This is a genomic window from Enterococcus raffinosus (assembly GCF_001886185.1).
GTDB lineage: Bacteria > Bacillota > Bacilli > Lactobacillales > Enterococcaceae > Enterococcus_A > Enterococcus_A raffinosus.
Map to the genome: position 1 here is coordinate 1 of NZ_JXLA01000029.1, position 55,949 is coordinate 55,949.

Annotated in this window: 48 protein-coding genes and 1 tRNA gene; 10 read left to right on the forward strand and 39 right to left on the reverse strand. The window is 40.5% G+C overall.

The features are described from left to right. Positions 1-63 precede the first annotated feature (63 nt). The 7 genes from RV13_RS14705 to RV13_RS14735 all read right to left on the reverse strand — a co-directional run bounded on the left by RV13_RS14705 (position 64) and on the right by RV13_RS14735 (position 7,243). On the reverse strand, positions 64-873 hold the full coding sequence (locus RV13_RS14705) for an MBL fold metallo-hydrolase (protein ID WP_010745761.1): 810 nt from the start codon (positions 871-873) through the stop codon (positions 64-66). A gap of 48 nt (positions 874-921) precedes the next feature. Further along, the gene (locus tag RV13_RS14710; protein WP_028021291.1) at positions 922-1,767 is read right to left on the reverse strand and encodes a two-component system regulatory protein YycI; all 846 of its coding nucleotides are present in this window, start codon (positions 1,765-1,767) and stop codon (positions 922-924) included. Further along, positions 1,768-3,081 carry a YycH family regulatory protein gene (locus RV13_RS14715; RefSeq protein WP_028021290.1) on the reverse strand — a complete coding sequence of 438 codons (1,314 nt, stop codon included), beginning with the start codon at positions 3,079-3,081 and terminating at the stop codon, positions 1,768-1,770. It lies immediately after the preceding gene. Further along, positions 3,078-4,907 carry a cell wall metabolism sensor histidine kinase WalK gene (gene walK / locus RV13_RS14720; protein WP_028021289.1) on the reverse strand — a complete coding sequence of 610 codons (1,830 nt, stop codon included), beginning with the start codon at positions 4,905-4,907 and terminating at the stop codon, positions 3,078-3,080. The genes RV13_RS14715 and walK overlap by 4 nt, the downstream gene beginning before the upstream one ends. A 2-nt stretch (positions 4,908-4,909) precedes the next feature. Continuing rightward, entirely contained in the window at positions 4,910-5,614 is a 705-nt protein-coding gene (gene yycF / locus RV13_RS14725; protein WP_010745757.1) for a response regulator YycF, read from the reverse strand. 233 nt (positions 5,615-5,847) lie between these two features. Beyond that, positions 5,848-6,702 carry a DegV family protein gene (locus tag RV13_RS14730; protein WP_010745756.1) on the reverse strand — a complete coding sequence of 285 codons (855 nt, stop codon included), beginning with the start codon at positions 6,700-6,702 and terminating at the stop codon, positions 5,848-5,850. Further along, positions 6,695-7,243, reverse strand: a complete 549-nt coding sequence (locus RV13_RS14735; protein WP_028021288.1) for a DUF1836 domain-containing protein — start codon at positions 7,241-7,243, stop codon at positions 6,695-6,697. The genes RV13_RS14730 and RV13_RS14735 overlap by 8 nt, the downstream gene beginning before the upstream one ends. Before the next feature lie 157 nt (positions 7,244-7,400). Between RV13_RS14735 and RV13_RS14740 the strand changes: the two genes are divergently transcribed. Both RV13_RS14740 and RV13_RS14745 read left to right on the forward strand, forming a co-directional pair. Further along, positions 7,401-7,473 (forward strand) — tRNA-Lys (locus tag RV13_RS14740). Between the two features lie 534 nt (positions 7,474-8,007). Beyond that, a complete protein-coding gene (locus tag RV13_RS14745) occupies positions 8,008-9,105 on the forward strand; it encodes an LPXTG cell wall anchor domain-containing protein (protein WP_028021287.1) in 1,098 nt (365 codons plus the stop codon). 157 nt (positions 9,106-9,262) lie between these two features. Here the strand turns inward: RV13_RS14745 and RV13_RS14750 are convergent, their stop codons facing one another. The 5 genes from RV13_RS14750 to opp3b all read right to left on the reverse strand — a co-directional run bounded on the left by RV13_RS14750 (position 9,263) and on the right by opp3b (position 14,686). Next, on the reverse strand, positions 9,263-10,219 hold the full coding sequence (locus tag RV13_RS14750) for a hypothetical protein (protein WP_035019952.1): 957 nt from the start codon (positions 10,217-10,219) through the stop codon (positions 9,263-9,265). 457 nt (positions 10,220-10,676) lie between these two features. Beyond that, positions 10,677-11,630, reverse strand: a complete 954-nt coding sequence (locus RV13_RS14755) for an ABC transporter ATP-binding protein (protein ID WP_028021286.1) — start codon at positions 11,628-11,630, stop codon at positions 10,677-10,679. A 27-nt stretch (positions 11,631-11,657) separates the two neighbouring features. Next, positions 11,658-12,704, reverse strand: a complete 1,047-nt coding sequence (locus RV13_RS14760) for an ABC transporter ATP-binding protein (protein ID WP_028021285.1) — start codon at positions 12,702-12,704, stop codon at positions 11,658-11,660. A 6-nt stretch (positions 12,705-12,710) separates the two neighbouring features. Next, on the reverse strand, positions 12,711-13,745 hold the full coding sequence (opp3C, locus tag RV13_RS14765; protein WP_010745748.1) for an oligopeptide ABC transporter permease: 1,035 nt from the start codon (positions 13,743-13,745) through the stop codon (positions 12,711-12,713). Further along, entirely contained in the window at positions 13,745-14,686 is a 942-nt protein-coding gene (opp3b, locus tag RV13_RS14770) for an oligopeptide ABC transporter permease (protein ID WP_010745747.1), read from the reverse strand. The genes opp3C and opp3b overlap by 1 nt, the downstream gene beginning before the upstream one ends. Positions 14,687-14,986: 300 nt before the next feature. Between opp3b and RV13_RS14775 the strand changes: the two genes are divergently transcribed. Continuing rightward, the gene (locus tag RV13_RS14775; protein WP_010745746.1) at positions 14,987-15,331 is read left to right on the forward strand and encodes a DUF3899 domain-containing protein; all 345 of its coding nucleotides are present in this window, start codon (positions 14,987-14,989) and stop codon (positions 15,329-15,331) included. A 45-nt stretch (positions 15,332-15,376) separates the two neighbouring features. On the opposite strand, the gene RV13_RS14780 is transcribed toward RV13_RS14775, so the two are convergent. Next, on the reverse strand, positions 15,377-17,038 hold the full coding sequence (locus RV13_RS14780) for a peptide ABC transporter substrate-binding protein (RefSeq protein WP_028021283.1): 1,662 nt from the start codon (positions 17,036-17,038) through the stop codon (positions 15,377-15,379). Positions 17,039-17,643: 605 nt separating this feature from the next. Here RV13_RS14780 and RV13_RS14785 point away from each other — a divergent pair. The 4 genes from RV13_RS14785 (at position 17,644) to leuD (ending at position 22,289) form a co-directional block, all read left to right on the forward strand. Next, complete coding sequence (locus RV13_RS14785) at positions 17,644-19,158, forward strand: 2-isopropylmalate synthase (protein WP_060789422.1); 1,515 nt, start codon at positions 17,644-17,646, stop codon at positions 19,156-19,158. Between the two features lie 55 nt (positions 19,159-19,213). After that, a complete protein-coding gene (leuB, locus tag RV13_RS14790) occupies positions 19,214-20,260 on the forward strand; it encodes a 3-isopropylmalate dehydrogenase (RefSeq protein WP_060789421.1) in 1,047 nt (348 codons plus the stop codon). A 71-nt stretch (positions 20,261-20,331) separates the two neighbouring features. Beyond that, complete coding sequence (gene leuC / locus RV13_RS14795; RefSeq protein ID WP_060789420.1) at positions 20,332-21,705, forward strand: 3-isopropylmalate dehydratase large subunit; 1,374 nt, start codon at positions 20,332-20,334, stop codon at positions 21,703-21,705. Then, positions 21,705-22,289 carry a 3-isopropylmalate dehydratase small subunit gene (gene leuD, locus RV13_RS14800; RefSeq protein ID WP_060789419.1) on the forward strand — a complete coding sequence of 195 codons (585 nt, stop codon included), beginning with the start codon at positions 21,705-21,707 and terminating at the stop codon, positions 22,287-22,289. The genes leuC and leuD overlap by 1 nt, the downstream gene beginning before the upstream one ends. 109 nt (positions 22,290-22,398) lie before the next feature. On the opposite strand, the gene RV13_RS14805 is transcribed toward leuD, so the two are convergent. From RV13_RS14805 to RV13_RS14820, 5 genes are all read right to left on the reverse strand, one after another. Beyond that, the gene (locus RV13_RS14805; protein WP_060789418.1) at positions 22,399-24,174 is read right to left on the reverse strand and encodes an ABC transporter ATP-binding protein; all 1,776 of its coding nucleotides are present in this window, start codon (positions 24,172-24,174) and stop codon (positions 22,399-22,401) included. A 43-nt stretch (positions 24,175-24,217) separates the two neighbouring features. Continuing rightward, entirely contained in the window at positions 24,218-24,919 is a 702-nt protein-coding gene (locus RV13_RS14810) for a MarR family winged helix-turn-helix transcriptional regulator (protein WP_060789417.1), read from the reverse strand. A gap of 231 nt (positions 24,920-25,150) precedes the next feature. Next, complete coding sequence (locus tag RV13_RS20820; protein ID WP_141741222.1) at positions 25,151-25,285, reverse strand: FeoB-associated Cys-rich membrane protein; 135 nt, start codon at positions 25,283-25,285, stop codon at positions 25,151-25,153. Beyond that, positions 25,273-27,435, reverse strand: a complete 2,163-nt coding sequence (feoB, locus tag RV13_RS14815) for a ferrous iron transport protein B (protein WP_060789416.1) — start codon at positions 27,433-27,435, stop codon at positions 25,273-25,275. Before feoB ends, RV13_RS20820 begins: the two co-directional genes overlap by 13 nt. Further along, entirely contained in the window at positions 27,436-27,906 is a 471-nt protein-coding gene (locus RV13_RS14820) for a FeoA family protein (RefSeq protein WP_060789415.1), read from the reverse strand. A gap of 393 nt (positions 27,907-28,299) precedes the next feature. On the opposite strand from RV13_RS14820, the gene nrdH reads away from it, so the two are divergent. From nrdH to nrdF, 3 genes are all read left to right on the forward strand, one after another. Further along, positions 28,300-28,518 (forward strand): glutaredoxin-like protein NrdH, encoded by a 219-nt coding sequence (nrdH, locus tag RV13_RS14825; protein WP_010745735.1) that lies wholly within the window; start codon positions 28,300-28,302, stop codon positions 28,516-28,518. A gap of 195 nt (positions 28,519-28,713) precedes the next feature. Next, the gene (gene nrdE, locus RV13_RS14830) at positions 28,714-30,873 is read left to right on the forward strand and encodes a class 1b ribonucleoside-diphosphate reductase subunit alpha (RefSeq protein ID WP_060789414.1); all 2,160 of its coding nucleotides are present in this window, start codon (positions 28,714-28,716) and stop codon (positions 30,871-30,873) included. Between the two features lie 81 nt (positions 30,874-30,954). Continuing rightward, complete coding sequence (gene nrdF / locus RV13_RS14835; protein ID WP_060789413.1) at positions 30,955-31,920, forward strand: class 1b ribonucleoside-diphosphate reductase subunit beta; 966 nt, start codon at positions 30,955-30,957, stop codon at positions 31,918-31,920. A gap of 106 nt (positions 31,921-32,026) precedes the next feature. Here the strand turns inward: nrdF and RV13_RS14840 are convergent, their stop codons facing one another. The 21 genes from RV13_RS14840 to RV13_RS14940 all read right to left on the reverse strand — a co-directional run bounded on the left by RV13_RS14840 (position 32,027) and on the right by RV13_RS14940 (position 55,909). Beyond that, complete coding sequence (locus RV13_RS14840) at positions 32,027-34,507, reverse strand: ABC transporter permease (protein WP_060789412.1); 2,481 nt, start codon at positions 34,505-34,507, stop codon at positions 32,027-32,029. Next, a complete protein-coding gene (locus tag RV13_RS14845; protein ID WP_060789411.1) occupies positions 34,508-35,167 on the reverse strand; it encodes an ABC transporter ATP-binding protein in 660 nt (219 codons plus the stop codon). Between the two features lie 141 nt (positions 35,168-35,308). Further along, positions 35,309-36,436, reverse strand: a complete 1,128-nt coding sequence (locus RV13_RS14850; protein WP_060789410.1) for a sensor histidine kinase — start codon at positions 36,434-36,436, stop codon at positions 35,309-35,311. After that, a complete protein-coding gene (locus tag RV13_RS14855; protein ID WP_060789409.1) occupies positions 36,409-37,083 on the reverse strand; it encodes a response regulator transcription factor in 675 nt (224 codons plus the stop codon). Before RV13_RS14855 ends, RV13_RS14850 begins: the two co-directional genes overlap by 28 nt. A gap of 115 nt (positions 37,084-37,198) precedes the next feature. Beyond that, positions 37,199-37,903: an MgtC/SapB family protein gene (locus RV13_RS14860; RefSeq protein WP_010745728.1), complete on the reverse strand. Its 705-nt coding sequence runs from the start codon at positions 37,901-37,903 to the stop codon at positions 37,199-37,201. A gap of 69 nt (positions 37,904-37,972) precedes the next feature. Next, entirely contained in the window at positions 37,973-38,680 is a 708-nt protein-coding gene (locus tag RV13_RS14865; protein WP_060789408.1) for a pseudouridine synthase, read from the reverse strand. A gap of 95 nt (positions 38,681-38,775) precedes the next feature. After that, complete coding sequence (locus RV13_RS14870) at positions 38,776-39,351, reverse strand: CatB-related O-acetyltransferase (RefSeq protein WP_143142298.1); 576 nt, start codon at positions 39,349-39,351, stop codon at positions 38,776-38,778. Positions 39,352-39,584: 233 nt separating this feature from the next. Continuing rightward, positions 39,585-40,286: a glucosamine-6-phosphate deaminase gene (nagB, locus tag RV13_RS14875; protein ID WP_010745725.1), complete on the reverse strand. Its 702-nt coding sequence runs from the start codon at positions 40,284-40,286 to the stop codon at positions 39,585-39,587. 156 nt (positions 40,287-40,442) lie between these two features. Next, on the reverse strand, positions 40,443-40,931 hold the full coding sequence (locus RV13_RS14880) for a hypothetical protein (protein WP_010745724.1): 489 nt from the start codon (positions 40,929-40,931) through the stop codon (positions 40,443-40,445). Further along, the gene (locus tag RV13_RS14885; protein ID WP_028020710.1) at positions 40,912-41,718 is read right to left on the reverse strand and encodes a DUF3100 domain-containing protein; all 807 of its coding nucleotides are present in this window, start codon (positions 41,716-41,718) and stop codon (positions 40,912-40,914) included. The genes RV13_RS14880 and RV13_RS14885 overlap by 20 nt, the downstream gene beginning before the upstream one ends. Next, a complete protein-coding gene (locus tag RV13_RS14890; RefSeq protein WP_060789406.1) occupies positions 41,715-42,983 on the reverse strand; it encodes a M20/M25/M40 family metallo-hydrolase in 1,269 nt (422 codons plus the stop codon). Before RV13_RS14890 ends, RV13_RS14885 begins: the two co-directional genes overlap by 4 nt. 460 nt (positions 42,984-43,443) lie before the next feature. Further along, on the reverse strand, positions 43,444-44,583 hold the full coding sequence (locus RV13_RS14895) for a mannitol-1-phosphate 5-dehydrogenase (protein WP_060789405.1): 1,140 nt from the start codon (positions 44,581-44,583) through the stop codon (positions 43,444-43,446). Position 44,584: 1 nt separating this feature from the next. Next, entirely contained in the window at positions 44,585-45,022 is a 438-nt protein-coding gene (locus RV13_RS14900; protein WP_060789404.1) for a PTS mannitol transporter subunit IIA, read from the reverse strand. Positions 45,023-45,050: 28 nt separating this feature from the next. After that, positions 45,051-47,102: a BglG family transcription antiterminator gene (locus tag RV13_RS14905; RefSeq protein WP_060789403.1), complete on the reverse strand. Its 2,052-nt coding sequence runs from the start codon at positions 47,100-47,102 to the stop codon at positions 45,051-45,053. Positions 47,103-47,189: 87 nt separating this feature from the next. After that, on the reverse strand, positions 47,190-48,956 hold the full coding sequence (locus tag RV13_RS14910) for a PTS mannitol transporter subunit IIBC (RefSeq protein ID WP_082718865.1): 1,767 nt from the start codon (positions 48,954-48,956) through the stop codon (positions 47,190-47,192). 159 nt (positions 48,957-49,115) lie between these two features. Continuing rightward, positions 49,116-49,487, reverse strand: a complete 372-nt coding sequence (locus RV13_RS14915; protein ID WP_010745717.1) for a DUF956 family protein — start codon at positions 49,485-49,487, stop codon at positions 49,116-49,118. A gap of 109 nt (positions 49,488-49,596) precedes the next feature. After that, positions 49,597-50,508 carry a PTS system mannose/fructose/sorbose family transporter subunit IID gene (locus RV13_RS14920; protein WP_010745716.1) on the reverse strand — a complete coding sequence of 304 codons (912 nt, stop codon included), beginning with the start codon at positions 50,506-50,508 and terminating at the stop codon, positions 49,597-49,599. A gap of 21 nt (positions 50,509-50,529) precedes the next feature. Further along, positions 50,530-51,333: a PTS mannose/fructose/sorbose transporter subunit IIC gene (locus RV13_RS14925; RefSeq protein WP_010745715.1), complete on the reverse strand. Its 804-nt coding sequence runs from the start codon at positions 51,331-51,333 to the stop codon at positions 50,530-50,532. 33 nt (positions 51,334-51,366) lie between these two features. Then, a complete protein-coding gene (locus RV13_RS14930) occupies positions 51,367-52,356 on the reverse strand; it encodes a mannose/fructose/sorbose PTS transporter subunit IIA (RefSeq protein WP_010745714.1) in 990 nt (329 codons plus the stop codon). A gap of 76 nt (positions 52,357-52,432) precedes the next feature. Continuing rightward, a complete protein-coding gene (locus tag RV13_RS14935; RefSeq protein WP_010745713.1) occupies positions 52,433-52,933 on the reverse strand; it encodes a PTS sugar transporter subunit IIB in 501 nt (166 codons plus the stop codon). 201 nt (positions 52,934-53,134) lie between these two features. Then, positions 53,135-55,909 (reverse strand): sigma-54-dependent transcriptional regulator, encoded by a 2,775-nt coding sequence (locus RV13_RS14940; RefSeq protein ID WP_060789423.1) that lies wholly within the window; start codon positions 55,907-55,909, stop codon positions 53,135-53,137. Between the last annotated feature and the right edge of the window lie 40 nt (positions 55,910-55,949).

Genomic DNA, 55,949 nt, shown 5'->3' on the forward strand with positions numbered 1-55,949 from the left:
TATCAGTCCTAGAAATTATAGAGCCAAAAAATGGCAAGCCTGCTAAGACAGACTTGCCATTTTTTAAATTGCGAATAATTCCGTTGCACTATCAGGATCGGTATCAAAAATTTGAAATTGATGATTTACCCCAAGATCATAACGAGTCAATGTTTCCTCCATCGTCATATGGGCCAACTCTTTCATATTATTTTCCTTACTCAAGTGTCCCAAATAAATCCGTTTGGTCCGATCGCCAAGAATATCCGTCATGACTAAGGCACCATCATCATTGGATAAATGTCCTCGGTCACCTAGAATTCGCTGCTTCAAGCTCCAAGGATAGGCCCCCATCCGCAACATCTCTAAGTCATGATTGCTTTCAACTAAGTACGCATCTGCATCGCGAATCGTTCCGCGGACATGTTCACTCGCATAGCCAGTATCCGTCAGCATCACAAATGAATGACCATCTTTGTAGAAGCGGTAAAATTGTGGTGCCGCCGCATCATGTGAAACGCCAAAACTTTCGATATCTAAATCCCCAAAAGTTAAAACCTTTCCCATTTCAAAAATGTGCTTTTGCTCAACGTCTACTTTTCCAATCAAAGGAGACATTGCCTCCCAGGTCTTCTCGTTCGCATACACCGGCAGCTTATATTTTCGTGCAAGAACGCCGACGCCGTGAATATGGTCGCGGTGTTCATGGGTGACTAAAATCGCATCTAGATCCTCAGGTTTTCGATCGACCTCTGCTAATAGCGAAGTGATTTTTTTTCCACTCAATCCAGCATCAACCAGAATTCTTTTTTGCGGACTTTCTAAATACAATGAATTTCCAGTACTTCCGCTTGCTAAAATGCTGATATTGAAGGCATTATTCATCTCTAACATGAGCAATTGGTCCTCTCTTTTAAAACTGTCCTCAGTATACAACCCTTTTTATGGATTTTCCACCTTTGGAACTAAATTGTTTGTAATCACTTGATTATTCAACGCATTGACTTTCTCAATCTGCGTCGTCTTATCTGATGTCTTTATTCTGACAAACCAGACGGGGACATAGACATTCTTCTCTCGGACTTCGAGGGTTCGAAAATACCCTAGATAGATGTTCGTAATCGTTGATTTACTAGGAATATTATTATTGATATACAGTGTATTCAGAATTTCTTTTTCAGAATAAAGTGTCATCTTTTCACGCAGCGGCTCAATCTCTTTTAACCGCGTCTGAGTGTACTTCGAAACCTGCTCCTGATCATCATTTTTAACAATATCTAGCGTCACTCGAGACGTTTCATCAATAAAAGGAATCCCTTCATAGGTCTGTGCACCTACAATTTTTCCTAATTCATTGTCCTTTTTAGAGATGTCTGGCAGATAAGTGTATTCTTCGCCATCTACAATGAATTGTTTATCCTTCATAAGACGTCTGAAGCTGCTGGTCGCTTTTTTTAAATCAAAATCTGTGTCTCCAGTTGGCGTACTGCTTAAAACCTTATCAGAAATATCCCAAATTCCTGAAATCGTCGAACCGGCGCCTCCATTCACTAATGACTCGAACGTATCTTGCTCGGCACTTAAATAGTACCCCTCTTTATGATCATCCGTTACCTCATCCGTAACACTGATATCATCATTTTCGAGTCGCTGCAGGATGTCTTCTCTTTGATTAGAATTTGTGACTAAGCTTTGTTCATGCTGATTATTCCAATAAATACTAAAAAGGAAAATATTCAACCCGATAAAGACGAGAAAAAAGATCCATTCAATTTTTCTAAAATCCAATTAGCTCGCCTCCATTTCTAGGTTCCCTTGCATCAACTGATTCGCAGGATACCAAGTGTTGTCATATTTGACGAACCATTCTGGAGTTAAAGCTACTAATTTATTTACACCATCGATATCTTGCCATGTATAACCAATAATAAAGCTTTGTATTTTTGTTAAATCTATCCCGACCGCCGCTAAATTATTTTCAATTTCAAGGGTACTAGGTAATTCAACCTCTTCATCAGAAGGGATCGGTACCTGAACCGTATCCACACTCGTTTCAATTTTAATTTGCGGAGTGGCAGCATTAGGTTGATGCTCTATCTTTACGCTCATTTTCCCTTTCGAAGTTTGGCTGAAGATCGGATATCCTTCCACAAAAATCCGGTAATTTACTTGTCCATCATGATGATCGAAATAGCGTAAGTTCCCGACGGCTGTCCCTAACCGACTCACATAGTTAAAGCTTTGACTATAGATGCTTTCCTTTGCTAAGTCTTCTGGCAGTTCACCCGTAAATGTTACCAAGCGCTTTTGTTCGTCCATGATTAGTTCCTCATGGCCGCTTGAAAATGATCGCGCCCCATTTTCTTCTTCCTCTCCTTTTGCTTGATCAGGATTTTGGAAGAAGGCATTTCTAAAGAGAGAATAAGATTGGGTCGTCAAAATGTAACTGTATTTTTTTAAACGAACCCGTTCCTTGGTTCGCAGCAAACGAGGAACCAATGGATTTTCATCAGACATTGGTAGATACTTTCCCTGATTTTTTTGATAGATGGTTTCTAGACCAGAAAAATCTCCTGACATTGTCGCTTCATAAACAGTGTCCTTACTGTAATTCAAAAAACGAATCTTCTTCTTTGAAAAATCGATTTGAATTTTTGAAAAGGTAATACTATCTGCTTCCTTCAAAGAGTTCAAATTGATAGGCATATCAAAAACCTTGATATACTCAGTTAAAGAAAAACCGCCCTCATAGTTCAGCTCGATGCCACTGTCTAACCCATAATAGTTTTTGATCTCTTCTTCGCCTTGAGCGATTTCCTGCAACTGCCCAAAGGTACTCTCTGTTAAACGCGCTTGCGTGGTAGCTAATAAATTCTCACTGCTCGTTTGAAATTTCCCGTCGGACAAGTCCCAAATACCTCGTATAGGTAAAAAAGCATCGGTGGCTTTCGCATAATTTTGGTCGTTCTTTACTGTCTGTTTGCTTGTATTAATATCTGCTGTTTTAGAAGTAGGGCTAAGCCATATAGCGTACGTTAAGACGAGGCTGAGTAGTATCAGAGCAAAAAGTGCTACACGGATGATTCTTTCTGATAGTTTCATTCCCAGATATCCTCCTCATAAGGTTCATAAGGTAAAGAAATATAAAATGTAGATCCCTTACCTTCAACACTTTCGACCCAAATTTGACCTTGATGGGCCTTCATCACTTCTTTAGAGATGGCCAAACCTAGTCCTGTACCGCCTTGTTGACGCGCCCGTGCTTTATCTACGCGATAAAAACGTTCAAATACTTTTTCTAGGTCCTTCTTAGGTATGCCCAACCCTTCGTCAGAAATACTTAGTACCACATTGTTATGTGTTTCCATTAAGTGAACTTCGATTTTTCCGCCGTCAGGTGAATATTTGATTGCATTATTCATGACATTGTCAATTACTTGCATAATCTTGTCCGTATCGATTTCCACCCATAAATCGCGCTCGGTGAACTCACGGACGATGCGGTAATTTTTCTCTTGGCTATTCACCATCATATCGAAACGATCCAGGATATAATCAACCAGCTCATTGAAATTCACCAGCTCAAGATCCATTTGCTGCGCGCCTGAATCCATACGTGAGAGATTCAATAAATCATTGATCATACGAATCATACGGTCGGTTTCCCCAAGCGTCACATGGATAAATTCTGGTGCCACTGTTTTGTCTTGCCAAGCACCTTCTTCTAATGCTTCTAAATAACTGCGAACGCTGGTTAACGGTGTCCGTAATTCATGAGAAACATTGGATACGAACTGGCGTCGTTCCTCAGCGGTTTTCTCTTGCTCTGTAACATCGTGGAGTACGACAACCAAGCCACTGATAAATCCTGACTCTCGCCGAATCATAGCGAAATCAGATCGTAAGGTCATGTTTCCTTCATCAGAATCTGGTTTTGAGCGAGTAATCAAAATTTCTTCTGGTGTTTCTAATAATTTTCTCAAAGTATATTGCTCTTCTAAATCAAGCAAGGAGAGAATGGATTGACCGATCGCCTCTTCATTCGTCGTATCTAATAAGGAGAGCGCCATCTCATTAATGGTGATGACTTTCCCACGTCGATCAGTAGCTATAACACCATCTGTCATATGCGTTAAGACGCTATCCAGTCGATTCCGTTCAGCCTCCATTGTATCTTGAGCATCTTCGATTCGATCAGACAGCTTGTTGAAGGTTTCCGCAAGCTGACTCAATTCATCGTGTCCTTGAACGTCTACTTTTTCAGAATAATCCCCCTGAGCGATTCGCACTGCCTGCTTTTGCATCTCTTTGATCGGTTTTGTGATTGATCGCGCGACAAGTAATGCGACAACGATCGAAATCAATCCTGCGATCAACGAAGCGGTAAAGAAGATCAAAGCGGTATTACTGATTTCGGTATATTTTTGTTCAATGTCACTCTTAACATAAAGAGCCCCGATCACAGCCGAATCGCCGGTCGGGGACTGAATAGGTTGGACATTGATATATACCCGCTTATTATTGTCATCAAGTGTTACATATTGTTTCATTGAAAAATCATCAATATCACTGTACTCGTTCTTTTTACCAACGATCGTATCTTTTTGACCTACATCATTGGTAGCTACAACGATCCCTTTATCATCTACTACCCACATTTCACCAATGTCAGCGGCGGTATTATTTTCGAGAATACGCTGCAGCTGATCTGCTTCGTTGTCGCTATCCTCTGCCATTGTCGCTCCCAGAGTCGTGCTTAACAACGACACACGCTGATTCATGTCTTTGGTAAAGCTATTGATGGTTGATTTTTCAAGTCCTCTAATAAAGTAAGCACCGATAATCTCAATCGAAATCAGCAAAATCAAAATAAATGAAAAGGCAATCTTGAAATTGACCGATCGATAAAAACGGACTTTCTTTTCCATACTTACTCCTGTTCAGGGTTTCGTAGATAATAACCTACGCCACGTCTTGTTACTAAATAGGTTGGATGACTAGGATTGTCTTCGATTTTTTCACGCAGACGTCGCACCGTTACATCCACTGTTCGGACATCGCCAAAATAATCATAGCCCCAAACAGTTTGTAATAAATGCTCCCGCGTCATCACTTGACCAATATGTTTTGCTAAATAATGCAGCAATTCAAATTCGCGATGGGTTAATTCGATTGTATCTCCATGTTTGGTTACCATGTAAGCATCTGGATGGATCGTTAAGTCACCGATCGTCAAATCACTTTGCGCTGTCTGTTCTTCTTCCTTAGGCGCTTGGCCTCCACGGCGTAAATTTGCTTTTACGCGAGCGACTAATTCGCGATTAGAGAACGGTTTCGTCACATAATCATCCGCGCCTAATTCCAACCCTAAGACCTTATCAATCTCAGAATCTTTCGCCGTAACCATAATAATCGGCATTTCATGGGTCTTGCGTACTTCACGAGCCACTTCTAAACCGTCTTTTTTAGGCAACATCAAATCTAATAAAATTAAATCTGGGTTTACTTCTTCGACTTTTTCTAAGGCTTCTTCACCATCATAAGCAGTAAAGACTTCATAGCCTTCTTTGGTTAAATTGAATTTCACGATGTCCGAAATCGGTTTTTCATCGTCAACTACTAGAATTTTTTTCACTAAGAGTCACCTCATACCTTCATAGGATTGTATGTACGCCTTACCATTATACAATAATTTCAATACTGTTTCACCTTTTCAAACAGACGACGTTTTTTTACAACTGTTACTTAAGAAAAAATGAAAAAAGAGACAAACTGAGTTCATCTCCTTCTTTCTATGCATACATTCTTTTTGAGAGCCTGTGAGCCGTCTACATACGTTCACTTTATTCTCTTGAATTCTGTTGACATTTAATCAAGCACTTGGCAAACAACCCCTAAGGAGCCAGGGCCAGTATGAACGGATAACGCCGGAGAGACTTTCCCAAAATAAATATTTTCGGCTGTTGGGAATAGCTCGTGCAGTCGTTCGCGAATTTTTTCAGCCGTTTCTAGAGCATCCGCCTGGGTTACCGCTAAGTTGAAGCGCTTATGGTTGCCTACGTGCTCCTTCACTAGTTGAATGGTTTTGTCGATGCTCTTATTCAGCCCGCGTACTTTCGCTACCGTGTAGTAAATACCATCTGAATTGCACGAAATGATTGGCTTCAATTTCAGTGCGCTTCCTAGTAAAGAGGAAACTAAGCCAATTCGTCCACCTTTTTGCAAATATTCCAACGTATCCACATTGAAAAAGATTTTAGTCTTCGGAATTTTACTTTCTACTTCAGTAATAATTTCCGTAAATGATTTTCCTTCTTTAACTAAGTCGCCAGCGTAAATCGCTAAAATACCAGCGCCGATCCCCACATTTTTGGTATCAATTGATTGGAATGTTAGCCCTTCATAATGCTCTCCCAGCACTCTCAACGCATTATAAGTACCGCTTAGACCGCTAGAAATCGTCACAATTATTACATGGGTATATCCTTGAGACTTAATTTCATCAAAGACTTTATGAATCAGTTCCCCATCGGGTAAAGATGTCGTCGGCAATTCTTTTTTAATTAATGGAAAAATCGTATCAGAGCTGATATCAATCCCATCTCTATATTCTCGATCACTAAAAATAATCCGTAACGGAACCATAAAAAAGGGCCCATTATCAATTACTTCCTTTGGCACATCCGTCCCAGAGTCAACTAGGATTGCAATTTTCTCACTCATCAACTTCGCCTTCTTTCTCTTTATCCAACTGAATAATCTTCTCAGCCAACATCTTCTGTGTAAATGACGCGACAGCGCTTTCCATCGCTAAATAATAAAAATCTTTGCTGCTGCGAGTCAAATTCACCTCTTCACCTAAAACAATCTTTGCTACTTGCAGCAATGCTTCCTCCTGCACTTTGCAAAAACTATTGTAGGCATCTTTTGGTTCATTAATCGCCAGCTGCATGCGAATCAGTTCATTGATATCTGGAATCGCAAGTACTTGTTTCAATAAAGTGATCGCAATTAAATACGCTAGATGGTTGCGGTTATATCTTTTTTTCACAGGTGGTGGTATTAATTTATGTTTAACATAGTTGTTGACCATCGCACTAGATAAGAGCTGATGCTTTTCATCTTCCATCAACGGCGATAGGTAGCGGTCAACAAGAGTGATGACTTGATCCATATATAATTCTAGTTCAGGTAACTCTTCCCACCTAGGCAAGCGTACTTCTTTCAATTCTTCTGCCCAAGTTCTGAGTTTCGTTTCTTCCATTTTTCACACTCCTCTCAACGATAGTTTATCAAAATTACGGTAATTATACAATATAGTTTTGAAAACTAGATAATTGAAGCGCTTTTTAGATAAATTTTTTTAGTTTTGTTCTTGCTTTTTTATTTTTCCAGTGCTAACATATGAAAGTACTTTGTTTGGGCCGTTAGCTCAGTTGGTAGAGCAGCTGACTCTTAATCAGCGGGTCGCGGGTTCGAGCCCCTCACGGCCCATTGGGTGCCAAACCCACGTCACCAGTGCATTCTTGGCTACTTCGGTAGTTTAGAAAAGAATGTACGTGGTGACTTTTTTGTTTTTCAAAAAATTTTCTAAATAAATGCTAAACATTATTTTATTGACTGAATCTATTTCCCCAATAACTCCAAGTTCAATTCCTGCTCGTGTTCAAAGCAATGCCTCTCAAGCGTAATTAACCCCACAAAACGAAAATCTTAAAACAGATAAATCAAGTTTTTTTCACGAAGAATCATTGGAACTGTATTCTTCTTTCTTTCAGGTCTTACTCTTTTAGAAAGACGATTTCGCATTTAATATAGGATTGTAACTCAATCAAACCAGCCGCTTAAATCCTTTAACAAGGGTTTAGGCGGCTGGTTTTTTGGAGCGAAAAGAGAGAAAAACGGTGAATTATTCTTTTTTTGTATTTTGTCCCATAAAAAACTTTTTTTGATTCTTTCATTTTATATCTTTACAAAAATATTTCTTATGTTACAATTGTGTTACAGAAATATTAAGGAGTGATTTAGATGAAAAAAATGGTTGTTTTTAGTTTGTTGGTATTAAACTTCCCCTTTGTTGCATTCGCAGATTCTTCCGATAGTGTCCCTGACCAGACCGTAAGTTCCAGTCAAGAGCAATTCGTTGACCAAGTTTCAGAAATAGGAACCGGTGATCAACTCCCTACTACCACTTCTCAAGCTTCTACAGAAGAAACAGTTACAAAACAAGCTGCAGCAACCAATAGCACTGCTGCCGAAGAAACAGAAAAAAGCGAAGTAGCAAAAGATACCCCAACGACTGAAACAGCCACTGTTGAGAAAAAACAGGATGAAACAGTACAAACGTCTGAAATAGAAAAGAAGAAAGTTGATACCATCACACCTCAAAAAGCTGCTGCAAAAACGTCAGAATCCCCAGCAGCATTGGAAGAAAGTCTTAATAAAGAGTGGACAGCTGAAAAAATCCGTGAGAATTTAACTGGGACAGATTACGGAATCGATCAAAATGAACTTAAGGGCTACAGCGATCAAGAACTAACCAATGCCTTTAAACTATTCAACCGTTATAACTTCGATATTACTGGCATGGATCTAGGTAGCTATGTACGAGTTCTACGTATGATTTATAAAGATAAGGAAGTTTCTTGGACAGAAGTTGAAAAAGCATTAGTGTTTAATCCCCATAACTTTCAAACTACTGTTGAATTAGCTAAAAATATAGATCAGTTACAACATTATCTTCGTGTGCTTCATCCTGGTATTCAACATTTTTCAAATGAAGAAATGCTTCATATCTTGAATCACCTTAGTGGCGCTGAAGATCAATTAAGTGCTGCAAATGGACTATTTGCAGGTCTTGTTCGTTGGCTTTACGACTCTCAACCAGGAAATGCACCTATCGAAAACGGCGCACCTATTCAAAACATAGATACAACTACGCAGCCAATCGTTGAAAATCTCACAACGAATCCTACTAGCGTTGTTAAGAATAATGCACAAGCTACTACTCAAAAAGAATACCCAAAAACTGGTGAACGTCGGACTGACTCACTAACGATTATGGGAATCATTGTATTCTTCCTTGCAGGTTTAGTTCTCCTGAAACGACGTGCTCAATTGAAATAGAGCAAATAAACTTGCCTTCTTTACCAATATTAAGTGATTTCTATTTTTCATTTAGCAAACTAAACTATTCCACAAGTGAAAACGAGTACGCATGTGCTCGTTTTTTTTGCTTTTTAAAGGCTCGCTGAATAAACCCTATGGGCAAAAAAGCACATCGCTATCTCCTTCCAGACAATAGTTTCTTGACTTTCCTTTCCCATTTTCTTTTCTCTCGTCCCTGATCAATTTCCTCTTGCGTTTTGCCATGACGTCTTTCAAAGCTTTTGGGCTTATGTGCCGTTGCGGCTGAATCATTTGGTGGCAGCTCCCAAGGCAGCGGGTACTTCGCATCGATTTGATCAGCGAGCTCCTGATAATTCAGCTTACGTTTTTTATTTTCATTCGAAGGTTCAGTTGATGTCGTGTTCTGCGCAGGCTGTTCTTTTTTCTCAGAAGCTGGACATTTTTCATCCGATGATTCCATTTCGGTCAGTTCTTCTTGTTCTGGTTGACTCGCTTCATGCTGCGTATCAATACAGGTTTTTACACTCTTGAATTTCACATATTCCGCAAAACGACGAACGCCACCCGCTTGGAAGATAGTCAAGGTCGTCAAAATATCCAATATTTCCGCCGTTTCTCTTTCTTGTCCGGTCGGGACCTGTTTCGTATCACGTAATGTCCAAGTATATCTTTTCCCGTTGCCATCTTTAAAAATCGTCGCAAGATCAAATTGAAACGCTGTCTTCTCGAAGGTCTCAGCGGCTCTCTTTATCAATAATTTTCTATAAGAACGAGCTTGCTTAGTCAGCTCTTGATACTCTTCTTCGCTCTTGAACAGACGTTGGATAACCGTCTGCCATTCTTCTTCACCTACAAAATAATCGCGGAAATAGGCGCAATGACGACGCAAGGTATCATTAGGTGCAGCAGTCAGAAAAATCTCACGAATCAGCTCTGGGAACAGGTAGGCAAAATCCCCCACAGAAAGTGCGTCACGAACCAAAATAGCCACTGCCGCCTCTACGATCTCCGCCGCATTTTTTGTTTGTTCATAGCGCTGAGTCACGCGTTTTTCCAAGCTCTTTCTCAACATACCAAAAATTTGTCGCTGCCCTAACAATGCTTCCTTCATTCGTTTCATCCTCCGTCCGTTGTTTTTGATTCCTTTGTAGTAATGATTCTTATGTAACCGTTCACAAAAATATTTTACACATAAAATAACCTTGAAGTAAATAGGCTTTATGAAGTATTCACTAATGTTAATTTATTTAAACCTTTTGGATAGTGACTTCCATTGTTCATTAGTTACATTGAAAGTCATATTAATAGCTTTAATAAATAACTATTTGGAGATTTTCGTTAGCGAGAAACAGATAGACGGAATCTTTATGTATTTTTTTAAAATAAATAGAATTATTTTATCTAGTAAAAGATGACGATCTTCTATATATAGGAAGACTTATTAAAAATCGATCTTCTCGATAAAAAGTCGTGTTCCATGGTTAGGTATCAAAACTATTGCGAGTGCTTTAAAAAATCTAAGCTAAAAAAAGCCAAAGCAGGCTAACCATCTGCTTTGACTTTCCTTTTTATACGGCCACTGCTTTCTCATTTTTCAAATGCTGCAGCTTCTTTTTATAATATGCAACTTCATCTTCAGAAGAATAAATGAAGTGACCAGGTGCGATTTCACGCAAATTTCTTGCTTTGCCGTCGTGAGGTTCGGTTTGATATTTTATTCGACGTCGTTGACGCTCATGATCAGGATCTGGCATCGGGATGGCTGATAACAGGCTTTCAGTATATGGATGCACCCCAAAATGATAAATCTCATCACTGCTTCCAACTTCTAATAGATGGCCGTTATTCATGACTCCAATACGATCACTAATATGTTTGACCATTGAAAGATCATGGGCGATAAACAAGTATGTCAAGTTGTGTTCCTTTTGCAAATCCTGTAGTAAGTTCACGACCTGAGCTTGGATCGAAACGTCTAAGGCAGAGATAGGTTCGTCACAAATGATGAAGCGCGGACGAACAGCTAACGCGCGGGCAATCCCAATTCGCTGACGCTGACCGCCAGAAAATTCGTGGGGATAGCGTGTGCCGTGACTGGGATTCAAGCCGACTGTTTCTAATAAATCATTGACTATTTTATCTCGTTCCTTCGGCGTTTTCGCTAAATTATTGACGTCAATTCCTTCAGCAATGATATCTTTAACCTTCATCCGTGGATTCAACGACGCGTATGGATCTTGGAAAATCATTTGTACATCGCGGCGAAAGGCGGTCAAATCCGCTTTCCCATGAATTTTCGTTACGTCTTTCCCATCAAATAGAATTTCACCATCCGTTTGTTGATTCAAACGAATAATTGTTCGTCCCGTGGTAGATTTCCCACTACCAGACTCACCTACTAATCCAAAGGTCTCCCCTTCATTAATATAAAAGCTTACATCATTAACGGCACGAACTTCATTTTTGCTGCCGGTATTAAAATACTGTTTTAAATTATTTACTTCTAATAATCGCTTTTCCATCCTAATCCTCCATTTTCTCGCTAAAAATTAAGCGGAATATTGGTTTTGCTTTTTGCGAAAAATATCCCAACGCCGTTGAATCTCGACTGGAGGAGTCACTGCTGGTGCTTGCGGAGCCAATAACCAAGTTGCAGCCTTATGCGTCTCTGAAAGCTCAAAGAACGGCGGCTCCATTTCTGCATCAATCTTCAACGCGAACTCATTACGCGGGTAAAAGGCATCGCCCGTTGGCGGGTCCAATAAATCTGGAGGAGAACCCGGAATAGCATACAAACGGTCACTTTCGCTTTCTAGTGTTGGCATGGACCCAAGCAATCCCCATGTGTAAGGATGTTGCGGATTATAGAAAATCTCTTCCGCTGTACCAACCTCCACAATCTTCCCTGCATACATGACAGCTACTCGGTCGGCAACGTTGGCAACTACACCCAGATCATGGGTAATAAAAATAATTGAGGTTTCGATTTTTTCTTGAATTTCTTTTAGCAGCTCTAAAATCTGTGCCTGAATCGTTACATCAAGGGCTGTTGTCGGTTCGTCGGCAATCAGGATTTCAGGATTACAGATTAAGGCAATGGCAATCACAATCCGTTGACGTTGTCCCCCAGAAAACTGATGGGGATAGTTTTTCAACCGTTTTTCTGCGTCTGGAATTCCAACTAAGTTCAATAAATCCAAAGCAGCTTTCAAGCTTTCATTTTTAGAAACATTCTTGTGCTTGCGTAAAGACTCTGCCACTTGCTTACCAATTGTCATGGTAGGATCTAGGGATGTCATAGGATCCTGAAAGATCATTGCGATCTCACGTCCGCGAATTTTCTGCATTTCTTTTTCAGATTTATCAACAATGTCTTGCCCTTTAAATAAAATATGCCCCTCATCAATGTTGGCGTTACTTGAAAGCAAGCGCATGATCGTACGGGTAGTAACGGATTTTCCGCTGCCGGATTCTCCTACGATCGCTAAGGTCTCCCCTTTATTCAACTCAAAATCCACTCCACGAATCGCACGGACCTTTCCGGCGTACGTATCGAATGAAATATTCAAATTCTTCACTTCTAAAATTTTTTCCATAGATTGTCACTCTTTCATTTTCGGATCGAATGCGTCACGTAGACCATCGGCTAACAGATTGAAACAGATCATGATCAGCGAAATAGTAACCGCTGGAATCCATAACAAGTATGGCAAATACAGGAATGTTTTATAGCCATCATTTAACAACGTTCCTAGTGAAGCGGCTGGCGGTGTTAACCCTAGACCAATAAAGCTTAGGAAGGCTTCAAAGAAAATAGCTGTTGGAATGCTGAACATCATTTGAATAATAATCACGCTGGAGATATTCGGAATGATGTGCTTGAAAGCAATCTTCCATTTCGACTCGCCCAGGGTCATCCCCGCTAGAACGTATTCTTGATCCTTCAGCTTGAGGGTCTGGGCACGAACGATTCGGGCCATGGGTATCCAGTTCGTAATAGCCATCGCTGCTACAATTGAAAAAATCCCCGGTTCAAAAACAACCAGCATTAAAATCATGACTACTAGATTGGGGATTCCAGAAAGAATCTCCAAGAAACGCTGCATCGCATTATCGACTTTTCCACCTAGCATTCCAGAAATCAAACCATAGGCAACACCGATCGTGATATCGAATAAAGCTGCGATAAAAGCGATCAATAATGAAATTCTTGTTCCCATAAATAAACGACTCAACACATCGCGTCCCAAACCATCCGTTCCCAACAGATAATTCACGTTATTAGGAACATCTGCTTGTGCATATTTATCAACCAATTCACCAGCCACCATTGTTTTTCCATTTAGGCCGTCAATGTTCAAACCAGGAACTCGAGGCGGTAAATTAATATAATCAACATTTTGTTTGCTTGGGTCTTGTGGCGAAACAAAGATCGTCACAATGGAGACGACAATAATTATAGCCAGTAGGATCATTGAAATGACTGCCGCCTTATTTTTCTTTAAGCGACGCCAAGAGTCTTGTAGAAAATTCAACGAAGGTGTCGCAATTTCTTCGCGTTCCTTTTCGGTATTTTTTTGTAAGGGTTGAAATTCATCAGCGGGAATATCAACGATTGAAGGATATTTCATTTCCATTAGCTCTTACTCCCTTCTGATAGACGAATACGCGGATCAACTAAACCATAAAGAAGATCGACGACCAGAATAACAAAGACTAGCATAAACGAGTAAAGAATCGTTACAGCCATGATCGTTGGATAATCATTGGTCATAATTGATTTTACAAATTGCTCTCCGATACCAGGTATAGCGAAAATATTCTCGACCACTAACGATCCTGTCATTAACGCAACAGCTAATGGTCCTAATAATGTCATCAAGGGGATCAAACTATTTCTCAATCCGTGTCTGAAGGCAATTTCCCATCTACTCAATCCTTTAGCTCGTGCAAGCTCCACATAATCACTATGAAGAACCTCTACCATTTCTGTTCGAATAAAGCGAGCGGAATCAGCTAAAGGCGACATCGCTAATGCCAATGTCGGTAATATGGTGTAAGCAAACCCTTCCCATTTTGCGATCGGCAAGATACGTAATTTCATAGCAAAAATGTATTGTAGCAAAACGGCAAAAACAAAGTTGGGAATCGAGCGACCTAAAATCGCGACTAAAGTAGATGCCGTATCTGCCCATGAGTTTTGTTTCATCGCGGAAATCGTTCCTAAGATGATCCCGACAAAAGTACCAAATACGATTGCCTGCAACCCTAATTGCAAGGAAGGTCCGATGCGCCCTGCTAATAAAGCAGCAACGGCTTGATTTTTGAATTGGAAAGAAATACCAAAGTTTCCTTGTACTAGGTTGGATAGATAAATTCCGTACTGCACGATAACGGGTTTGTCTAGCCCCACCTGCTTATTCAGCATCGCAATCGTTTCAGGACTCAATCGTTCTTGATTGGTATAAGGTGTCCCTGGTAATAATTGCATCAAGAAAAATGTGATGGTGGCAATCAACCATAAAGTAATCAACATGAAAAAGACACGCTTTAAAAAATATTTCAAATAACTGCCCATGAGGTGCCTCCTAATTCATTTTAATGTATTCATTTTTTACAAAAAATGAGTTTTATTTTCATCACGTATATCATTCCACTAATCTGCTAAAGCAGGAAGGGGAACTGACATCCTAATTCATTTTTTAGCAAAAACGAGCGTTGTTTTTAGCTCGTATATCATTCTGTTCTATTTCAGAAAAAGCTTTTAATGATTCGTTCTTAAATTTTGACTTCTACTTTTGTTTTGGTTTAGAGTAGGAAGAACGTATGAATCATATTTATTAAAAGAGTGTTACTCATCAATTATTGGAGTGTATGTATGAAAAATAAATTATTTCCCATTGGAATCGGCAGCGGCTTGATTGTGCTTATTGTGATCTACTCGCTTATTCAAGGGTCGCTTTCTTTATTGATTCTATCTAACCGATTTTTTTTAACTGGATTGCCTTTTTTGATCGTTGGCATCCTGCTTTGGATTTTTTCTTCAGGCTTCTTCGATCATTTTCAGCATTCGATGCATCAAGCGTTTGGCAGAAAACAAAAGAAAAAATCAGAATTTCAGCCTCTCTCCCATGTTGGACAGGGACGATATTCTTTTTGGTTGATCATTGCAGCCATTTTGATCGGTTCTTCAATCATTTGTGCATTGCTGACAATGATTTAAAAGGAAGTTGGAACGAGGTTCGTTCCAACTTCTTTTTTTGTCTAATTATTCCTCTACATAAGTCCATTTGTAGTCCCAAGAAGCGCCAGCTGGATGGTGAACAATTCCTTTGACCTTCTCGTTAACTAAATGTGCTTCGGATAATTGATAAAGCGGTGCGACACCAGATTCTTTAGAGATGATCTCATTGGCTTTTTGTAAATCATCCCAACGAGCTTCCTCATCGCTAGCATCTTTATTCCCTGAATCTTCAACTGCCTTGTCGTATTCCTCATTGCTCCAGCGACCGCGGTTATATGAGTTTCCTGTTACGAACAAGTCAGTAAAGCTTGATGGGTCCGCATAGTCTGCACCCCAGCCGCCTAGTAAAACATCAAAGTCCCCAGCATTTGAACGATCCAAACGAACTGAAAATGGTACAGGGGTTGGTTTCACTGTGATTCCTGGTAGTGTTTCTTCCAAGGCACTTTGCATATATTCAATGACTTTCTTAGAGGAATCAGTATCTGAAGCCATTAATTCAAACGATAGCTTGTCAATCTTCAATTCCTTCTTCGCTTTGTCCCAATACTCTTTCGCCTTTTCCTTATCGTAAGGAGCTAAATTGCCTGCTTCTTTGGCAAAATCCTCATCTGTTTTCGGATTTTTTGACATACCTGATGGGACTAACCCCGTCGAAACGACTGATCCATCTCCTAAAACTTGGTTGACTAAGGATTTCCGGTTGATCGCGTAAGAGATTGCTTTACGTAAGTTCTCGTTTCTAAATGGTGAATCTTCTTTTCGTTGATTGTATTCAAGATAGCTGGTACGAGCTTCTTTGAAGGATTTGTATGCTGGATCATTCGCATTTTGTTGTGCCAACTCACCAGATAGGATCACATCGTCTGCTTCGCCATCTTTGAATAAATTCAAGGATGTAGAAGATTCTTTTACTACATTGACTTTTACTTTAGATAATTTCACTTCGTCTTTATCCCAGTAAGTATCATTTTTCTTATATTCCCACTCAGTATCTGTTCCGGGACCATCAAAGCCTTCTAATGTGAAAGGTCCATTGTATACAGATTTATCACTCTTAGTGGCATACTCTTTTCCATTTGCTTCTACCACTTTTTGATTTTGTGGAAAGAAGGATGGAAATGCCAATAGGTAATCAAAATACGGTGTAGGCTTGGCCAACTTGATTTCTAACTCATGATCATTCACTGCTTTGATTCCTAGTTCTTCAGGAGCTTTTTTACCGGCAGAAATATCCGCCGCATTTTCCACTGGTTCGAAAAGATACGCGTATTCTGAGGCTGTCTCTGGTTTGACTGTACGTTGCCATCCAAAGACATAATCTTTAGCTGTTACAGGATCACCGTTTGACCATTTTGCATCTTCTCTTAACTTCACTGTATAGGTCTTACCATCGTCGCTAACCTTAACTTTTTCACTAGCACCTGCTGGCTGCGGTTTATTGTCCTTATCCAAACGATAGATACCTTCATAAACATTATTAAGTGCAGTAAAACTAATTGTATCTGTCGCTACAGATAAGTCGGCTGTCGGCATTTCCTGTTGAACCACTAAATTGAATGTGCCGTTGTCTTTTGCTTTTGCGCTTGACCTGCTCTCATCAGTTGAAGCACTGCTGCCGCCATAACACCCCGCCAAAGCGAGCCCGCAAACCGCGATAATACCGTAAGCTAATTTGTTCCTCATATCTTTTTCCCCTTTTGATTCAATTTTCAGAATAATTATGAAGTTCTGAATATGTCGAGTAGTTTAATCATTTGTTTTTAATAAATCAACACATATGCTCTAATAATCTTTTTACTTTTTTGAAAAAAACCTAAGAAAACTTGTGAATCCAACAATTTCCCTATTAAAATTTTTTTATTCTAATAAAAACACCTTAAATATTTGTTCAAAGCCCGTTTTTCTCACATATTCATGGTAGAAACTAGCAGTTGTTCGTGCTAGTTAAAAACTGCTCAAAGTTTTCCCTTTTAGAATTTCATCAAATGAATTTTTAATCCCTTATCTATTTATTAAAAATATTTCTCATCTTTTTTTCATAATCGTATTGACTTTTCTTTTCTTTTTTTATACGATGTATACAACAATTTTTAAAAAATTCTGACAATAAACGGGTGGTTGCCATGATGAAATCAAATAGGTCTTTCAACGCAACTTTATTATTATAGCTGGGACTTTCTGAAAAATATTTCATAAAGTCCCTATTCGCATTGCATCGGAGAAGAAAATGGTTCTTTTCCGATGGAGTGCTTTTTTTATACCCGTTTTTGAATGAAGGAGGAGTAAAAATGAGAAAGATTCAATTTTTTGACACCACATTAAGAGATGGTGAACAAACACCAGGAGTAAATTTTAATACGAAAGAAAAAATTCAAATCGCGCTTCAATTAGAAAAATGGGGGGTTGATGTCATCGAGGCGGGATTTCCCATCGCCTCCCCCGGCGACTTTGAAGCAGTACAAAATATCGCCCGTCAAGTAAAGACGATGACTGTGACCGGATTGGCACGTTGTCAGAAAAAAGATATCGATAGAGCCTATGAAGCATTAAAAGACGCGGTCGATCCTCAAATTCACGTTTTCTTAGCTACAAGTGACGTTCACATGCAATACAAGCTGAAAATGTCGAGAGAAGAAGTTCTTTCTTCTATTAAAGAGCACGTCAGCTATGCACGAAGCTTGTTTAAGAAAGTACAGTTTTCTCCGGAAGATGCTTCGAGAACAGAAAAAGGCTTCCTATTAGAAGCGGTACAAACCGCTATTGATGCTGGCGCTACGATCATCAATGTACCGGATACCGTTGGCTATTCAAATCCCACGGAATATGGCGCGATCTTTAAATCATTGATTGAAAATATCCACAGCGATCAAGAAATCACCTTCTCCTCTCATTGTCACGATGATCTGGGTATGGCGACGGCAAATGCGCTGGCAGCGATCGAAAATGGGGCAAATCGTGTGGAGGGTGCCATCAATGGCATCGGTGAGCGAGCAGGCAATACCGCATTAGAAGAGGTCGCTTTGGCGTTAGCCATTCGTAAAGACTTCTATCAATGCGAGTCCTCTATTGTATTAAATGAAACAAAACGAACCAGCGAATTGGTTTCACGCCTTTCAGGCATTCCAGTTCCAAAAAATAAAGCGATTATTGGTGACAATGCCTACGCTCATGAATCAGGCATCCATCAAGACGGCGTATTGAAGAATCCCGAAACCTACGAAATTATTACCCCGACTCTTGTCGGCGTGAATCAAAATTCTCTGCCGCTTGGAAAATTATCAGGGCGCCATGCATTCAATGCGAAGCTGGAGGAGCTGGGTTATGAATTAAATGATGCCGACAGCAAAGAGGCCTTCAAACGATTCAAAGCCTTAGCCGATAAGAAAAAGCAAATTACTGACAAAGATTTGATCGCACTGCTTGCGGATCAATATAGAGAAGAAACGGAGAAATACAAGCTGACAGACGTTCAGGTTCAATACAGCTCAAATGGTTATCAAGGCGCTATCGTCTCAATCATCGATGAAGAGGATGAAGTAAAAGTTGCCTCTCAAATTGGCTCAGGCAGCATTCAGGCGATTTATAACACCATCGATGAACTGTTTCAGCAAGATCCTGAGTTGACGGACTATGAGATTCAGGCGTTGACCGGCGGTGAGGATGCTCAGGCTGAAGTTCGCGTGACCCTTTTGGATAGAGAAACGAAAGAGGAGTTTCGCGGCATTGGTGTCGATTTCGATGTGCTGCACGCATCAGCAAAAGCTTACGTACAAGCGAGCAATCACTTAAAACAAAGAAACTAACCCAATTATTGATTCACTAGTCAATTAGAAATGAGATATGGATAGGAGCAGACACATGAATAAAAAAATTGTTGTATTAGCCGGTGACGGCATCGGGCCAGAGATTATGGAAAGCGGCTTAAAGGTTTTAAACGCTGTAGAGAAAACATGCAGCAGCACATTCCAACTAGAAAAATTTCCTTTTGGAGGGGCTGGAATTGATGAAGCCGGTGCTTCACTCCCTGAAGAGACATTAGCTGCTTGTCAGGGAGCCGATGCGATCCTATTAGGTGCCATCGGTGGGCCAAAATGGGAGAAAATGACGGACACGCCAGAAAAAGGCTTGCTTGCACTTAGAAAATCATTGAATCTATTTGCGAATATTCGCCCTGTTTCCGTCTCTTCCGCCCTACGACACCTTTCTCCTTTAAAACCGGAGATTATTGAAGGAACCGATCTGATTATCGTAAGAGAGCTAAGCAGCGGCATCTACTTTGGCGAACCGCGGGAGTTAAATGAAACAATGGCCTTCGACACTGCTCGATATCACAAAAATGAGATTGAACGGATTCTCCACGCTGCATTCAAAATTGCTCAAGGTCGCAGTAAAAAAGTGACCTCCGTTGATAAGGCGAATGTTTTAGCTTCTAGTAAACTATGGCGAGCAACCGCTGAAGAAGTAGCGAAAGATTATCCAGACTGTCAGTTAGAACATCAATATGTGGATTCTGCGGCAATGAAGCTGATTCAAAATCCCAAGGCTTTTGATGTGATCGTCACTGAGAATCTCTTCGGTGATATTTTGAGCGACGAGGCTTCTGTTCTACCAGGTTCGCTAGGAGTGCTTCCAAGTGCGAGCCATAGTGATGGTGGGCCATCTCTTTATGAACCTATTCACGGCTCGGCTCCAGACATTGCAGGAAAAGGAATCGCAAACCCGATCTCAATGATCTTATCCGTAGCAATGATGTTACGCCAGTCCTTCCAAGAAGAGCAGGCCGCTCAGGCAATTGAAGCGGCGTGTGACACAGTCTTATCAAAGGGACTTTTCACACACGACCTAGGTGGTCAAGCTTCTACGGATGAATTTACCGATGCCGTCCTTCAGGAACTAACAGTATAGCCCTTTATATAGAAGAAAAAAGCTAAGAGTTCTCTGACTAACTAATTATTAACGAATAAGGAGCGGAAAATATGGGAAAAACACTATTTGACAAACTATGGGATCGCCACGTCGTCCACGGCGAAGAAGGCGCCCCGCAATTGCTTTATATTGATTTGCATTTGATCCATGAGGTGACATCTCCACAGGCCTTTGCGGGAATTCGTGAAGCGGGGCGAACACTGCGCCATCCTGAGCGGACCTTTGCTACGATGGATCATAATACACCGACGGTCGATATCTATAACTTTACTGACCTAGTCGCAAAAAAACAGATTGATACACTTAGACAGAACTGCGAAGAATTTGGCGTTCAGCTTTGTGATAACGGAAGTGATCGCCAAGGGATCGTCCACATGGTCGGTCCAGAAACCGGATTGACTCAGCCTGGCAAGACCATTGTCTGCGGTGATTCACACACAGCGACACATGGAGCTTTTGGAGCGCTGTCTTTCGGTATCGGTACGAGTGAAGTCGAACACGTCTTCGCCACTCAGACCTTGTGGCAAAATAAACCGAAAAATATGGGCATAAAGATTACTGGGCAGTTGCCGAAGGGCGTTTATGCGAAGGATATCATTTTGGCCCTCATTGCTAAGTACGGGACAGACTTTGGTGTCGGCTACGGAGCGGAATTCTATGGGGAAGCCATCCAAAGTCTATCAATGGAAGAACGTATGACCATCTGTAACATGGCTATCGAAGGCGGGGCAAAAATTGGCTTGATTGCTCCTGATGACAAAACCTTTGATTATGTAGCTGGTCGTGAATATGCACCGAAGGATATGGCTGCTGCTGTCCAAGACTGGAAAGAATTGTACACAGATGACGATGCCGCCTACGATAAAGAATTGACACTAGATGTCAGCGAATTAGTCCCTTTCGTAACGTGGGGAACGAATCCTGAAATGGGGGTGCCTTTTGATGGCACCTTCCCTGAGATTACCTCACCGGATCTACAAAAAGCTTATGACTATATGGATTTGAAGCCAGGGCAAACCCCTGCAGATATCCCAGTCGGATATGTCTTTATTGGGTCATGCACAAATGGTCGGCTCTCAGATCTTAAGGAAGCCGCAAAAATAGTACAGGGCAAAAAAGTGCATGATAGTGTTACTGCTATCGTGGTCCCTGGCTCACGCCCTGTTCGTAAAGCCGCCGAAGAAATCGGACTGGACAAAATTTTCAAAGAGGCAGGCTTTGAGTGGCGCGAACCTGGCTGTTCGATGTGTCTCGGTATGAATCCAGACCGCGTACCAGCCGGGGTACACTGTGCTTCAACATCCAATCGAAATTTCCAAGGCCGGCAAGGAAAAGATGCCCGCACACATCTTTGCAGTCCTGTCATGGCTGCACTAGCCGCCATTCATGGAAACTTTGTTGATAGCCGTAAGGAGGTCATCTAATGGAAAAATTTACGATCTATACTGGAAAAACGGTTCCCTTGATGAACGATAATATTGATACCGATCAAATCATTCCAAAGGGCTTTTTGAAGCAAGTTGATAAGTCCGGCTTCGGGAAACATCTCTTTGATGAGTGGCGCTTTTTAGAAGACGGCTCACCCAATCCCGAATTCATTTTGAATACACCTGAACGAAAAGAAGCGACGATCTTGATTTCAGGAGAAAACTTCGGCTCAGGTTCTTCGCGGGAGCATGCGGCTTGGGCAATTCAGGATTACGGCTTCAAAGCAGTCATTGCCGGAAGCTACAGCGACATCTTTTATATGAATGCCTTGAAGAATGGGCTATTGCCGATCCGACTGGATCAAGAGGTAAGAGAGATTTTGAGCCAACTGCCTGCCGATCAGTCGATCACTATCGATTTGCCAAAACAAGAAGTCCAAACGCCAGAGGCTAATTATGCCTTCCAGATCGATCCAACATGGAAAGATAAATTGATTAAAGGACTGGATGATATCAGCATCACCCTTCAACATGAAGATGAGATTGAGAAATACGAGAAGCAGATGCCAACGTACGAATAAATAATCCAGTCTTTAGCCTATTCTCGTCTGAAATGTTTATACTGGCATTCGCTTAAAAAAAATCGCGTAAAACTTTCACTTTGGAAAGTTTTACGCGATTTTCTTTTATTTAATTCACAACCTGTTCTTGTACATATTGCGCATAAAGCGGATGAGAGGCAATCAACTCAGCGTGAGTCCCGTGACCAGTCACCTGGCCTTTTTCGATAAAGTAGATATGATCAGCATCCACAATCGTTGATAGCCGGTGAGCGATCACCAAGGTTGTCCGACCTTCCATCAACTGATCCAAGGCTCGTTGAACCTTTTCTTCCGATTGTGAGTCCAAGCTGGCTGTCGCTTCATCCAGCATCAGGATTTTAGGGTCCCGTAAGAAGGCTCGAGCAATAGCGATCCGTTGTTTTTGTCCACCGGATAATTTCACTCCACGTTCGCCTAATTCTGTCTCCAACTGCTCTGGGAACTCACGAACAAATTGATCGGCATAAGCCAATTCCAGACCATGCCATAACTCTTCTTCGGTAAGTGTTCGATCGAGTCCATACTGCAAATTCTCACGAATGCTTCCTGCAAACACCGCGCTGTCTTGAGAAACATAGCCAATCTGTGAACGCCAATTGGTTAAGTTAAGCTGTTCGATCGCTTCATCGCCAATTTTTACTGTTCCTTCTGTTGGTTGATAGAAACGTTCCAACAAGGCAAAGATCGTAGATTTCCCTCCCCCGCTCGGTCCAGCAAAAGCAATCACTGTATTTGGTTTCGCTTCAAAGGAAACCTTTTTCAAAATGGGACGATCCGTTACATAATGGAAGGAAAGATTTTCTGCCTTGATCGTTTTACCTGAAACATCCACCGTTTTGCCTGTTTCAATAGGCTCTAGATCCGTTTTTAGTATTTGTTCAATCCGTTCAGTCGCTCCCATTGCTTTTTGCACTTGAGAAAAGAACATCGCGAAGCTGGCAGCCGGCATCATAATGTTAAACAGATACAACAAGAAAGCAACCAATTGTCCGCTTGTTAACGTTCCAGCCTGAACACGAACCGCTCCATACCCTAGGATACCAACGAATAAGCCCAACATAACGGTCGTGATGATTGGCTGCAGCATCGCCTCGACCTTTGCATCCTTGATTCCTAAGCTAAAGATCTTATTGATAAAGGAGCCGCCACTAGTCTTCTCAAACTTTTCTCCGTTACTCGCTTTGATTAAACGAATCTCAGAAAGCTTTTCGCTAGCTTCGGCATTAAAATCAGCCGTCGCGGCTTGAAGTTGACGTCCTAAGCGCGACATAATTCGTCCAATCGGCATCATGATCAACGCCATGATCGGAACCGCTAAAAACATCATCGCCGCCATTTTCCAATCCATTACAAACAAGATGATCATTGATCCAACTAGCTGGATCGCTCCAGTAATGAAGTTCGGAAATTGCGTCGCGACTAAATCCTTTATTACTGTTGTATCATTTACTAGTCGGGAACTGCTTTCTCCAGATTTATGATCATCATAATAACCGACAGGCATTTGCAGCAGATGACTCCATAATTTCTCCCGCAGCGTTTTAACAGCACTTTCCCCGACATAACGCAACAGAAAACTCCCGATCGCGCCAAAGGCCAGCTGTGCGACAAAAGCCAAAACTAATACGATCAGCATTGTTTTATCAATCTTTGCAAGCTTGCTTGTATCAATCAAGCCCTTTGTTAACTGCGGTACGATTAAGCTAGCCCCGCTTGTTAACAAACTTAGAAATAAACCAATAGCAAACAGTGCTTTTTTAGGATTGACACTCAAGATCAATCGTAAAAAATCCTTCAATTTGTAATTACTCTTTTTTCCACCTTCAATAGTTTCATCAGGTGCCATACTCATATCCCGATCCATCGTTTGTTCCTCCTGCTTCATAGCAGCTTTCCGCCTACTTTTTTTAGAAATCTTCCCATTCAGTATCTTTCTCGTCTTTTTCTTTAGCTCCTTCATTAAAGCAGTCTCGATTTCCCCAAAAATCCCGACGAAAATCATGCTTGAAGTCGCGAGAAAACTCTCTTGAAGCATTGCGCATCTCTCGTTGCATTTGATTCCGCATCCGATGCTGTTCTTCTCGCGAAAGCTGCTGCCAATCCTCTTGCCAATTTTCAGCAAATTGATCCCGCATCGCTTGCATCTGACGCAGACGATCCATTGGGTCAACAAACCGTCCAGCCTGTTTCTGAAACTCTTCTTGCCAGCCAGCAGAAATTTTTTGCAGATACTCACTGAAGTGTTCCTGTTCTTTCTCTGATAAGCCTACAAAGAACGCTTCGCTCCTATCTTCATCGGCATGACTCACCTTCTGAGCCTTTTGCTTTCCTTTTTCCGTTAAAAAGACGCGTTTGATCCGTTTGTCATGCTCGGCTTCTTCACGTATGACATCACCGTTTTTTTCCATTTTCTTCATTAATTCTGCCAGTGAGCTGGGACGAATATCTAGAATCTCAGCCAATTGACTTTGTATCAATCCATCTTCCTTAGCCAAAATCGCCAAAACACGTTGCTGACCAGTTAGTTTCTGCCTTTTACTCATAAAGGCATTACTGGCAGAACTGATAAAGCGTAATTGACGCATCAAATCCTTCGTAAACTCACTCATGACAAAAATCCCCCTACCTTATTTATAGTAGCTACTGTCTTCTCTTCAATAAAGTTCGGTACCGAACTTTATTTCGATTGCTATTATAGTTCGGTACCGAACTATTGTCAACAACTTTGCTATTTTTTTCTTTCAAAAAAAAGAAAAGTGACCAAAAGGTTGATTTCATCAACTTTTAATCACCCTTTACTGTTAAAAAAAGACCCGATGATCATCATCGAGTCCAAAGCTTTAGTGCTTATGTTGTTCTTCTTTCACGGGACAGCTGCCGTCACAGTCTTCACAAGAGCTGCCATTTTTGATTCGCCGATAGACAATGGCACCGGCACCGCCAAAGATCAATATACTTAATACTATAGTTGCCATTCTTTCACCTCTTTGATTTCCTCAATGGTAATTGTTGGTGTTCGCTTAACTGGTTTTCTAACGATGAAATAAATCATCCCTACAAGTACAATCGCTGCTAAAATCAAACCAACTCCGATTTCGCCATTTTCAAAAATCACATGTCCAAATTGATAAATGATAAAGCTTACAGCATAGGCTAAGCCGCATTGATAGCCAATCGCACGCCATGTCCATTTGATGTCCCCCATTTCACGATGGATCGCGCCGATCGCAGCAAAACAAGGTGCACATAACAAGTTGAATACTAAGAAGGAATAGCCGGCGATTGGTGTATATGCCGCTTGCAGAGATTTCCAAATTTCTACGCCATCCTCAGCGACTTCTGCGTGACGATATAAAATCCCAAAGGTCCCAATAACATTTTCCTTCGCGACCAAACCAGTGATCGCCGCAACTGCCCCGCGCCAGTCTCCCCAACCTAATGGAGCGAACAATGGTGCAATCAAGCCGCCCAATGCAGCTAAGATACTATCGTTTTCATTGACCGCTTGCAATGAGAAGTTATAACTTGAGATAAACCAAATAATAATACTTGAAACAAAAATGATTGTTCCCGCACGTTTTACAAAGGCTTTACTGTGGTCATACGTATAACGAACCGTATTCCCAATTCTAGGCATATGATATAAAGGAAGCTCCATGATAAAAGGAACCGGATCTCCAGAAAAAAGCTTGGTTTTCTTTAAGGCAATGCCAGATAATACGATCGCTCCCATCCCGACAAAGTACGCGGAGGGCGCTACCCAACTGCTGTTAGGAAAGAAGGCACCCGCAACTAAAGCGATAATCGGCAATTTCGCCGAACATGGCATAAAGGTCGTTAACATCGCGGTCATCCGACGATCCTTTTCGCTTTCGATCGTACGACTCGCCATTACTCCAGGTACCCCACAGCCTGTAGCGATCAGCATCGGAATGAAAGACTTCCCTGACAATCCAAATTTACGAAAAATCCGGTCCATCACAAAGGCGATACGAGACATATACCCGCAATCCTCCAACAGTGCTAAGCACAGGAAAAGGACCATTAATTGTGGAAGGAACCCTAAGACGGCACCTACACCTGCGATAATTCCATCTAAAATCAGGCTCTGCATCCATTCGGCAACATTCCAAGATTGCAGCGTTGAGCTCACAAAATTAGGAACAATATCGCCAAATAAATGATCATTTACCCAATCCGTTCCCATAGCACCGACTGTCTGGATCGCGATATAGTAAATCAGCCACATCACTAAAGCAAAAATCGGCAAGGCTAAGAAACGATTGGTTACGACGCGATCAATCTTATCTGAAATGGAAAGCTTGAATTGGTCTTCATCCACCACACAGAGTGTTTTCAAATGTGTAATAAAATTATAGCGTTCATTTATGACTAGGCTTTCCGCATCTTCACCAAAAATCTTTTCAGTGATCTTAATGATTTCATCAATTTCTTTTTGTTGGATTGAACTAAGATCCAAGGCTTTTTGCGCACGTTCATCTCGTTCAAATAGTTTTAAACTGTACCAACGGCTATATTGCGCCTGCGCCGTACTTCCAAGCACTGCTTCAATCTCATTAATCGCTGCTTCCAAACGATTGTCGTAATGGGGAAAATTGATTTCTTCCACACCTTTTTTAATAAGATGCACTGCTTCATTAACTGCCTTATCTAAGCCCCAATTCTTCAACGCACTGACCCCCACTACGGGCACACCTAGAGCATAAGCCAATTTCTCTAGATTGATCTGTTTTCCACTTTTTTTGATAATGTCCATCATGTTTACTGCAACGACCACAGGAATTCCCGTTTCGATCAATTGCGTCGTTAAATAAAGATTCCGTTCTAGATTCGTCCCATCGATAATGTTGACGATAGCATCAGGAGTACCCGAAAGTAAGTAATCACGGGCAACAACTTCTTCTGGAGAATAGGGAGAAAGGGAGTAGATCCCAGGCAGATCATCAATGATCACTTCGGAATCCTTCTTGTAGATTCCTTCTTTTCGCTCGACCGTAACTCCTGGCCAGTTTCCTACAAACTGATTGGTTCCTGTCAGAACGTTGAAGGTACTTGTTTTCCCACTGTTAGGATTTCCCGCTAAAGCAATATGTGTCTTTGCCATCTATTCCGCCTCCTTAGATACGACCACCATCTCTGATTCGCTTTTCCGTAAACTTAATTCATATCCTCGGACCCGCAGCTCAATCGGATCACCTAGAGGCGCCAGCTTCACAACTTTCACCTGAGTTCCCTTAGTCAAGCCCATATCCATCAAGCGTCGTTTGACTGCTCCTGTACCATGGACATTGACCACAATTCCTTGTTCACCCGCATTTAGTTGATCCAATGAGACCCAAGTTTCTTGGTCTTCCGTTAGGTTCTTCACATGTATCTGCTTTAATAAAGACTGAGACAAAGCCAGTCGCGTATTATGTAATAAAACGATTCCATTCTCGCCAGAGTGATTCACGACGGCAACTTTTGAACCGACGATCATCCCCAAATCCTGCAATCGATGCTTTGTATCATTTTCTAAAGTCATTTCGTCAATTTGAACAACCTGATTCAATGAAACATCTGCCAAAGTTGTCATACACTTCTCCACCTTACTGTTCGACTTCTAAATCTAATTAATAATGAGAATCTTTCTCACTAAGAATAGCTTCATTTCATGGCAAAGTCAATAAATGGTCGAAGAATTTCTCTATTTTTTGAGCAATTTGTTTGACAATCTCTGTTTTATTTGTTTTATTTTTCTTTTTTTCGTTATTAAAAAAACTTTTTTGCCGTAAAAAAACATCCCAGAACAGTTTTTTGAATTCTGTAAAGGGATTTTTCTTTGAAACCGTCCGTTTTCAATGTTTTTGCAAAAAACACAAAGAGTAGTATACCAATGTTTCACCACCACAATATATGGTATCAAACGATTGACTTTTTCCCTACATCTTTTATACTAGTAATTGTAGAAATCAAGGGAGGTCGTCTTATGGTAAAAGTATATTCAAAAAACAATTGTATGCAATGCAAAATGACAAAACGTTATTTAACTGAGAATCAAATTTCATTCGAAGAGGTCAACATCGACAATGAACCCGAAGCTCTAGGTTTTCTAAAAGATCAAGGTTTCCAAAGTGTCCCAGTTATTTTCGGTGGACAACAAGCCATTATCGGTTTCCGTCCAGATCAATTGAAAGCATTAGCGTAATTTAAGAGGTCGCACCTGAAGCGGCTAGCTTCAAGAAAGAAGAGGGATTATCCAAAAGTAGCTTTTCATACTTTAGGGATAGTTCGGCTTATTTCTTAAGAAACTGCTTCTAGAGCACCGTTTTTCGAAACTTTGCGATCCATGATTGCAAAGTTTTCTTCTTTATTATAGATAGAAAAGGAAAGATGTGACGAGATGAGTTTAAAGGACCTAGGTGAAGTATCTTACTTCAAATTAAACAATGAGATCAATCGTCCAGTAAATGGACAGATTCCACTAAATAAAGACAAAGAAGCCTTGGCTGCTTTTTTCAAAGAAAATGTAGAACCAAATACCCATACATTTTCTTCTGTACAAGAAAAAATAGACTATTTAATAGAAGAAGACTTTTTAGAAGCAGAATTTATCGCGAAATATACCCCTGCTTTTATTGAGAAGCTCTTCAATTACTTAGCTGACCAAAACTTTACATTCAAATCATTTATGGCAGCTTATAAATTTTACTCACAATATGCCTTGAAAAACAATGCAGGCACTGAGTATTTAGAAAGCTACGAAGACCGTGTTGCCTTCAACGCCTTGTATTTTGCTGATGGCGATGAACAATTGGCTTTGTCTTTAGCAGATGAAATGATTCATCAACGGTATCAACCAGCTACCCCTTCTTTTTTAAATGCAGGTCGTAAGCGTCGCGGAGAACTTGTTTCTTGTTTCTTGATTCAAGTAACAGATGACATGAACAGTATCGGCCGTTCGATTAACTCAGCTCTGCAATTATCACGTATCGGTGGCGGTGTAGGAATTAACCTATCGAACTTACGTGAAGCCGGCTCCCCGATTAAAGGCTATGACGGCGCGGCAAGTGGTGTGGTTCCAGTGATGAAGCTGTTCGAAGATAGTTTCTCTTACTCTAACCAGCTAGGGCAGCGTCAAGGTGCAGGTGTGGTTTACTTAGACGTCTTCCACCCAGATATTGAAATGTTCTTATCAGCCAAAAAAGAAAACGCCGATGAAAAAATCCGTGTGAAGACTCTTTCACTTGGTGTGACTGTACCGGATAAGTTTTACGAATTGGCTCGTAAAAATGAAGATATGTATTTATTCAGTCCTTATGGTATCGAACGCGAATACGGCGTGCCTTATTCCTATGTGGATATCACCAAGGAATACGACAACTTAGTCGCAAACCCAAACATTCGCAAGAAAAAAATTCGTGCCCGTGATTTGGAAAATGAACTTTCTAAATTGCAGCAAGAATCCGGCTACCCTTATATCATCAATATTGATACGGCAAACCGTGCCAATCCGATTGATGGAAAAATTGTTATGAGTAATCTATGTTCCGAAATTTTACAGGTTCAAACACCTTCTACTATTAACGGGCGTCAAGAATACGATGTACTTGGTACAGACATTTCATGTAATCTTGGTTCGACGAATATTGTTAATTTGATGGAAAGTCCTGACTTTGGTCAATCCGTTCGTACAATGGTACGAGCATTAACCTTTGTTACCGATGAATCTGACATTGATGTCGTCCCTTCTATTCAAAATGGAAATAAATTGAATCATACGATTGGTTTAGGGGCGATGGGCTTACACAGCTTCTTCGCAAAACACTTGATGGAATATGGTTCAGAAGAATCCATCGACTTTACTAATATCTACTTCACTTTGTTAAATTATTGGACATTGATGGAAAGCAACGAGCTTGCGAAAGAACGTAAGACAGTCTTCCATAACTTCGAAAAATCAGCCTATGCAGACGGTTCTTACTTTGATAAGTATACAACAGGTGAATTTTTACCAAAAACAGATAAAGTCAAAGAAATCTTCAAAGATATTTTCATTCCTACCGCTGAAGATTGGCAAGCGCTAAAAGAAGCTGTCCAAAAAGACGGACTTTATCACCAAAACCGTTTAGCGGTTGCTCCAAATGGCTCCATTTCTTATATCAATGACACAAGTGCCAGCTTGCACCCAATCACTCGTTTGATTGAAGAACGTCAAGAGAAGAAAATCGGCAAGATCTATTATCCAGCTCCTTACTTGAATAATGATACTTTGCCTTACTATACTTCTGCTTATGACATGGATATGCGAAAAGTCATTGATGTATATGCGACGGCTCAACAACATATTGATCAAGGAATGAGTCTGACCTTATTCATGCGTTCTGAAATTCCTGAAGGCTTGTATGAATGGAAAACAGAAAGCAAACAAACCACCCGTGATTTGAATATTTTGCGTAACTACGCGTTTTATAAAGGCTGTAAATCAATTTATTACGTTCGGACCTTTACAGATGATGCAGAAGAAATCGGCTCCAACCAATGTGAAAGCTGCGTAATCTAATCATTATTGTTACCTCTCGCGCTGCTCGCACGAGAGGTAATACTGTGAGAAATACATTAATACGAACTAGGGGGAAATTTCATGGCAGAAACTTATTATGAAGCCATTAACTGGAATGAGATCGAAGACGTCATCGACAAATCGACTTGGGAAAAATTAACAGAACAATTTTGGTTAGACACTCGAATTCCTTTGTCTAACGACCTAGATGATTGGCGCAAACTATCTCCATTAGAAAGAACCGTCGTCGGACATGTTTTTGGCGGGTTAACATTGCTTGATACCGTGCAATCAGAAAGCGGAATGGATCAACTTCGCGAGGATGTACGCACTCCTCATGAAGAAGCTGTTCTGAATAATATCCAATTCATGGAGTCTGTTCACGCGAAAAGTTATTCTTCTATCTTCAGTACATTGAACACCAAAGTCGAGATCGAAGAAATTTTTGAATGGACAAATACAAATCAATACCTGCAAAAAAAAGCCGAAAGAATCAATGAAATCTATAAAACTGGAACACCCTTGGAAAAGAAAATCGCTAGTGTGTTTCTAGAGACCTTCTTATTTTATTCTGGTTTTTATACCCCTCTTTACTATTTAGGGAATAATAAATTGGCTAACGTAGCTGAGATTATTAAATTAATCATTCGTGATGAATCCGTACATGGAACCTACATTGGTTATAAATTCCAAAGAGGATTCAATGAGCAAACCGAAGAAGAACAAGAACGTTTGAAAGAATGGATGTATGATTTACTGTATGAATTGTACGAAAATGAAGAGCGTTACACTGAAGAGCTCTATGATGAGATCGGATGGAGTGAAGAAGTAAAAACTTTCTTACGTTACAATGCCAATAAAGCTTTGATGAATCTTGGAATGGACCCGCTTTTCCCAGATACAGCAGATGATGTGAATCCAATTGTCATGAATGGTATTTCAACAGGAACTAGCAACCATGATTTCTTCTCACAAGTTGGGAATGGCTACTTGCTTGGTCAAGTTGAAGCAATGAATGATGATGACTATTTGATTGGTTTAGAATAAAAAAAATCTGTCAGCGAAAATGGTAGGCTCCCCCTTAACTAGGACTTAATTATTTCTTTGTCTTAGTTAGGGATAGCCTATCCAAACGCGCTGACAGATTTTTTGTTTATTCTGAGGCTTGAATACGTTTGATGACCGCTTCTTTATTAACAAGTGTCGTAGTCGCATAGGTCAAAATCAATTGGACAATGACAACTAATAGCACCATCAGTAAGACTTGAATTAATGGGTACTGATATACCTTTATTTGCATCAACCCATTATCTTTGGCATATAGAAAGACTAAGTACCCTAAGATACTGCCGATCCCCACTCCTGACAAGAGAATTCCTCCTGCATACACGAAGCCTTCCATTTGAAGCATTCGCTTCATTTGGCGATCGGACATACCAATGGCTTGCATCACACCCAATTCTTTTTTCCGACTTAAGATGCTGTCGATCGTGGTATTAATCAAATTCATGATCCCAACAATCGCTAAGACCAGCATAATCGCATACCCTGCGCCAGTCATCATCTGCATAGAACCTTTCCACTGTTCCAAAATCTCTTTGTAGCTTTGCAAACGGAACATGTCATTCTCTTTCGCCAACTCTTCAATTGCGGGTTGCATCGCTGCTGCTTTGCCCTTTGCTGCTTTGATATTCACATAATAGGTCAAATTATTTTTTGACATTTTCTTCAAGGCTTCATTACTCATCAAGAAATTGTCATAATTGCTGATCGCTTGTGTAAAGTCTCCACCTGCGATGACTGTCATTTCTTTTTCATAGGTACGATTGCCATCAAATATCTTAAAGGTCAACGTATCTCCAATTTTGATTTCTGGATAATTAGCCAATAAATAGCCTGTTACAATTACTTTATCTCCAGAATTCAATTCCTCATAGGTCGCGCTGCCAACTGAAATATCCTTTTTGAGCTGACCCATTTGTTCTTCCGTAATGCCTCCGATGGATAGCCCCATAGGCTTATCTGTTCCTATTTCCTTAATGCTGGGGATTTCACCTGTAATTGATTGGAACGCTTCGACTTTTTCTACTCCATCGATGGCTTTTATTCTATGGATCATCTCATTATTCAAAGGATTATTTTGTTGAATTGCTGTCCATTCTCGTTCTGGACGCATCTTGTCTCCACTGACAGAAGCAATACTCAAACGATAATCTGCGGCGATCGTGTCGCGTGCAATCTGTTGAGGATTCATACAGCTAAAAACAGTTGAGACGACAACAAACAAAATTCCGATCATTCCTAAGGAAAAGATGGTAATTAGCGTGCGCTTTTTGTTCCTAGATAGATTTGCATGGGCTAAACGGTTTAAATTGAGATTGATGAACCCTTTTCGCTGTTTTTTCTTCCCTTGTGTTTGCCCAGTATAACGCATCGCTTCAATTGGCATAATCTTACTCGCTTGACGCATTGGTTTTAAAGAAGCGAGTAATACAGTTATTACTGTGATCGCGATGGTCATTCCAATGATCCATGGAAGTATTAACGAAACTTCTCCGTTATCTAGCACTTCACGCATCACTTCCATTATCGCAACCTCATTTTCTATTGTGGACATCATTTGAACAAAAACAAACTTTACAGTAGCAGTTCCGATCAGCAGGCCAATGGGAATCGCGATGCCAGCGACGATCAAGTTTTCTTTTAAAATGATTTGACGGATTTGCTTTTTGGTTGCTCCTAGAGCGGCCAGTTTGCCAAACTCCTGAACTTTATTGATTAAGGATACATAGTAGATACTGTAAATCGTTAAGGCTCCAGCAATCAAGATAATCCCTACAATAATCGCCATTCCCGTATAAAAAGCCGGATCAACATAATTCGCAAATAGATAGTCGCTATTCTCAACAATATTATCCTCGATCACGTCAAAGTTTTTTCCGATTTCCTTTACCCGTTCTTTAATGGCATCTGTGGAAGTCGCAGCCTCCTCTGATAAACGAATCATCATTCGATAACTTCGTTGATTTTTTGGGATCGTTTCTTGCATTAACTCCTTTGAGACAAGCATCGAAAAAATTTTTCTGCCAGCTTGATTTTTACCATCAGGAGAAAACCCTGTCAGACGAAACGTTCTTGTTTGTTCCAGACCTAATCCTTCTTCTTCAAGAAATTGTACAGGGATAGAAATATCGTCACCAATCTTAGCATTGGGATAGCCAAGTTCCTTCAATGCGTTTTTAGAGAGAACTGCATCATTTGCTTTTCTAGGCGCATGCCCACTGACAAATGTTTGCTTTGTTAATTTTTGTGCCTCGGCATCTAAATAACTGATCAAGATATAGTTATCTTCTGATAAAATTGATTCTCCCACATCTTGACGCAACCCATATTCGCCAATCGCTTCGTGTTGAGCAATTTTCTCCATATTTTCTTCAGAAACACTACGATACATTGCATGCCAAGTCGGATAGACCTTATTGACGGCCGCATTTTGAACATTCACAACACCTAATCCGATTGACGTGATCAGAAAAACCAACACACTGGTCAAAATAATCGCGATCCCTGATAGCAAATTCTTTCCTTTATGGTATTTGGTATTGGCAACAGCTACCGTATTGGTCATCTTCATTTAAATCACCCGCCCATCTTCAAGGTGGACGATATAATCAGCCGTTTGCGCGATCCCTTCATCATGCGTAATCATAATCAAGGTTTGACCAAATTTTTCAACAGATTTCTTTAGTAGTGACATCACTTCTAATTCTGTCTTCGTATCGAGATTTCCTGTCGGTTCATCCGCTAGAATAATTGCTGGTTCCGATGCAATCGCCCGAGCAATTACCACACGCTGCTGTTGTCCTCCAGAAAGCATGCTAGGCAAAGCTTTTTTTCGATCATTGAGCCCGATGGTCGTTAATAATTCTTCGATGAACGCTGTATTGACCTTTCGATTGTCTAATCCAATGGGTAAAACGACATTTTCCCATACGTTCAAGGAGGGGATCAAATTATAATTTTGGAAGATGAAGCCAATTTTTTGTCGACGAAAGACGGCCAATTGTTCATCTTTCATTCGGAAAACATTTTTTCCATCAACAATAACTTGTCCTGAAGCTGGATGATCCAATCCGCCGATCAGGTTTAGGAGCGTGCTTTTCCCAGAACCTGATTTACCAACAATTGCTACAAAATCGCCCTTTCCTATCTCCAAATCAATATGATCAACCGCCTTTACGATTGCATTTCCATCATCATAATGTTTTACTAAGTCTCTAATTTTTAAGATCATTTTTTACGCCCTCTTTCCTTTTTCTCATTTCTATACTCTTAGTATAAAAAAGAACCCTTGCAGGATTCTTTCAGCGAACATAACAAATTTGTAAGAAACATCAAAAGAGGTCTTTGATCATTCATAAATCCAAATGAGGAGTTAATCTAGTGGCAACGTCAATTGAAAATTCGAACCATTCGGATGACGTGGCTTCACCATGACTGTCCCCCCTTGACCTTCAATGATCTTGCGTGTGAGATACAGTCCGACACCAGACCCTTCGACAGCAGAACTATTGCAACCACGGTAAAAGCGCTGATAAATCTTATTTTGCTCTTCTTTTGAAATTCCCGGTCCTTCATCTTTAATCTCTACTAAAACATACGTCACTAATGACGATGCTTGTATTTTGACTGTCGTTTTTTCAGGCGAATACTTAACCGCATTTTCTAAAACATTTCCCAAAGCTTCTAGTGTCCATTTTTTATCAACCCACACCCAAAAGTCTTCCAGCAGCTCTACTTCCACTTCGATTTCTTTTTCGATCGCCTTCATGATGACACCATTCACCGCTTGATTGATCAACTGCTGCAAGGATAATTTCTCTGGCTTCAATTGAATCAGATCTGTTTCTAGCTGCGAAATTTTGGATAAACCATCTAGCATCAGATTAAGCTTGTTGATTTGGACTTCGGCTTGTTCCGCAAAATTTTGCCGTTCAGCTGCTTCATACTGATCTGAAAGTGCGATATCTAGGCTTAATTTCAATGATGCTACGGGGGTTTTTAGTTGATGAGTGATATCTGTAATGCTGGATTTCAAGTTCCCTTCTTCACGTTGGCTTCGTTGCAGCATCAATTCATTATAGGCAGTTGCTTCTTGATATTCTTCTGTTTTTACCTCTAGCTGATCATAAATTTTTCGTTTTTGACGAATCAGCCAAAAGAAAAGGACCGATAATACAGACCAAAAAACAAGAAATAATGCTAGATTTCGGATAAAATAGGTCTGTAAAATATGTGATAGATTCATTTTTCCTAATAACCCATATTTTTCTTCCAATTCTTTTCCTTCAATTACCAACTCAGCCGTTTTCGACGCATCAAAATTTTCAATCAGCTTCGCTTCAGAAAAAGATGCTTCCTTATTTAGTCTAGCTAGAGTGGCCTGCTGATTCTCCTGCAGGTCGGAATAGAGTTTCATATTATGCAGGATAAAGACAATCAAACAGCTCACAGTCAGTAAAATATAGAGAAGAATTATTTTTTTTGAACGTCGTTGATCCATAGATAGCCCACTCCCCGAACTGTTTTGATCCGCTCTTTACCTACCTTTTGCCGCAGCCGACTGATGTTGACCGAAACTGTATTAGTATCAACATATTCTCCTTTAGTATCCCATATTTGGTTCAACAGCTGATCCGAAGACAAAATCTGTTTCGGATTCTCCATAAAGAAGATTAACAATTGAATTTCTGTCTTGCTTAAAGGGAGTAGCTCGCCATGTAATTTGACCTTCATTTCTGTTAAAGAGACAGATAACTCTCCCGAAAGCAATTCTTGTCCTTGATTACTAGCGACACGCTTCATCATCGCTTGTACCTTAGAAACTAAGACCATTAAACTAAAAGGCTTTGTCATATAATCATCCGCTCCATGAACATAGCCCGTCACAATATCATGCTCTTGATTGTAAGAAGTCAGCATCAAGATCAACACGTTCGACTGTTCTCGAATCTTTTGACAAAAATCTAAGCCGCTGCCATCTGGCAAAGAAAGGTCGCTGATGATTAGATCAACATCATTTTGCTGAAAGGTCTGTTCTGCTGAAGCAATATCTAAACATGCCAAAACCTCATACCCTTCTCTGGTTAGGCATAGCTGAATCCCATTATTTAAGTTTAGATCATCCTCTAACAAAAGAATTTTTCCCATTTTTTCCTCCTAGAAACTTTACATACTTTCACTCTATCAATGAACGAAGGCTCTGACAACACTACTTTAATGAAAAAGAGGACAAAATCATTTTTCAATGATTTCATCCTCTTTTTTAAACATTGATCATTCGAAGTTTGGTGATGTTCTTATACATTGAAAGATCCTCAATCACATCTGTGTAATTCATCCCTCGCGGCAGATCAATCGTATAAACATTCGTATAAATACGGTAGTCATCCATAAAATCGACATCGAAGTCGACATCCTCCACTTCGATTTTCTTACTTTCAAAATAATTCATGATAAATTCTTTGGTCGCCTCACGGTGGATGTAACGAATCTCCAATTTCTTGATGGCATTGATTTTAATGATCCGTTTAACGACTGTTAATGCTAGCATGATCCCAACAAAGCTGCAGATAGCGATAGTATAATACCCCATTCCAATCGCGATCCCTAATCCAGCACCTGCCCAGATCGAGGCCGCAGTCGTTAGTCCCTTAACTGACCGATTGCTGACCATGATCGTACCCGCTCCTAAAAAACCGATCCCGCTGACAACCTGGGCAATCAATCGCGCTTCATCCGCTCGAACGACACCGACAAACTCCGGTTTTGCCGCAGCATAGCGCAAGGCTTGATCCGCGATCTCTACTTGGATCAGAGCGATGATCGTCGCCCCCATACAAACCAAGATGTGTGTACGAATTCCTGCAGGTCGATTCTTGTATTCTCGTTCAATACCGATGGCGCCACCCATAATCATAGCTAAAAACAGCCGCAGCATAATTTCATAAACTGATAATTTTAAATCCATTTGTGCACCACCTCAATTTCTATATCTCTTCACTTCCAGTATAGCACGGTCAATAAAAAAGAGAGTCTCTCAGCCTTTTAATAAGCGTAACTCCTCCGCTGTCAATGGACGATAGCTGCCTTTCGCTAGATCATCCGGTAAAGTCACTTCACCCATTCGAATTCTTTTTAAGTACGTCACTTCTTTTCCGCAATATTTCACCATACGTTTTACCTGATGAAATTTACCTTCGTGAAGAATGATCCGAACCTTGGATGAATGCTCTGCAACTTCATCAATGAACAATTCTGCTGGCAGCGTTAATTCTCCATCCAATGGAATCCCCGTAGCGAATTGCTGTTGATCTTCCACTGTCATCCTTCCGCTAACTTCAGCGAAATACTCTTTTTCTACATGTTTTTTTGGTGACAACAATTCATGGGCCAGCTTTCCATCATTTGTGATCAGCAAAAGTCCCTCTGTATCTTTGTCCAATCGCCCCACTGGGAACAAGTCCTTGCGATAATCCTTTGGCGAAAATACATCCATGACTGTTCGGTCACGCGCATCCTCCGTCGCACTCACTACTCCCGCTGGTTTATGTAATAAATAGTAGTAATACTCTTGATAATGCAGCTCCTCACCATCAAACTCTATCCGATCCTTTTCAGGATCTACTTGCCTTTTATCTGATTTCTCTTTTTGCTGATTTACTGAAATTTGTCCTTTTTTAATCAGCTGTTTTACTTCCTTGCGGCTACCTAAACCCACCTCAGCCAAAAATTTATCTAAACGCATCCTGCTTTTTTCCTCCGGTTAACTTTTCTATTTTTCACTATAGCCAAAGGAAAGAAAAGAAGCAAGCCCAGCCACATTTGCGACTGAGCTTTTGATTACTTTGTTAATTGATCGATGTCACCATTTTTCAAATACGGAATCCCCCATTGAATTTTTTCATACGGCCAATCCCACCATTGAAGCTGCTGTAATTTTTGAATCGTAGATGGATCAAATCGCTGCTTCAGTTCCTTCGCCGGTACTCCGCCAACCACCGTGTACGCCGGCACATCCTTTGTGACTAAGGCACGCGCGCCAATAATTGCTCCGTCACCAATCCGAACGCCTGACAGAATGGTTGCCTCATAACCAATCCACACATCATTTCCAATGATGATATCCCCTTTATTGTCCCAAGCCGAAGTGACTTCCTGTTTATCCAACTGCCATTCCTCATAAAATAGAGGAAATGTATAAGTTGATAACGCCGATTGGCGATGATTCGCACTGTTGAAAATAAAGGTGGCGCCACAGGCTATCGAACAAAACTTTCCAATGACCAACTGATCATAATTGATGGGATAGTGATACAACACATTGTTCTCCTCAAACTGACGGGGATCATTGCGAAAATCGTTATAGATTGTATAATCTCCGACAGAAATAGTCGGTCGCGTAATCGCTGCATTCAAATAAATCGTCTCATTATCGTTGCTTCTAGGGTAAAGCTTTTTAACTGGAATAGTTTTTTCACTCCTTAATGGTAATCATTTTTCTATTAGACAACTATTCCAGTTTAAACAATGCACCTTCTCATCAAATCACTCTCCTAATCATTCTTTCTCTTAAAACCAGTATAGCACCCTTCTATTCTTAAATAAAAAAAGTACCAAGGAAATTTTCCCTGGCACTAAACGACTGCTTCTTATAATTTGCTTGCTGCGTCTTCGTCAATGATGACCGTTACATCCGCATGGTTTTGTAATACACTTGCAGGTACATCCGTTGTTACTTCGCCATCAATCATGTTTTTGATTGCATCCGCTTTGTCTGCACCGAAAGCCATCAATAAGATCTTTTTGCTTTGCATAATTGAACCGATCCCCATTGATAAAGCATGCGTTGGTACGTCTTCAACTTTATCAAAGTTTCGTTTGTTCGCTTCGATCGTTGATTCAGTTAATTCAACAACATGAGTCGTTACGTCAAATGGTGTACCAGGTTCGTTGAATCCGATGTGAGCATTGCGTCCAATACCTAGTACTTGCAAATCGATTGGATGATCAGCGATTACACCGTCATAACGTTTGCATTCAGCTTCTAAATCTTCTGCCTTCCCATTTGGTACGAATGTTTCTTTAAATGGTTTTTTGTTGAATAGTTGATCATTCATGAAGTAACGATAGCTTTGTACATCGTCGCCTGCTAATCCAACATATTCATCTAAGTTTACAGAAGTCATTTCTGAAAAGTCTAAATCACTAGAAGTCATTTCTTTATATAAAGTTTCAGGGGTACTACCAGTTGCTAGACCTAATACTTTTACGCCGTTTTCCATTCCATCTTTGATGATTTCAAATGCTTTTTTTCCGCCTTCGTTGGCATCTTTCACGCGAATTACTTTCATGGGTAAACGCTCCTTTATCAATTTGGTATACACCAATTTTAACACCCTTTTATCGAATTTGCAACAACAAAGTCTAGACCAAAATATGAAGTTTTTCTTACGATGTCCCATCAAAAAAAGCTGAAGAAGCTTCACGCACTCCTTCAGCTAACTCAGCTATTTTCCTGATAAGAACAACCCAATTTGGGCGATCACAGCACTTCCTAAGTAAGTCCCGATAAAAACAAAGACAGCGACAATCGCAACTTTCCAAGAGGTCTTTCGCAGATCCATCAAACTATCTGCCACTGATAATCCAGCGAAAGCTAAAATCGGTGTCGTAATGGACAAGAAATCAACCCCAGCAATTGCTTGGACAAAGAAATCAGACAACAAGCAGAAAAACAATGACGTTAGAGATACCCAGCCCAAGATTGGAAAATCAGCTAAAACCTTAATATTGGTTTTCTTTACTAACGTTGAGATGAAGACGCCAATCATTGAAAATGCCCATAAGACTACTAACCCTTGAATGGTATTGAAGGTTATCGGTGTAGACTCTGGATTTTTTATTAATTTGATCCCTTGGGTAAATAAGATCAGTGAAATACTCAATAATAAGACCAGTGAAATTTTGATATACTCGTTAGACTGTTTCTTTTCCACGGCGTGCTCCTCCTGTCATTAGGTTATACATGAAACGTTGCAATGGCACCGCAATGAAGACCATCGTGTATGTGCCCAGGAAGCTGGTCAGCAATTGACTTGCCGCTGCATAAGCAGCAATGGTCGTTTCATTTTCAGGCATTAATGCGATCAGTGAAGAAGAGGCTGCGGTCATCATACTTGCAGAACCTACTCCTGAGCTCATCGCCAACGCGCGGTAATCAAAGCCTAATCCAGCCATAATCGGCGCAAAGATACTGAAGAAGATCGATCCGAATAAAGTCCCGATTAGATAGAGGGACAGTACCCCGCGACCTTCTGCCGAATCCAATGTATATTTTTCTGAAATATACGCCAATTCACCTTCACGTCCTAAACCTAAAGTCGCTCCGATTGCTTCACGGCGTAATCCTAGCATCAATGCGACGGGTAACCCAATAAGTACCGTTCCGACATTCCCCAACTCCTGAAATAGAAAAACCCAGCCCACTGTTAAAATTTCTTTCAACCTTGGTGCCACATCGGCGCCATAGCGAGCCATTAGCGGCAGCATGATGTATAATAAATACTTTGCAGAAAATTGAATATTGCTCTTTGAATAAATCTTTGCGATAAGACCTTTACGTATCATTGGTAAGCCAAACAACATCGCTAGTAAAACAGAAAATACTAATGGCAACACGGTGATCGTAGTACTTCCTAACGAGATGAATTGCATCCCAATCATTTCCGCAACCGTTACAACAACAACCACAAAACCAATTAACCAAACCAACTGCTTTTTCATACATTCCCTCCAATTGAATCAATCAATTCTTTATATTCCTTAAATGAACGGCGATATAATTTCGACTCGTCCAAATGACCGGACATTTCTGATAAAACTTCTGCTAAAAATTCAGGAAACGTTTCTAGCACAAATGCTGGATCAATCATTTTGAAATCATCTCCATGAATCGTTCCTTCAAATCCTCCGTAGCTGATTTGGATACAAGGCATCATAAATGCCAAATCACCAATATCACCCGCTGCTGCGATTCCTCCACGGTCATCAATGATATCTGGAATCTTATCAAACTTCGCAAATGCTCGCTCCACAAAACTATTCAGATATCGATCCTGGACAAACGGCAGATAGCCCATCTCTGTTTCGATGGTTACTTCTCCTTCTAGCGCATAAGCACTTCCTTGAGCCGCGCGATCTAATTTGCGAGCAACCTCTGGCAGATATTCCAATGTTTTGCAGCGTAAATCCGTTCCAACCGTAATATGATTTGGAATCACATTTGTGGACATGTCACTGCCCATTACGATTGGATTAACACGGATGGATTCTGTATCTTTAAATTGCTGACGACTCAATCCAATTGCGGTATTGAACAAGGTCGACATGCTATACGCATTGATTCCTGAAAACGGATCAAAACCCGCATGAACTGCCTTGCCCGAAAAATGATATCTCTTATACAAGAAGCCCGCCAGATCACAATTGACTTCAATAGTAGGACGTTCGAATACTTCCCCAATCGCATGAACACAAACACCAAAGTCCACATCATCAAAGATCCCTAAGGACATCGCTTCTGGTTTCCCACCTAAAAATTGAATTTTTCCAGCCGCGCGTAGTTCTTTTCGATAATCAAGATCTAAATATTCCTCCGCAGGAACAAAAATAAAGCACAAATTAAAATCAAGTTCTTTATAGTTCTGGGTCTTTACATAATGATCATACAAGGATAAAGCAATCGCGACTTGGGTAAAGTGCCCACAGTTATGAGCAGCTCCCGTTTCTGGATCCGCTTGAAAATGTGTCGGCGCATAAACAGCATCCAGCTCTGCGATGAAGGCCATCGTCTTCTTCTTATCTGTAGATAAAAAAGTTTTGATTCCAGTTTCAGAAAATTTAGAAAATTCAATCTGTGGATTGATCCGTTTCAATTCATTAATGACCTTCTCCGAGGTGCGATATTCCTTGTAGCCTAATTCTGGATGTAAAAATAAATCGTCAGTGAACCCCTTCAACTCTTGATAATAATCAGCAAACGTCGTCATTTAACTCCCCCTTATTTTGAAAAAAAGAATCGATAGATGAAAAGAAATTTCATATTTAAAAGCATTCAAATCCTCTATTTTTCTTAATTTACCCGAAAAAAATCGTGCAAAATTCTGTATTCCTCATTTTATATGTGAAATTGAATTTCCCGACTTTTTCTATAATATCGTTTTAACAAGAAAGAATCAAGCGGTTTTTGTTTAAAACACGAACTATTTTCGCACATAACACAAAAAATGTTTCTAAATAATGTTTTCTCTTTTTAATTTAAGGATACATGACAAAGAATAGTCTTTCACTTTTTTCTCTATGTTTGTTCATAATTAATAAAAGCCGAAACGTTTATTATAATTTTTGAAATAAAATTTCGTCACTAAGTAAAGACTATTTTCTAACTCTATTATTTTTTCACAAAAAAATCCCAACACAAATTTTTATTTTGTGCTGGGAAATAGATTTTTATTTTTGATATTTTGCGGCGATTTCCGCAATCAACTCATCATCCTGCAAATCTGTCACTTGCTGGATCACTTCCGCAACAGATTTCTCTTTTAGATAGCCTTGCAGTTCAACACTTTGTTCATCGTTGGGATCATCATAATTTAGGATCATCACTACAACATCCACCAAATTGGTGTAAGCCAACCCCCGTTCCTTTAATTCGCGAATTGGACGAATAAAGCGTTCATCAAAGCCTAACTTGCGAATAGGTGTCCGTGCGACACGACTAATGCTATCAGAAATATACTTGTTTTCAAAACGACTAACGATTTTATCTATATAAGCTGAGTGCTTTTCTTGATCGAATTGCCACTTATCAATCAATAGACTCCCCGTTTCTCCAAGAACCGCACGGAGCTTGTCTAGTACCCGTTGATCCGCAATCGCTTCATCAATCGTTTTGTAGCCCTCATAGGCACCTGTATAAGCAACTGTCGCGTGGCCTGTATTAACAGAAAACAATTTCCGTTCAATATACGGTTCTAAATCTTCTACATATTCCACACCTTCAAGACGCAACTCTTTGTTTTTACTTTGTGTAGCATCAATCACCCATTCGCTAAATGGTTCAACAGATACAAACAAAGGATCTTCATGATGTTGGATCGGCACAATGCGATCAACTGCTGCATTAGGAAAACCGATGTATGTTTCTACATATTCCTTGTCTTCATCAGATAAAAAAGCTTGGACTTTTTCCAATAAGAATTGACTGCCGCCAATCATATTTTCGCATGCCACCACATCTAATGGAGCCTTATTTCCTTCGCTGCGTCGTTTTTGAATTCCTTTTGCGATTAATTCCGCAATAAAAGGTAAGATATTAGGGCCAATCGCCGTTGTCACAATGTCCGCTTTACTTACTGAATCAATCACGGCTTCTGGGTTCGTTTGATTGTTTAGCCCATCCACATTTGAAACGTGGATTTCTTTTTGACTTTCATCCGCTAATTGGATCGTATATTCATTTCTTTCATTCAAAGCATTGATGATTGTTTCATTAATATCAACAAAATCAATGGAAAACCCATTTTTTGCCAATATTTCTCCAATAAATCCACGACCAATATTTCCTGCGCCAAAATGTGTTGCTTGCATCCTATTCTACCTCCTGAAGATAGCTGATAACTTCTTCTTTTGTTTTTGCATCTGCTAATTTCACGACATTTTCTACATCTGAACAGAAAATCGCGATCTTCTGTAAGATATCCAAATGTTCATTTTCAATCCCAGCGATGCCAAACAGGACCATCGCTACATCTTCCGTATCATCTTTTCCAAAATGTACACCTGTGGGAACCTGAATGACTGAAATACCGCTCTTTTTAACGAAGCGCTTCGCTTCATCGGTTCCATGAGGAATCGCGATAAAGTTTCCCATATAGACAGAAACCAATTCATTTCTTTCAATCATCGCATCCACATAGCCTTCTTCTACACAACCTGCATCGACCAGAAGCTGCCCGCTGGCGCGAATTGCCTCTTCCCTGTTTGCATATTCTTGATCTAATAAAATCATTTCTGGCTGTAATTCCATTTTCAATTCCCTCCGATTTTTAGTATCGTTAGTTTTCCCGAATCTCTTTAACAAACAAAGAGCTTAACAATTGATAAATAATCTCTTTGTTGCCAAATTTGTAGATTTCAGTATTCAGATCACTTTCGATCACTGAGCTGCTGATTTTTCCTAATAAGCTTTGGTGGCTTTCCGGCATTGGATCAGGTGCTAATAACAGCAAGACCCGTGTTAGTTCAATACTCTTTTTGTCCATTCCTTGAATCAAGAATTTCTGATCCAAGTCATAGATTGTAAACAACGGTTCCTTGACATGAGCATCCGCACAATGGAACAACGCAAAGTTCGTATTTGGAACACCAATTGGTGCCACTAAATAGCGCTTAATTACTTTATCCGTAACTATCTGAGCATCTGAAACGATCGTGCCTTGCAGCTGCTGGATGATTTCCTCCAACGTAAGTTCAATCGTTTCCTGTGCATGGATTGGCTTCACATCAAAATTCTGCAACAGATTATTGGCGATTCGCATCGTTTCATAAATCTCATCAAAGGCTTCACTTGGCTCTTGTTCCGGTTCATCAATTATTTCACTGACCTTGTCAGGATGCAGTGTTTGAATATATTCCTTGATTTCTTTAATCTCATCATCTAATAAAAGAGGTGAAATCACCTTGTAGGGCAAATTAAAGCCCGGTAAAAATACCGTTGCCAGAATCAAATCATAACTTTTATAGTCTAATTGATTCATTTCAGAAATCTTTGCAACCTGTACTTTCTCAATTTCATTCAGATACTTATGGATGCGACTCTCTAAAATACGTGCCGTACCAATACCGCTAGAACATAGGACTAATGCGGATAAAGCCCGCCCGTTTGGATGCCGTTCCAAAGATGTCGCAAAATGAATCACCACATACCCCAGCTCATCCGCAGTAAATTGATGATCCGGAAAAACAACCGCCAATTCTTTGATGATCGCTGTCGTCAACGCTTGGTACTTGTCGCGAATTTTCTGTAGTAACGGGTTATTCGCTCCTTGAATAACCGTTAGATTCCGCTTCAAAGCCGCAGACATATGAGCAGATAGATCATTAAAAAGCTGCTCATCCTTGCGAAAATCAATCTCAGTTGCTTCAGAAACTAAACGAATCAATTCTTTAATCTTGTAGGAAAGCTCGACGTCAAAACTATCGATAAAAATATTTTGCGGCTTCTTATAATTCACACCCTCCAGTTGGAAAGCAAAGAAGCGAACCTCCTGGGGCGGAATCGATTTTTTGATCGTTGTGGCGACTTTAATCATGATCTGACTCGCAATCTGCATGCTTTCTGGTTTGGCTTTATTCTCCTGCTCGACTTCGACAAATCGATCTTGACCCATTCGATCAATAGAGAGTGCTAACAAAATCAAGACCCGCTGCAATTGATTGTCCGTCACCTGTTCAAAAGCTTGTTGAGAGACCTGCTCGAAGATGGTTCGTGATAGTAGCAAGCTCGACTGACTTAGTAAATTCAAGAAAAAATTGTCCGTCGTCTTTTTTTCTTCATCTAAAGAATCAATGAAGTGGAAAAAATCAAACTCGCTAACACCGTTATAAATCAAATTGCTCAATAACTGGCGACGCTGTTTTTCCCGCCCAACGATCCGAATTCCTCGCCCCTTTAACCGTTGCAGCTCTAACCGATAATCGGTCAAACTCGTTTCGATTGCTGCTAAATCAGAAGTAATCGTGGCCGGACTTACTTTAAAATCAATCGCCAGCCCTTCAATCGTGGTTTCTTCCTCCATCAATAGCAACGAACAAACAATCGCACTCTGACGTTGCACATTATCGGTAAACAGTTCCGCCTGTTTCTCTTCCAATTGCTGTTGCAAGCGCTCCAGATTTACTGTCTCCCCAACGATACGATAGCCTTCGCCTCGTGGCTTGATGATCTGAATGTCCTGTGATTTGATGGTTTTCTCAATGCTTGAGATCTCACGGTAAACCGTTCGCTTGCTGACCTGTAAAATGTCTTGCAATTCCTCCGGTGTAATGCCGTTAGGATAATCTAATAAAAGGGAAAGTATCTTTTTTTCGCGAATCGAAAAATACACAATATCTCCTCCAATAATTTCAAAAGGGTAAAAGCAGTGAGAATCCCCACTGCTTTAAGAGTAATACGATTCTAGATAAAAGACTACTTATTTCCTTAAGTTTTGAATGACTTTATCGTATTTTTCCGAAGCGACCAAATCTGACAACGGTACATGAGTAGCGCTTGGCGCTTGTTGCTCAGCTTTGATTGTTTCATCATTATTAGTAATGATGAAAGCGTTTGTTTCATCTTTTAGTGAGCTTATCGGTTCAACTGTTACCGGATACGCTAATTGATTGTCCTTCAATAATTTTTTCAGGATCGTCGCTCCCATATTTGCTGAGCCCTTCACTTGATCATAACCAAAGATAATGTGATCGACTTTCGAGTAGTCTGCTAATCCTTCTACCACATCATCTGTCAGCGGCTTTTTTTCATTGTCACCTGCAGTTGGTTCAGTAGACAGGCGTTCAACGATTTCATCGTAACGCGGAGAGTTCATGAAGTTTTCCACTTGAACAAAGGTTGCACTTGGTGCCTTTTGTGAAGCCCGTTCATGCAATTCTTCTTGAGTGACAATCAAAGCATTTGGATCGTCTGTTAAGTTATTAATTGCTGAGTTTGAAACTGGCAATCCCAAACCCGCTTTCTTCACTTTATCGCGCAATACCGAAGCCCCCATCGCGCTTGAGCCCATCCCCGCATCACAAGCAAAGATGATCTTGTTGATGTTACCAAACATTTCTTGGTTGTCAGCTTTCACTGCGGTTTGACCTTTTGATTGTGCTTTTGCATCTGCAACTGCTGCTTGAGTTGCTGCCAAATCATCTTCTTCGTTGTGATCCGACTTGATAATAATCATAGCGACTAAGAATGAAACAGCACACCCTACAACGATCCCAGCTAGGTTAGCAAAAATCGCATCTGGCGGTGTCATAGCCATTACAGCAATGATTGATCCTGGAGAAGCAGCAGCACGCAGCCCTGCACCTAACAATTGGAAAGTAAAGGTTCCGGCAACCCCACCAGCCATAACAGCTAGGAATAAAAGGGGTTTCATCATGACATATGGGAAGTAGATTTCGTGAATCCCACCTAAGAACTGAATAATGATTGCTCCTGGAGCAGAAGATTTCGCTGCACCTTTACCAAATAATGTAAAGGCTAATAAGATCCCTAAACCTGGTCCAGGGTTAGCTTCTAATAAGAATAGAACAGATTTTCCAGCTTCTGCTGCCTGCTCGATCCCAAGTGGCGTTAAAATACCATGGTTGATTGCATTGTTCAGGAATAAAATCTTCGCTGGTTCAATAAAGATGTTTGCTAGTGGTAACAAATGCATATTAATAATTGATTCAACACCGGCTGCCATCAAATTGGTTAACGAGCCAACGACTGGCCCAATCGCATAATACCCAATAATTGCTAAAGCAAATCCAATCAAACCAGAAGAAAAGTTATTCACTAACATTTCAAATCCAGCTTTGATCTTTTCTTGGAAAGCGTCATCAAATTTCTTGATGCACCAGCCGCCTAGAGGGCCCATCATCATTGCACCGATAAACATTGGCACATCTGATCCTACGATAACCCCCATCGCTGCGATCGCCCCTACTACCGCACCACGTTGTCCATGTACCATGCTGCCGCCTGTATAAGCGATTAATAATGGCAATAAGAATTTCAGCATTGGATCAACTAGTGACGCTAGCTGCTCATTTGGAATATATCCATCTGGAATAAATAAGGCAGTGATAACACCCCAGGCAATAAAGCCGCCAATATTGGGCATGACCATTCCCGACAAGTGACTTCCGAGACGCTGGACTTTTGCTTTAAGTCCACCCTTTTGTCCAGTAGCTTGCATTTCCATTTTCTTTTCCTCCTTAAGAAATAAGATAAAATGATTTCGTTTACATATTTATCATATCCTCTGAGGTATCCGCTTTCAATCAAATCTAGATAGAGCTTTGGCACAGAAGTTTGTGACAAAATTAAAAAGCCGTCTATCACAGAGATAAACGACTTTTACTTATTTATGAAGTTTATTTCGAACACCACGTTTAATGACATCAAAAAAGCCAAGTGATCGAACCATGTGGTCAGGATCCACATATTCACGAATTGCTCGTAAAACCTTTTTTGGTTCTTTTGAAGCAAAAGAATATGTCCCATTCTTTTTCGTTTGGATTGCGTAACGAGGAATCCATTTCCCTTTAAAAACGACAGAAGCAATAACGTAGTCTACCTCTTCCCAAGGGATTTGAACAAATTTTCTGGCATCACGATTGTTGAAAAATTCAAATCCTTTGTCACCAATCATAATTTTTCCATAATCAGCCACACCTAAGTACGAGGTAGCATCGATTGTCAAATCGATCTTCGTATTGATTGATTGAACCATTAGACCTACTCCATTTCCATATATGTATCTATTAAATCATTATACGTATTTTACTCTTATTAAGCAAAAAATGCTCGGGCAAGCCCGAGCATTTCAATGATTGACTTTCTTACATAATACCTAATACGTGTAAGCCAACACCTACTACGAACAAACCAAGAATGATAACGATTGGAGAAACTTTTTTCTTCAATAACCACATGCAAAGTAATGTCAATAGTAATGCAGCAAGACCAGGAATCAATGAATCTAAGTTATCTTGTAAAGTAGTTACTTTTGAACTATCTAGTGCAAGACCTGAAGCTTGTTGAGATAAAGCTTCTTTAATTCCTTGAGCACCAGCAGGCAATTTGTCCCACTCAATGTAAGCACCTTTATCTAACTTAACAGTAGATACAACCGGAGTGAACTTCACATTTACCCAACGCTGTACCAGTGCTCCTAAAACGAACATCCCTAAAATAGATGCACCTTTAGTAACTTTTTGTAATAATCCACCTGAAAGGTCGTCAGTGATTTTAGAACCAGCACGGTAGCCGAATTCTTGTGTATACCACATAAATGCCCAACGAATAATATTCCAAGCAAGGAAGAAGATGATTGGTCCTAAGATATTTCCAGCTAGAGCTAGAGAAGCTCCTAAGGCACCTAACATCGGACGTACAGTAAACCAGAATACTGGGTCACCAACACCGGCTAAAGGTCCCATCATACCAACCTTAACCCCTTGAATCGCTACGTCATCAACTGGCGCACCATTTGCTCGTTCTTCTTCAAGTGCTAATGTAACCCCGATGATTGGTGATGCGATATATGGGTGAGTATTAAAGAATTCCAAGTGACGTTGCATTGCTGCTGTACGGTCTTCTTTAGTTTTGTATAATTTTTTGATAGCTGGTAACATTGCGAAACACCAACCACCATTTTGCATACGTTCGTAGTTCCATGATCCTTGAATGAAGGTAGAACGCCATGCAACGGCTAAACGATCTTTTTTACTTAATTCGATTTTTTCTGCCATTTTATTTCTCCTCCTTCAAGTTTAATAATCATTCAAAATGTCGCCTAGTGGGTCTCCAGTATTGCCTCCGCCACCATTAGATGAACCACCTGAGCTTTCTTGTAGGTTCAAGTAAATCAAAGCGAATGCAACAGCGATAACACCAAGTGCGATCAATGTCAATTCTGATAGAGCTGCAATGGCAAAACCAATTGCGAAGAAAGGCCATACTTCTTTTGTAGCCATCATGTTGATAACCATTGCGTAACCAACGGCAACAACCATACCACCACCGATAGCCATACCATCAGTTAACCATGCAGGCATAGATTCTAAGAATCCACGTACAGTGTCAGCAGGAATTACTAGTAATGCTGCAGAAGGGATCGCAATACGAACACCTTGCATACATACCGCAATGATATGCCACATTTCAACTTTACGCATTTCGCCTTTTTCAGCCGCAGCATCCATAAAGTGAACGATTGGCACAGCCAAAGTACGAACGATCATTGTTAAGAACAATCCAGCAACAGCTAGAGGAACAGCAATCGCGATAGCTGAAGAAACACCTTTAACTCCTTGACCACCTAAAACTAAAATAATTGCAGATGCAACAGATGCTAATGCAGCATCCGGTGCTACGGCAGCCCCGATGTTTGCCCAACCTAAGGCGATCATTTGAAGCGAACCACCTAAAACGATTCCTGCTTCTAAATTACCGGTTACTAAACCAATTAATGTACATGCTACTAGCGGTTGGTGGAATTGGAATTCATCCAAGATCCCTTCCATACCAGCTAGAAAGGCAACGATTACTACTAATACCATTGAAATACCAGACATTATAAGCCCTCCTATTTAAGTTAATTTTGTTGCTTAAGCGTTTTTCAATTCATTTTTTGCTTTGTTAAGGATTTCATCCATGTTGTCTTTAGAATCATTTGGTACTTTACGTACATCAAATTTGATTCCTTTCGCTTTCAATTTCTCGAAAGTATCAACATCATCTTGACCCATTGACAATACTTTACTTACTACGACTTTCCCAACTGAGTGAGCCATTGAACCAACGTTAACTTCTTTAATATCAACGCCACCTTCAACTGCACGTAGAACATCTTGAGGGTTTTCAAAAAGTAACAACGCTTTCGTATTTCCGAAACGAGGATCTTTTGAAATTTCGATCATTTTATCAACAGGAATAACATTTGCCTTAACACCTGGAGGCGCTGCTTGCTCGATCAATCTCTTACGTAGATCATCTTTTGCAACGGCATCTGAAACAACGATGATCCGACTAGGACCTGTTGTTTTAGTCCATGCTGTAGCAACCTGTCCGTGTAGTAGACGAGAATCTACACGAGCTAATACGAACTTGATATGTCCATCTCCAAGTACAGTTCCTTCTGGAATCGCACCTGTTGGTTGATTGCTTGCTTCCGCAACTGGTGCAGCTTCTGCTGGTTCTAATTCCTCTGGGCGAATTCTAACGCCTTCTTTAGCTGTCCCAGAAATGTGAGCAGCGATTTCATGCGCAGTTTCCATTGAGAAACGTGAAGCATAAGCTTCAATAACCATTGGTAAGTTCATACCGGCAACAATTGCCCATGTGTCTTTGTGTTCTTCAAACAAGCTGTTGGCTTGGTTGAAAGGAGTTCCACCCCAAAGATCGACTAAGAATAAAACTTGGTCTTGGTTTTCGAAAGAGGCAATTGCTTCTTTCATTTTTGCCTTAACATCATCGGGTCCTTCACTTGGCATCAAAGTTACTGCTTTGACATTTTCTTGTTCTCCAAAGATCATCGCTCCGGATTGCAAGATACCATTAGCGAATTCACCATGACTGGCAATGATAATTCCTACCATCTTCATACCTCCTACTATTATTGTTACAGCTCAAAAATATAAATAAGTTCTTAAAAAACCTGTAACCAAAATTAATTTACTGCAGCATCTTCTCTTTTTTGATCAATTGCATCAGATCTGTCTTCCGGTCTGTCGGTACTTGTCGAATTTCTAATTCAATACCTGCTTCTGTCAACTGAATAAATGAATTTACGTCGTTACCATCCACAGAAATAAAATTCGTGATCATTTTTTTGCCTTCGCAAAATCGCATACCACCAATATTGACCGTTTTCAAATCAACACCTGCCTCAACGACCTCTACCACATCTTGCGGGGAAGCAAACAATAGCATGATTTTCATTCCATCAAACAATTGATCTTGATACACTTCAATCAGTTTCCTTTTTGTGACGACATTGGACTTGATTCCCGGCGGTGCGGCTTGCTTCAGGAGGAACTTACGCAACTCATCGTTCGCAACTTCATCGCTAACTACTAAGATGCGTTCGATCCCTGTCGCTTTAGACCAAACTGTCGCTACCTGACCGTGAATCAAACGATCATCGATACGAGTGAGTCGAATATCCATTACCATCCCACCACCTCCTGCTACTACAAGGCTCAGATGCTAAAAGACTTGTGCTACATTTTCTTGAGTACACTAACACACAGGCACTCACTTATAATAAAGCAAGTACCGTGCCAAAATACACTAGCAAGAAATTCTTTAGTTATCGCTTTTTATAACGATACACAAAAAGGGATACAGTATACTGTATCCCTTTTTGTGTATTATTTATACTCTAATTTCTTCATTGTTCTTAAGCAATTGATAAATATAATAGCGTTCAGAAGTCGGGATTGTAATACGGAGCTGACTCTCCAATTCATTTAACCCGCGATTCATCACGACGTTATCCGTTACATTTTGATACATTCGCTTAGACTCGTCATCTACTTTCAACGGCTGCTGCAAGATTCCTCGTTCGATTGTTCCCGCCATATGCATCACAAAGTTCACCATTAAGGCGTAATCCGATGAATCTCCGCTACTATCAATGACTGTTTGGGCTAATCGCCACAATGGGTCAATCAATTTATAAGGATTGATAAACGTGTAGCTTTCTTCCATAAATTTGGTACACAATTCTCTTGCCTTGGTTTCATCTAAAATGACTTCTTCCTGTTCCGACAAATCATTCTCTAGTAACAATTCATCAAGAATTTGATCCGCCTTTTGATTGATGAATTTTTCCATTGGAATATATGGTGCTCCAACTTTAGGGTCCATAATTCCCGTCGTTGCTAGTATTTTGAATTCTTCCTTAAAAGCAGGAACCTTCGATTTAATATCTGCAACGGACAAAGTTAGCACTTCAATGTGTTTTAAGTTGCGTTGCTTCAACGGACGTTCGATGATTTCTTTTAATCGTTGAGCCGTTCCCTCTCCAGAAGCACAAATAGCTAAGATCGCTTGTTTCTCATGTGATTCCTCTTTTTCCTGTGTAACGTGTCCATACCCGCGGAACCCTTGTAGTGACTCATACAATTCATCTACTCCTGAACCTAATACACTGGATTTCCGTGCAGCTTCAATTAATAACGGCGTCGTCACCATATCTAAGGTACATACTTCAATTCCTGTATCTTTTCGAATTTCTTCATTAAAAGTAGCGAGAGAGCCCATGTCAACCATGATCAATACGCCACTGCCTTCATCAATCTGCGTAACTGCTTCCCGCATTTTTTCATAGGCAACTCGCGGATGCATATCTAGCGGCATATCCACAGAGATAATGTTGGAGACATCTAGTAGCTCGCGAACAACTTGAGCCATAGAAGTCGCCGTACTATTTCCATGAGCAGCTACGACTACACCGATTTTACCAGCGGACTGATCTTCCCTTAAGGAAACCAGTAGCACTGTTAAATAATAGTCTTCACTGTCTGGAATGACTACTTGAAATTCTTGTTCGACCAATTGACGAATCTCCTGAGCGACAGCAAATTCTGTTGGATAGTCCTTCGCCATTTCCCGTATGTTAGCGTTGGTCTCCCGAGTTTCTCCTACATGAATTTTTTTCAAGAAAGAAGAAATGTGAAGACTCATCGCATAGATAAAGTTTTGTTGAAAATGCGTTTCTAGGCGTTCGCTTACTAGAACCGCGATTTTATTACTTACATCTATAACATGCTTATCGACAAATTCGGTTAAACGAGTTTCTGTATCAAAGGTAAAGCCATGATCTTTATAAAATGATTTCAAATGAACATTAATGTCGGTTGAAATAAAATGATTGATGGTTTCCTGATCTAGTCCCTCTGTCTTTAGTAATGCCGCTTTATCCCCAATAATATCGTATAAATTATAAGGCAGTTCGTAGGTATCGGTTTTGATCAATTCATCAATCTCATTCGGAGTGACTATCATCTCTGGTTCAAGATAAGGCGATACATCTGTTGTCTTCATTCGATCCGCAGAAAGCTGAACTAACCCAGCTTTTATTCCTTCGGTCAGATCATTCAGTGTGATGTGAATCTCTTCTTGCATCATGTGATTCATAAAACCACGAGCACAGATCAGTTGCACGTTAGATTTCAATTGTCCGACGTTCCCATAAGAAACGCTTCCAAGTAAAGCTTTAACAACATCTTCCGTCAAAGTGATTTTTCGTTGGATCCGATTGGCTTCCATTGCCACCATTACACGGACCAAATCCAATTGCTCCGCAGCAGGACGACTGCTAAAGGCCGGCATTTGAATATTGATCGGGATTCGGCGCACAAATGTATCTAATAAAGCCGAATGGGGATCTTCCGTAGTTGCACCCACGATTCGGACATTGGCAAAACGATTTTTTCCAGTTTCACCTAGACGGCTGTAGGTTCCATGATCCATAAAATAGAAGATCATTTCTTGCCCTTCCGGTGGCAAGCGGTGAATCTCATCTAAAAACAGCATTCCGCCATCAGCCTGCTGGATCAATCCTTCTTTTTCAGTATCCGCACCAGTAAAGGCACCTTTTTCATAACCAAACAGATGACTCATTAATAATTCCGGGTTATTGGCATAGTCCGCACAGTTAAACACAATAAGTTCGCGATCCTCTTCAACCACACCTTCAGTTTGCGCAAATTGAAACATCGCGTGAGCGAAAAACGTCTTACCAGAGCCAGTTGGGCCGGTAATTAAACAGTTCAATCCGCGAGGTGGGTACAAGATCGCGGCTTTGGCCTGCTCAACGGCATTGCGCATACTTCCCGTTGAACCAATGATCTGAGTGAATACATTTCCCTTATTCTGATTCAAAATCTTTTTTTCCGGTGGTTCTACCACAGTGTTTTTTACTTTAGGCGCTTCGGTGTCAAACGACGTTTCCATTGATTGGGTCGAAACAAAATAGCGGACGGGCCTTCCTTCACTTTTACTTAATTGGCCTTCCTTCACAAGAAGATTCAAATCCTTACTGGCATTTGTTCGTTGAATATCCAATGAATCTGCAACATCCTTCGTCGTTACATTTGCATTTTCTGAAACAAAGCGATAAATGCGGTCAATTCGTCGTTCCATATAGTCACCTACTCGTAATATATATTTTGAAGAAACTTTC

Bases quoted from the DNA above. Each gene is read 5' to 3' on its own strand.
- RV13_RS14705 (WP_010745761.1), bottom strand. From the start codon at position 873: ATGTTAGAGATGAATAATGCCTTCAATATCAGCATTTTAGCAAGCGGA.
- RV13_RS14715 (WP_028021290.1), bottom strand. From the start codon at position 3,081: ATGAAACTATCAGAAAGAATCATCCGTGTAGCACTTTTTGCTCTGATA.
- walK (WP_028021289.1), bottom strand. From the start codon at position 4,907: ATGGAAAAGAAAGTCCGTTTTTATCGATCGGTCAATTTCAAGATTGCC.
- RV13_RS14730 (WP_010745756.1), bottom strand. From the start codon at position 6,702: ATGAGTGAGAAAATTGCAATCCTAGTTGACTCTGGGACGGATGTGCCA.
- RV13_RS14735 (WP_028021288.1), bottom strand. From the start codon at position 7,243: ATGGAAGAAACGAAACTCAGAACTTGGGCAGAAGAATTGAAAGAAGTA.
- RV13_RS14745 (WP_028021287.1), top strand. From the start codon at position 8,008: ATGAAAAAAATGGTTGTTTTTAGTTTGTTGGTATTAAACTTCCCCTTT.
- RV13_RS14750 (WP_035019952.1), bottom strand. From the start codon at position 10,219: ATGAAGGAAGCATTGTTAGGGCAGCGACAAATTTTTGGTATGTTGAGA.
- RV13_RS14755 (WP_028021286.1), bottom strand. From the start codon at position 11,630: ATGGAAAAGCGATTATTAGAAGTAAATAATTTAAAACAGTATTTTAAT.
- RV13_RS14760 (WP_028021285.1), bottom strand. From the start codon at position 12,704: ATGGAAAAAATTTTAGAAGTGAAGAATTTGAATATTTCATTCGATACG.
- opp3C (WP_010745748.1), bottom strand. From the start codon at position 13,745: ATGGAAATGAAATATCCTTCAATCGTTGATATTCCCGCTGATGAATTT.
- opp3b (WP_010745747.1), bottom strand. From the start codon at position 14,686: ATGGGCAGTTATTTGAAATATTTTTTAAAGCGTGTCTTTTTCATGTTG.
- RV13_RS14775 (WP_010745746.1), top strand. From the start codon at position 14,987: ATGAAAAATAAATTATTTCCCATTGGAATCGGCAGCGGCTTGATTGTG.
- RV13_RS14780 (WP_028021283.1), bottom strand. From the start codon at position 17,038: ATGAGGAACAAATTAGCTTACGGTATTATCGCGGTTTGCGGGCTCGCT.
- RV13_RS14785 (WP_060789422.1), top strand. From the start codon at position 17,644: ATGAGAAAGATTCAATTTTTTGACACCACATTAAGAGATGGTGAACAA.
- leuB (WP_060789421.1), top strand. From the start codon at position 19,214: ATGAATAAAAAAATTGTTGTATTAGCCGGTGACGGCATCGGGCCAGAG.
- leuC (WP_060789420.1), top strand. From the start codon at position 20,332: ATGGGAAAAACACTATTTGACAAACTATGGGATCGCCACGTCGTCCAC.
- leuD (WP_060789419.1), top strand. From the start codon at position 21,705: ATGGAAAAATTTACGATCTATACTGGAAAAACGGTTCCCTTGATGAAC.
- RV13_RS14805 (WP_060789418.1), bottom strand. From the start codon at position 24,174: ATGGATCGGGATATGAGTATGGCACCTGATGAAACTATTGAAGGTGGA.
- RV13_RS14810 (WP_060789417.1), bottom strand. From the start codon at position 24,919: ATGAGTGAGTTTACGAAGGATTTGATGCGTCAATTACGCTTTATCAGT.
- RV13_RS20820 (WP_141741222.1), bottom strand. From the start codon at position 25,285: ATGGCAACTATAGTATTAAGTATATTGATCTTTGGCGGTGCCGGTGCC.
- feoB (WP_060789416.1), bottom strand. From the start codon at position 27,435: ATGGCAAAGACACATATTGCTTTAGCGGGAAATCCTAACAGTGGGAAA.
- RV13_RS14820 (WP_060789415.1), bottom strand. From the start codon at position 27,906: ATGACAACTTTGGCAGATGTTTCATTGAATCAGGTTGTTCAAATTGAC.
- nrdH (WP_010745735.1), top strand. From the start codon at position 28,300: ATGGTAAAAGTATATTCAAAAAACAATTGTATGCAATGCAAAATGACA.
- nrdE (WP_060789414.1), top strand. From the start codon at position 28,714: ATGAGTTTAAAGGACCTAGGTGAAGTATCTTACTTCAAATTAAACAAT.
- nrdF (WP_060789413.1), top strand. From the start codon at position 30,955: ATGGCAGAAACTTATTATGAAGCCATTAACTGGAATGAGATCGAAGAC.
- RV13_RS14840 (WP_060789412.1), bottom strand. From the start codon at position 34,507: ATGAAGATGACCAATACGGTAGCTGTTGCCAATACCAAATACCATAAA.
- RV13_RS14845 (WP_060789411.1), bottom strand. From the start codon at position 35,167: ATGATCTTAAAAATTAGAGACTTAGTAAAACATTATGATGATGGAAAT.
- RV13_RS14850 (WP_060789410.1), bottom strand. From the start codon at position 36,436: ATGGATCAACGACGTTCAAAAAAAATAATTCTTCTCTATATTTTACTG.
- RV13_RS14855 (WP_060789409.1), bottom strand. From the start codon at position 37,083: ATGGGAAAAATTCTTTTGTTAGAGGATGATCTAAACTTAAATAATGGG.
- RV13_RS14860 (WP_010745728.1), bottom strand. From the start codon at position 37,903: ATGGATTTAAAATTATCAGTTTATGAAATTATGCTGCGGCTGTTTTTA.
- RV13_RS14865 (WP_060789408.1), bottom strand. From the start codon at position 38,680: ATGCGTTTAGATAAATTTTTGGCTGAGGTGGGTTTAGGTAGCCGCAAG.
- nagB (WP_010745725.1), bottom strand. From the start codon at position 40,286: ATGAAAGTAATTCGCGTGAAAGATGCCAACGAAGGCGGAAAAAAAGCA.
- RV13_RS14885 (WP_028020710.1), bottom strand. From the start codon at position 41,718: ATGAAAAAGCAGTTGGTTTGGTTAATTGGTTTTGTGGTTGTTGTTGTA.
- RV13_RS14890 (WP_060789406.1), bottom strand. From the start codon at position 42,983: ATGACGACGTTTGCTGATTATTATCAAGAGTTGAAGGGGTTCACTGAC.
- RV13_RS14895 (WP_060789405.1), bottom strand. From the start codon at position 44,583: ATGCAAGCAACACATTTTGGCGCAGGAAATATTGGTCGTGGATTTATT.
- RV13_RS14900 (WP_060789404.1), bottom strand. From the start codon at position 45,022: ATGGAATTACAGCCAGAAATGATTTTATTAGATCAAGAATATGCAAAC.
- RV13_RS14910 (WP_082718865.1), bottom strand. From the start codon at position 48,956: ATGGAAATGCAAGCTACTGGACAAAAGGGTGGACTTAAAGCAAAAGTC.
- RV13_RS14915 (WP_010745717.1), bottom strand. From the start codon at position 49,487: ATGGTTCAATCAATCAATACGAAGATCGATTTGACAATCGATGCTACC.
- RV13_RS14920 (WP_010745716.1), bottom strand. From the start codon at position 50,508: ATGGCAGAAAAAATCGAATTAAGTAAAAAAGATCGTTTAGCCGTTGCA.
- RV13_RS14925 (WP_010745715.1), bottom strand. From the start codon at position 51,333: ATGTCTGGTATTTCAATGGTATTAGTAGTAATCGTTGCCTTTCTAGCT.
- RV13_RS14930 (WP_010745714.1), bottom strand. From the start codon at position 52,356: ATGGTAGGAATTATCATTGCCAGTCATGGTGAATTCGCTAATGGTATC.
- RV13_RS14935 (WP_010745713.1), bottom strand. From the start codon at position 52,933: ATGGTAATGGATATTCGACTCACTCGTATCGATGATCGTTTGATTCAC.
- RV13_RS14940 (WP_060789423.1), bottom strand. From the start codon at position 55,909: ATGGAACGACGAATTGACCGCATTTATCGCTTTGTTTCAGAAAATGCA.